General features: G+C 49.2%; 51 protein-coding genes and 1 tRNA gene (1 of these 52 running past the window's edge). 18 read left to right on the top strand and 34 right to left on the bottom strand.

Annotated elements, in window-relative coordinates; all coding sequences use genetic code 11:
• Positions 1-1,539: the 3' portion of a hypothetical protein gene (locus EA392_05810; GenBank protein TVR39712.1), read on the top strand. Its footprint begins 351 nt before the window's first position; only the last 1,539 of its 1,890 coding nucleotides appear in the window; its start codon lies off the left edge, out of view; its stop codon occupies positions 1,537-1,539.
• 14 nt (positions 1,540-1,553) lie between these two features.
• On the opposite strand, the gene EA392_05805 is transcribed toward EA392_05810, so the two are convergent.
• The 3 genes from EA392_05805 to rsgA are packed head-to-tail and all read right to left on the bottom strand — an operon-like array spanning position 1,554 to position 3,302.
• Positions 1,554-1,886 (bottom strand): pyrophosphatase, encoded by a 333-nt coding sequence (locus EA392_05805; GenBank protein TVR39711.1) that lies wholly within the window; start codon positions 1,884-1,886, stop codon positions 1,554-1,556.
• 15 nt (positions 1,887-1,901) lie between these two features.
• Positions 1,902-2,354, bottom strand: coding sequence for a D-tyrosyl-tRNA(Tyr) deacylase (locus tag EA392_05800; GenBank protein TVR39710.1), 453 nt, complete (start codon positions 2,352-2,354; stop codon positions 1,902-1,904).
• A 3-nt stretch (positions 2,355-2,357) separates the two neighbouring features.
• Positions 2,358-3,302 (bottom strand): ribosome small subunit-dependent GTPase A, encoded by a 945-nt coding sequence (rsgA, locus tag EA392_05795; GenBank protein ID TVR39709.1) that lies wholly within the window; start codon positions 3,300-3,302, stop codon positions 2,358-2,360.
• 109 nt (positions 3,303-3,411) lie between these two features.
• Between rsgA and gldA the strand changes: the two genes are divergently transcribed.
• A complete protein-coding gene (gene gldA / locus EA392_05790) occupies positions 3,412-4,332 on the top strand; it encodes a gliding motility-associated ABC transporter ATP-binding subunit GldA (protein TVR39708.1) in 921 nt (306 codons plus the stop codon).
• 67 nt (positions 4,333-4,399) lie between these two features.
• Positions 4,400-5,689, top strand: a complete 1,290-nt coding sequence (locus EA392_05785; GenBank protein TVR39707.1) for a methionine adenosyltransferase — start codon at positions 4,400-4,402, stop codon at positions 5,687-5,689.
• On the opposite strand, the gene EA392_05780 is transcribed toward EA392_05785, so the two are convergent.
• The 3 genes from EA392_05780 to EA392_05770 form a co-directional block, all read right to left on the bottom strand.
• A complete protein-coding gene (locus EA392_05780) occupies positions 5,686-7,809 on the bottom strand; it encodes a hypothetical protein (protein TVR39706.1) in 2,124 nt (707 codons plus the stop codon). The two genes, EA392_05785 and EA392_05780, sit on opposite strands and share 4 nt — an antisense overlap.
• Positions 7,810-7,974: 165 nt before the next feature.
• Entirely contained in the window at positions 7,975-9,282 is a 1,308-nt protein-coding gene (locus EA392_05775; GenBank protein TVR39705.1) for a ribosome biogenesis GTPase Der, read from the bottom strand.
• 4 nt (positions 9,283-9,286) lie between these two features.
• Positions 9,287-10,159: a GTPase Era gene (locus tag EA392_05770; protein ID TVR39735.1), complete on the bottom strand. Its 873-nt coding sequence runs from the start codon at positions 10,157-10,159 to the stop codon at positions 9,287-9,289.
• Between the two features lie 107 nt (positions 10,160-10,266).
• Here EA392_05770 and EA392_05765 point away from each other — a divergent pair.
• Positions 10,267-10,339 (top strand) — tRNA-Met (locus EA392_05765).
• A 38-nt stretch (positions 10,340-10,377) separates the two neighbouring features.
• Here the strand turns inward: EA392_05765 and EA392_05760 are convergent.
• The 9 genes from EA392_05760 to EA392_05720 form a co-directional block, all read right to left on the bottom strand.
• Complete coding sequence (locus EA392_05760; GenBank protein ID TVR39704.1) at positions 10,378-12,330, bottom strand: ATP-binding cassette domain-containing protein; 1,953 nt, start codon at positions 12,328-12,330, stop codon at positions 10,378-10,380.
• Between the two features lie 72 nt (positions 12,331-12,402).
• On the bottom strand, positions 12,403-13,263 hold the full coding sequence (gene gldN / locus EA392_05755; protein ID TVR39703.1) for a gliding motility protein GldN: 861 nt from the start codon (positions 13,261-13,263) through the stop codon (positions 12,403-12,405).
• 11 nt (positions 13,264-13,274) lie between these two features.
• Positions 13,275-14,948 (bottom strand): gliding motility protein GldM, encoded by a 1,674-nt coding sequence (gene gldM / locus EA392_05750; protein TVR39702.1) that lies wholly within the window; start codon positions 14,946-14,948, stop codon positions 13,275-13,277.
• A gap of 38 nt (positions 14,949-14,986) precedes the next feature.
• Positions 14,987-15,760, bottom strand: a complete 774-nt coding sequence (gldL, locus tag EA392_05745; protein TVR39701.1) for a gliding motility protein GldL — start codon at positions 15,758-15,760, stop codon at positions 14,987-14,989.
• A 63-nt stretch (positions 15,761-15,823) separates the two neighbouring features.
• On the bottom strand, positions 15,824-17,179 hold the full coding sequence (locus tag EA392_05740) for a gliding motility-associated lipoprotein (protein ID TVR39700.1): 1,356 nt from the start codon (positions 17,177-17,179) through the stop codon (positions 15,824-15,826).
• Between the two features lie 91 nt (positions 17,180-17,270).
• Positions 17,271-18,203 (bottom strand): type IX secretion system membrane protein PorP/SprF, encoded by a 933-nt coding sequence (locus EA392_05735; GenBank protein ID TVR39699.1) that lies wholly within the window; start codon positions 18,201-18,203, stop codon positions 17,271-17,273.
• 145 nt (positions 18,204-18,348) lie between these two features.
• On the bottom strand, positions 18,349-19,518 hold the full coding sequence (locus EA392_05730) for an arginase (GenBank protein TVR39698.1): 1,170 nt from the start codon (positions 19,516-19,518) through the stop codon (positions 18,349-18,351).
• A gap of 12 nt (positions 19,519-19,530) precedes the next feature.
• Entirely contained in the window at positions 19,531-21,933 is a 2,403-nt protein-coding gene (gene topA, locus EA392_05725; GenBank protein TVR39697.1) for a type I DNA topoisomerase, read from the bottom strand.
• On the bottom strand, positions 21,908-22,153 hold the full coding sequence (locus tag EA392_05720; GenBank protein ID TVR39696.1) for a hypothetical protein: 246 nt from the start codon (positions 22,151-22,153) through the stop codon (positions 21,908-21,910). Before EA392_05720 ends, topA begins: the two co-directional genes overlap by 26 nt.
• 3 nt (positions 22,154-22,156) lie before the next feature.
• On the opposite strand from EA392_05720, the gene miaB reads away from it, so the two are divergent.
• The 7 genes from miaB to groL all read left to right on the top strand — a co-directional run bounded on the left by miaB (position 22,157) and on the right by groL (position 28,666).
• Positions 22,157-23,587, top strand: a complete 1,431-nt coding sequence (gene miaB, locus EA392_05715) for a tRNA (N6-isopentenyl adenosine(37)-C2)-methylthiotransferase MiaB (protein TVR39695.1) — start codon at positions 22,157-22,159, stop codon at positions 23,585-23,587.
• The gene (locus tag EA392_05710) at positions 23,584-24,804 is read left to right on the top strand and encodes a sigma-54-dependent Fis family transcriptional regulator (protein TVR39694.1); all 1,221 of its coding nucleotides are present in this window, start codon (positions 23,584-23,586) and stop codon (positions 24,802-24,804) included. The genes miaB and EA392_05710 overlap by 4 nt, the downstream gene beginning before the upstream one ends.
• 36 nt (positions 24,805-24,840) lie before the next feature.
• The gene (locus EA392_05705) at positions 24,841-25,323 is read left to right on the top strand and encodes a hypothetical protein (protein ID TVR39693.1); all 483 of its coding nucleotides are present in this window, start codon (positions 24,841-24,843) and stop codon (positions 25,321-25,323) included.
• Entirely contained in the window at positions 25,323-26,237 is a 915-nt protein-coding gene (locus tag EA392_05700; protein ID TVR39692.1) for a hypothetical protein, read from the top strand. Before EA392_05705 ends, EA392_05700 begins: the two co-directional genes overlap by 1 nt.
• Positions 26,238-26,240: 3 nt before the next feature.
• The gene (gene secG / locus EA392_05695) at positions 26,241-26,525 is read left to right on the top strand and encodes a preprotein translocase subunit SecG (protein TVR39691.1); all 285 of its coding nucleotides are present in this window, start codon (positions 26,241-26,243) and stop codon (positions 26,523-26,525) included.
• Between the two features lie 184 nt (positions 26,526-26,709).
• Positions 26,710-26,991, top strand: coding sequence for a co-chaperone GroES (locus EA392_05690; GenBank protein TVR39690.1), 282 nt, complete (start codon positions 26,710-26,712; stop codon positions 26,989-26,991).
• Positions 26,992-27,037: 46 nt separating this feature from the next.
• The gene (gene groL, locus EA392_05685; protein TVR39689.1) at positions 27,038-28,666 is read left to right on the top strand and encodes a chaperonin GroEL; all 1,629 of its coding nucleotides are present in this window, start codon (positions 27,038-27,040) and stop codon (positions 28,664-28,666) included.
• Between the two features lie 53 nt (positions 28,667-28,719).
• On the opposite strand, the gene EA392_05680 is transcribed toward groL, so the two are convergent.
• Positions 28,720-29,724: a cation transporter gene (locus tag EA392_05680; protein ID TVR39688.1), complete on the bottom strand. Its 1,005-nt coding sequence runs from the start codon at positions 29,722-29,724 to the stop codon at positions 28,720-28,722.
• Between the two features lie 135 nt (positions 29,725-29,859).
• Between EA392_05680 and EA392_05675 the strand changes: the two genes are divergently transcribed.
• The gene (locus EA392_05675; GenBank protein TVR39687.1) at positions 29,860-32,268 is read left to right on the top strand and encodes a hypothetical protein; all 2,409 of its coding nucleotides are present in this window, start codon (positions 29,860-29,862) and stop codon (positions 32,266-32,268) included.
• 17 nt (positions 32,269-32,285) lie between these two features.
• On the opposite strand, the gene EA392_05670 is transcribed toward EA392_05675, so the two are convergent.
• Positions 32,286-32,768 carry a hypothetical protein gene (locus EA392_05670; GenBank protein ID TVR39686.1) on the bottom strand — a complete coding sequence of 161 codons (483 nt, stop codon included), beginning with the start codon at positions 32,766-32,768 and terminating at the stop codon, positions 32,286-32,288.
• Positions 32,769-32,835: 67 nt separating this feature from the next.
• On the opposite strand from EA392_05670, the gene EA392_05665 reads away from it, so the two are divergent.
• The 3 genes from EA392_05665 (at position 32,836) to EA392_05655 (ending at position 35,635) form a co-directional block, all read left to right on the top strand.
• Complete coding sequence (locus tag EA392_05665) at positions 32,836-33,525, top strand: hypothetical protein (GenBank protein TVR39685.1); 690 nt, start codon at positions 32,836-32,838, stop codon at positions 33,523-33,525.
• A gap of 72 nt (positions 33,526-33,597) precedes the next feature.
• A complete protein-coding gene (locus EA392_05660) occupies positions 33,598-34,944 on the top strand; it encodes a sensor histidine kinase (GenBank protein TVR39684.1) in 1,347 nt (448 codons plus the stop codon).
• Positions 34,937-35,635, top strand: a complete 699-nt coding sequence (locus tag EA392_05655) for a DNA-binding response regulator (GenBank protein TVR39683.1) — start codon at positions 34,937-34,939, stop codon at positions 35,633-35,635. The genes EA392_05660 and EA392_05655 overlap by 8 nt, the downstream gene beginning before the upstream one ends.
• On the opposite strand, the gene EA392_05650 is transcribed toward EA392_05655, so the two are convergent.
• Positions 35,632-36,789, bottom strand: a complete 1,158-nt coding sequence (locus tag EA392_05650; protein ID TVR39682.1) for a ribonuclease D — start codon at positions 36,787-36,789, stop codon at positions 35,632-35,634. The two genes, EA392_05655 and EA392_05650, sit on opposite strands and share 4 nt — an antisense overlap.
• A 248-nt stretch (positions 36,790-37,037) precedes the next feature.
• On the opposite strand from EA392_05650, the gene EA392_05645 reads away from it, so the two are divergent.
• Positions 37,038-39,434 (top strand): T9SS C-terminal target domain-containing protein, encoded by a 2,397-nt coding sequence (locus EA392_05645; protein TVR39681.1) that lies wholly within the window; start codon positions 37,038-37,040, stop codon positions 39,432-39,434.
• Positions 39,435-39,503: 69 nt separating this feature from the next.
• On the opposite strand, the gene EA392_05640 is transcribed toward EA392_05645, so the two are convergent.
• Genes EA392_05640 through mraZ form a run of 16 tightly spaced genes read right to left on the bottom strand, consistent with a single transcriptional unit; the run spans position 39,504 to position 56,334 of the window.
• A complete protein-coding gene (locus EA392_05640; protein ID TVR39680.1) occupies positions 39,504-39,956 on the bottom strand; it encodes a GatB/YqeY domain-containing protein in 453 nt (150 codons plus the stop codon).
• Between the two features lie 3 nt (positions 39,957-39,959).
• The gene (gene ftsZ / locus EA392_05635; GenBank protein ID TVR39679.1) at positions 39,960-41,618 is read right to left on the bottom strand and encodes a cell division protein FtsZ; all 1,659 of its coding nucleotides are present in this window, start codon (positions 41,616-41,618) and stop codon (positions 39,960-39,962) included.
• A 42-nt stretch (positions 41,619-41,660) separates the two neighbouring features.
• On the bottom strand, positions 41,661-42,932 hold the full coding sequence (gene ftsA, locus EA392_05630) for a cell division protein FtsA (protein TVR39678.1): 1,272 nt from the start codon (positions 42,930-42,932) through the stop codon (positions 41,661-41,663).
• Positions 42,933-42,936: 4 nt separating this feature from the next.
• Positions 42,937-43,710, bottom strand: a complete 774-nt coding sequence (locus tag EA392_05625) for a cell division protein FtsQ (GenBank protein ID TVR39677.1) — start codon at positions 43,708-43,710, stop codon at positions 42,937-42,939.
• Entirely contained in the window at positions 43,707-45,080 is a 1,374-nt protein-coding gene (locus EA392_05620; GenBank protein ID TVR39676.1) for a UDP-N-acetylmuramate--L-alanine ligase, read from the bottom strand. Before EA392_05620 ends, EA392_05625 begins: the two co-directional genes overlap by 4 nt.
• Positions 45,077-46,183, bottom strand: coding sequence for an undecaprenyldiphospho-muramoylpentapeptide beta-N-acetylglucosaminyltransferase (murG, locus tag EA392_05615; GenBank protein TVR39675.1), 1,107 nt, complete (start codon positions 46,181-46,183; stop codon positions 45,077-45,079). The genes EA392_05620 and murG overlap by 4 nt, the downstream gene beginning before the upstream one ends.
• Positions 46,170-47,300, bottom strand: a complete 1,131-nt coding sequence (locus EA392_05610; protein ID TVR39734.1) for a cell division protein FtsW — start codon at positions 47,298-47,300, stop codon at positions 46,170-46,172. The genes murG and EA392_05610 overlap by 14 nt, the downstream gene beginning before the upstream one ends.
• 53 nt (positions 47,301-47,353) lie before the next feature.
• Entirely contained in the window at positions 47,354-47,875 is a 522-nt protein-coding gene (locus EA392_05605) for a hypothetical protein (protein TVR39674.1), read from the bottom strand.
• A 19-nt stretch (positions 47,876-47,894) separates the two neighbouring features.
• On the bottom strand, positions 47,895-48,413 hold the full coding sequence (locus EA392_05600) for a hypothetical protein (GenBank protein ID TVR39673.1): 519 nt from the start codon (positions 48,411-48,413) through the stop codon (positions 47,895-47,897).
• Between the two features lie 24 nt (positions 48,414-48,437).
• A complete protein-coding gene (gene murD, locus EA392_05595; protein TVR39672.1) occupies positions 48,438-49,778 on the bottom strand; it encodes a UDP-N-acetylmuramoyl-L-alanine--D-glutamate ligase in 1,341 nt (446 codons plus the stop codon).
• A 1-nt stretch (position 49,779) separates the two neighbouring features.
• Positions 49,780-51,027 (bottom strand): phospho-N-acetylmuramoyl-pentapeptide-transferase, encoded by a 1,248-nt coding sequence (locus EA392_05590; protein ID TVR39671.1) that lies wholly within the window; start codon positions 51,025-51,027, stop codon positions 49,780-49,782.
• Positions 51,027-52,490: a UDP-N-acetylmuramoyl-L-alanyl-D-glutamate--2,6-diaminopimelate ligase gene (locus EA392_05585; GenBank protein ID TVR39670.1), complete on the bottom strand. Its 1,464-nt coding sequence runs from the start codon at positions 52,488-52,490 to the stop codon at positions 51,027-51,029. The genes EA392_05590 and EA392_05585 overlap by 1 nt, the downstream gene beginning before the upstream one ends.
• Positions 52,487-54,604 (bottom strand): PASTA domain-containing protein, encoded by a 2,118-nt coding sequence (locus tag EA392_05580; GenBank protein ID TVR39669.1) that lies wholly within the window; start codon positions 54,602-54,604, stop codon positions 52,487-52,489. Before EA392_05580 ends, EA392_05585 begins: the two co-directional genes overlap by 4 nt.
• Positions 54,601-54,978: a hypothetical protein gene (locus EA392_05575; GenBank protein TVR39668.1), complete on the bottom strand. Its 378-nt coding sequence runs from the start codon at positions 54,976-54,978 to the stop codon at positions 54,601-54,603. Before EA392_05575 ends, EA392_05580 begins: the two co-directional genes overlap by 4 nt.
• Positions 54,975-55,874 (bottom strand): 16S rRNA (cytosine(1402)-N(4))-methyltransferase RsmH, encoded by a 900-nt coding sequence (gene rsmH / locus EA392_05570; GenBank protein ID TVR39667.1) that lies wholly within the window; start codon positions 55,872-55,874, stop codon positions 54,975-54,977. Before rsmH ends, EA392_05575 begins: the two co-directional genes overlap by 4 nt.
• Positions 55,867-56,334, bottom strand: coding sequence for a division/cell wall cluster transcriptional repressor MraZ (gene mraZ / locus EA392_05565; protein TVR39733.1), 468 nt, complete (start codon positions 56,332-56,334; stop codon positions 55,867-55,869). Before mraZ ends, rsmH begins: the two co-directional genes overlap by 8 nt.
• A gap of 274 nt (positions 56,335-56,608) precedes the next feature.
• Here mraZ and EA392_05560 point away from each other — a divergent pair, with 274 nt between their 5' ends.
• Positions 56,609-57,373: an alpha/beta hydrolase gene (locus EA392_05560; protein ID TVR39666.1), complete on the top strand. Its 765-nt coding sequence runs from the start codon at positions 56,609-56,611 to the stop codon at positions 57,371-57,373.
• On the top strand, positions 57,370-57,671 hold a 302-nt coding region (gene ysxC / locus EA392_05555), incomplete at its 3' end, for a ribosome biogenesis GTP-binding protein YsxC (GenBank protein ID TVR39665.1). The genes EA392_05560 and ysxC, both read left to right, overlap by 4 nt.

Below are 57,671 nucleotides of genomic sequence, written 5' to 3'. Positions count from 1 at the left end.
GCCCTCACCGGACTTCAGTTCTTTATTCTTTACAGCCAATTGGCCAGACCTTACAGTCCGGGACTGTTTTTCACCATGGGTACGGCCTTCTATTGGTCGCGATTGGTAGTGGGCAGTCGCCGCAACAGCGATGTGTGGATTGGGGCCCTTTTTGCCACTCTCGCCATGTACACGCACTATTTTAGTTTTCTTCAGGTGGTTGTAATGGCCTTTTTGGGGTTGTTTATGCTCAAAAAGCGGAGTGCATCCCGATACCTGCTTGCATTGGTGATTGCCGTTGCTCTGTGGTTACCACATGTTCCCATTACGCTGTATCAACTCTCGCTGGACGGGGTTGGAAACTGGCTTTCAGCACCTGAGCCCGGGTTTGCCAAAGGGTTATTGACACGCATTACCAATGAATCGTGGTGGCTGTTGCTGGCCTTGATTCTGGCTGCTGCAACCGGATGGGGCGCTTCGCACCGCAGCATCGCTCCATCCCGATGGCAGTTGATTGCTCTGCTGCTGGTCGTCATTCCCTTTCTGGTAGGCTACTTTTATTCGATATGGAAGTTTCCGGTTCTCCAATACGCGGTGATGCTGTTTGCAGCACCCTTCCTGATTCTGCTGATCTTCTCCCCCCTGGCCGGACAGCAAAATACAGTTTCAGGCCCATTAATCTCGATGTTGGTTTTAGGCATTACCACAGGGCATACTGTGTGGATTCACGAGCATTACAATCGCAATCACTTTGGTGTTTTCAGGGAGCTGACAGAACACATGAGCCGATGGCAATTACAATATGGTGCGGAAAATACGCTCGCACTTGCCAATGTAGTTTCTCCCTGGTATATCCAACACTACGCGCAACAAATGGATCCTCCACCCCGGTTTGACTTATACAATCTTTCGGCAGATACTTCCAGGCAAGCCCTGTGGGCAAAAGTTGTTGATGCCGATGCCTATAATTACGTGGCCCTTTGCTGGAGCAATCACAGCATGAGTGAAGATGTGCTTGAGATGATTCGTATCAATTACCCGCAGATGATTGAGCGTCACGATTATTTCAATTCAGGGGCTTATCTGTTTGGCAAAAAAAGAAATGAATCAGGACGTTGGCCTCTGCTCGACTCAGTTTTGGTTTCAACTGTGCAGGTAATGCCGGATACACTGCCCGGTTCTCCGCCGAACCTGGGTGTGGTTCTTGCAGAAAACGAGCAATTTTCAAAACCCATTGAACTTAACCTGAACAACTTGAAGCAATCACCACCCGAACTGGCGGTGCTCGATACCTATTTCTACACATCCGACACCTCGCGGGTAACCCTTGTTATTGAATACGAAGACGAGGCATCCAACAGCTTCTGGTACGGCAGAGACCTGGATCCTGTTTACCGCATGCCCGGAGCTTTGCAGCGTATGGTTATTGGCCATCGCCTGCCTACTTCACAGGGAGCAAATCCGAGGATCAAAGCATACCTTTGGAAACAATCACCCGACTCGCTCGAAATCATTTGGATGCAGCTTCAGCTCCATCATGAAGCCATCCTCCCCTACTAACTTAACTACCTTTACTACTGCGGCCGCAGCTTCGGGTTGTTCTTATGCCGATTGATATCGCGCTGCGTTTTCTTCTCATAATTAGCCAGAAAAGCCTGGGCTAAATTCACGTTGCATTGATTGGCCAAACAGAGCAAAACCCACAGGATATCTGCCATTTCATCTCCAATGTCCAGACCCTTGTCACTTTCTTTTTCGGATTGATCACCGTATCGCCGGGCCATAATTCGCGCCAGTTCTCCAACCTCTTCAGTAAGAATTACCATATTGGTGAGTTCGCTGAAGTATCGCACACCATGGGTTTTAATCCATTCATCTACCATTTCCTGGCTCTCTCTGATTGTCATGTTCTTGCTTTTAGTCTATTCCTTGTTTTTTGTATCTATCCAAATGGTTACGGGGCCGTGGTTCACCAGCGACACCTGCATCATCGCTCCAAATGAACCGGTTTGCACCGGCTTTCCCAGAGATTTTTCCAGGTATGCCACGAATTGCTCGTACATCGCTACGGCGTGGTCTGGTTTTGCTGCGCGGATAAACGACGGGCGGTTTCCTTTTTTTGTTTTAGCGTGAAGCGTAAACTGGCTGATGACCAGAGCCTCTCCTTCAACATCTCCGATGGAAGCATTCATTTTACCCTCTGTATCAGAGAAAATACGCAGGGCGGCAATTTTTTCCGCGAGCCACACCGCATCCTGTTCATCATCATCGTGCTCAATACCCAGCAATATGAGCAAGCCTTTTCCGATGGCACCTACTACTTGGTTCTCTACCTGTACCGAAGCCTCCGCAACCCGCTGTATTACTGCCCGCATTGATTAGCTGTATGGATTTTGCCGGTAAGTATCACCGGCTTCGTTGTTAAAGTACAGTTTCAAATAGCTGTCGTAGCGGGTCCAGGCAATGCGACCATCCTCTACCGCCTCCTTTACTGCGCACTGAGGCTCATCCACGTGTACACAATTATGAAATTTGCATTCTGACTGCAGGGCTCTCATCTCCGGAAATCGTTCAGCAATCTCTGACTTTTCGAAATCCACAAGTCCAAAACCCTTGATTCCGGGAGTATCTATCACGTAGCCGCCAAAAGAGAGGGGGTGCATTTCAGCAAAGGTTGTGGTGTGCTGCCCCAAACGAAAAGACTCAGATAAAGCAGCCGTTCGAAGTTTGAGACCGGAATCTACAGCATTTACCAAGGTGCTCTTGCCTACTCCGCTATGGCCCGAAAGCAGGCTTACCTTGTTGGCGAGTAGTGTTCGCACCGCCTCCAGACCTTCGCCGGTTTCTGCCGAAACCTCCAGGCAGCGATAACCCACCTCCCAATACACCGATGCAAATCCCCGCAAGTTATCAAGCTCGGCCTCAGTGTAAATGTCAATCTTATTGAACACAAGCACCGCCGGTATATGGTAAGCCTCTGCCGTTACCAAAAAACGATCTACAAAAGCGGGCAGGGTAAGCGGGTCTTTCAAGGTTACCAGCAACAATGCCTGGTCAATATTGGCGGCCAGTATATGAGCTGCTCGCGACAGATTAACCGATCGGCGCACAATATAATTCATGCGGGGTTCAATACCGGTAATCACACCGGTGCCCTCATCCTGCATCTCAAAATGCACTTTGTCGCCCACTGCAACAGGGTTGGTAGTTCGAAGACCTTTCAGGCGGATTTTTCCGCGAATATTGCATTTCACGGTTTTACCGTCATTGCTGCGCACGTCGTACCAGCTTCCGGTTGACTTCATGACTACTCCCGTCTCCATTCCTCAAAAGTACGCACTGCAATCCTATTCAATTAACAAATCTTGCCCGCGGCACCCTGAAAGAACTGAGGGTTAATCCTATCTTCGCAACGATTCTGAGCACAAGCCTATGTCCATCGAAGTTAAAGAAGTAAGTAAACGCTACGGAGAGCAACTAGCCCTGAACAATGTGAGCTTCAACATCGCCTCGGGCGAGGTGGTTGGTTTTCTGGGGCCGAACGGAGCGGGAAAATCAACCATGATGAAAATCATCACAGGCTACATCCCTCCTACTTCCGGAACGGCATCGGTGTGTGGCCATGACGTGATGGAAGACTCGAAGGCAGCACGGCGAAATGTGGGATACCTTCCCGAACACAATCCGCTGTACCTTGACATGTATGTAAAGGAGTACCTTCGTTTTGTGGCAGGCATGTACAAGGTGAAAAATGCCCGCGAGCGCACGGATGAGATGATTGAACTGGTTGGACTTACCCTCGAACAAAAAAAACCCATCGGTGCCTTGAGCAAAGGTTACCGGCAACGGGTGGGCCTGGCACAGGCAATGATTCACGACCCCGCAGTGCTCATACTTGACGAGCCCACCAGCGGACTTGACCCCAACCAACTGTCTGAAATACGTAGTCTGATTCGCACCATCGGCGAAAAGAAAACGGTGATGCTTTCTACCCACATCATGCAGGAGGTAGAGGCAATTTGCGACCGGGTGATTATTATCAACCGCGGTAACATTGTGGCCGACAGCCCGGTAAATGTCCTTATGAGTAACGTTACACGGATGAAGGTTTTGGTGGTTGAGTTCAATGCTCTCACTTCTTCGGGTGATCTCAAAAAACTGAAAGGTGTTCAGCGAGTGGAACACGTTGATGGATTTCAGTATCGCATCAGTCATGCTCCCGAACTGGATTTAAGAGAAGACCTTTTTCAATTTGCGGTACAGCACAAACTCTCGGTGCTGGGTATGCAGGCTGAGCATCAGAAGCTCGAAGATATTTTCAAGCAGCTTACGCACGTAGAGCAAACTAACTAAGCCTGTCGGAGGCGTACTCCGCCTCTGTTACTTTTTCCTATTTTAGCGCACCTTAAAAAACGCCTACATGCCATACTATTTTACCTCCGAATCGGTGTCGGAAGGACACCCCGATAAAATTGCAGACCAAATATCTGACGCACTGATTGACCACTTTATGGCCTTTGACAAGGACTCGAAAGTGGCTTGTGAAACGCTCGTAACAACAGGGCAGGTCATTGTTGCAGGAGAGGTAAAATCTTCAGCCTACCTGGATGTTCAAAGTATTGTACGCGATGTAATCAGAGATATTGGCTACACCAAAAGCCAATACAAATTTGACGCGGACTCCTGCGGAATTCTCTCGGCCATTCACGAGCAGAGCGCCGATATTAACCGCGGTGTTGAACGCAATGATCCGGAATCGCAGGGTGCCGGTGACCAGGGAATGATGTTCGGGTATGCCTGTAAGGAAACCGACAACTACATGCCACTTGGCATTGAACTGGCGCACAGCCTGCTCAAAGAGTTGGCAGCTATTCGCAAGGAAGGCAAGCAAATGACCTATCTCCGCCCCGACGCCAAAGCACAGGTTACCATTCTCTATGGCGACGATCACCAACCGTTGAAGATTGACTCCATCGTTATCTCAACCCAACATGATGAATTTGTGGCTCCCAAGGCAAATTCGGAGGTCTCCGTTCGAAAAGCTGAGGAGGAGATGCAGAAAGTGATTCGCGAAGACATCGAGAAGCATCTGATTGCACGAGTGAAGCGTCAATTACCCGCTCGCCTGAAGCGTCTCTTTAACGAGCACATCACCTACCACGTAAACCCCACAGGAAAGTTCGTGATTGGAGGACCGCACGGTGACTGCGGCCTTACCGGACGCAAGATTATCGTAGATACCTATGGCGGCCGCGGTGCCCACGGAGGAGGTGCCTTCTCCGGAAAAGACCCCTCAAAAGTTGACCGTTCTGCTGCCTACGCCACCCGCCACATTGCCAAAAACATGGTAGCTGCCGGTGTGTGCGACGAGGCCCTTGTTCAAGTTGCCTACGCCATTGGAATTGCTGAACCCATGGGGCTATATGTGAACACCTACGGAACGGCACATGTGAACCTTACAGATGGTGAGATTGCCGAGAAGCTTTTAGAGATTTTTGATATGCGCCCATACCAGATAGAGCAGCGCCTCAAACTGAGAAACCCCATTTACCGCGAAACAGCGGCCTACGGTCATATGGGGCGTGAATCAGAGCAAAAAACCCTGACTTTTAAACTTCCCAACAACAAAGAGAAGAAGTTCAAGGTTGAGACCTTCACTTGGGAAAAGCTGGACTACGTAGAAAAACTTCGCAAAGCTTTTAAGCTCTAGTCCTGAAAGAAACCCAACTTTAAGCTGGCGTTGTTCAGGTCTTGGATGTAGCCGTAGATCTGGGATACAAGTACAGCCTGGTTGGCAGGTACCTGTTCAGCAATTACGGAATGATAAGCCCGGATGGATATTTCATTGGGGTGCTCTTTGGTGAATTGCACGGCAAACTCGCCAAAATCGTTTTCAACCGTGCGCTCCAGTTCATCAAGATTGAGGATCTCTACTGGTTGGTCGAAGCTGAGGTGAACCACGAATTCGTCCCATCCCACAAAATCGGGGTAAAAGGGAAGCACCCTGGGAAAACGATCAAAATCGCGCCATGTAACGAAATTGAACCAGTTAGATAGCGGCAGTTCGTACGCATTCCCGCCCAAAGCCTGCCCGGCGTCTACCCAGTTGAAATCCACTTCATACCTTCTGCCAAAAGGAGCAAAGTGATTGTACTCTGTTCGATCCAGATTTGACCATTCCACATCGTGGCCGTCCAGCACAATTCTGGAATAGGCCGGGTTAATGGTACTGTCGATACGCCCAAACTCAAACAATGAGCGCGTTAAAGTGCTAAACTGACCCGACAAGGAAACGTCCAGCGTACCAGAGGCACGTCTGTTCTTTGTGTCTATCTCCATATGCAAGCGGGTTTGCCGGAAATTCTCATCGGTCATTTCAGGTAAGTTAACCAATGGCGGAAAATACCCATCCTCAAAGTGCAGGTCCACATAGTTCACCAAAAAAGCAGGTGTTCCTGCCAGGTAAAACGGGAATTCATTGGGACCATAACCAAACCTGTTGCGTTTCGGGTAAAAGAAATTCAGCATGTTCTGGTCGTCTGGAATGGCAAACGAAAAGTCCGAAAAGAGTACATTGCCGTGATAAGGTATGGTCATCGTTCCGATTCTGGAATCCATCATATATGCCGTATTGTAAGAAAGGCCCAGCATATTGATCATTTTGGCGTAGAGATTATACCGGCTGATATCGCGCATTTGTCCGCGCTCGACCTGAGAGCCCATTTTTTCGAGGCTCATGTCACGCTCTTCATAGTATGCATCGTCCCAACTGAACGAAAAGTCTTCAGTAATGACTTCATGCAACCTCGCGAATTTTGCAAGGTTAAGGTCATCCGGAATATCGGAAGTATGCCCGGCTATAAAGCGTTTGAGCTTTTTGGTTTGGGCATCGAGCTCGATGCGCCGTGTAGCTACGCGATACAGCCAAAACGCATTGGATTCTCTGTTGAGCAGGGTTTTGTACGTGTAATCAGATGGCAGTAGCTGGTCTGACAAATAATGCCGCGTGCGGTTCCTGAAGCTCTGGGTATTGAGACTCACCACGATGTGAGGCAAGTCAAGAGAGGGTCTGATACCGGGTTCGTTTACACAGGGACTGAGATTATGGCGATGCCATACACGCGATGTTCGGCGTTTGCGGGTATAGACAGAGTCGGGTTTTACACCGGTAATGAGGCTGATATTGTGCTTGGGCATTACTACCTCAAGCCTCTGCTCCTGAATGGGATAGCTGTGGTGGAAAAAAATACGCTGGTAATTAAAAAGCATCGGGTTGTCAATGTACGGAACCTCAACCTTGAAGTGAATCTCTATCTCATCGTTGGGAGCCAACCCCAACAGATCAAAAACATAACGAAACTGAACCTCCGACCGCTGATAAATTTCCAGTCTATCGGTATCAAAACGATCGGTCCAATCAACCGAAACTGTACCCCCCCCGGGCAGGATTTTCCGTGCGGCAAAAAACACCATGCGCACATTGAGGTAATCTGCACTGAGGCGCTCATCTCTTTTTTCCAGCGGCAAGTTGCGGGCATCGTAAAACGGGTCCCATGACTCGGGCAGTCTGAAAGTTTGAAAAGGCACGCGTTCACCGTCACGACTATGCAGCTTTACCCTCATTTTTCTCTCCAGGTATACATACATGTGTGTGCTTTTCTGCCCTCTCACTGAGAGCCGTCGCTCATCTTTCAAGATTACCGCAGGGTGATTCTCCCAACGGGCATGAACCGGAATGGATGTGGGGTTGGTTTCTTTCCAGGTGTATTCAAAATCGCGCAACGGGTAATACTGACCGTGAACCGGAAGCAGAAAAAAAAGTAGGACCACCTGTGATACAAAAGCCCGCATAAGTAGTGTTTGGTGCTCTTCACATCCTCATTACACCACAGTCGGGCATAAATCGCATGGTTCTGAGCATCAGAAACACAGCAATCATCATTCCAGTTTTATCAGACACGTTAGAGTTCTCCGTTCTCCAGAAACGCACCACGTCTATTTCTGGCGAAAAAAGACATTGATTGGAACTCCTGTAAATGAGAAGTTTTCGCGAAGCTTGTTTTCTACAAAGCGCTTGTACGGGTCTTTGATATACTGAGGAAGATTGCAGAAAAACACAAAGCTCGGCACGTGTGTTGGGATCTGTGTAACGTATTTGATGCGGACGTATTTTCCTTTAATTGCGGGTGGAGGTGTGCGTTCAATAATTTCGAGCATTACATCATTCAGGCGTGAGGTTGAGATGCGCTGTTTGCGGTTCTGAAACACTTCAATTCCTGTTTCGAGGGCTTTGTGAATACGTTGTTTGGTGATAGCAGACACAAACAATATGGGCACGTCGTTAAAGGGGGCTAACTTTTCGCGGATTTCCTCTTCAAGCTTTCGGGTGCTGTGCTGGTCTTTTTCGTACACATCCCATTTATTTACCAGAATCACAACGCCCTTCTTATTTTTCAGGATCATGGAAAAGATATTGAGATCTTGCTTTTCCAGCCCTTCAAGCGCGTCAATAAGCAGAAAGCACACATCACTGCTTTCAATGGCCCGAATGGAGCGAATCACTGAGTAGAATTCCAGGTCATCGTGAACCTTGGCTTTTTTGCGGATTCCGGCAGTATCCATCAAAAGAAAGTCGAATCCATAGGAGCGGTAGCGGGTGCCAATCGTGTCGCGCGTGGTTCCGGCCACGTCGGTCACAATATTCCGGTCTTCGCCGGTAAGGGCGTTGATGAGTGATGATTTTCCCACATTAGGACGCCCCACCACGGCAAAACGAGGAATATCCGGATCTTCTTCCTCTGCAACCGGCTTTCCGAGCAGTTCTACAAGGGCATCAAGCATATCACCTGTACCTCCACCATTCACGGCTGAGACGGTGTACACTTCTCCCAGCCCTAGCGAATAAAATTCGGCTGCAAGGGGAGTCTTGTCTGGCGAGTCAATTTTGTTGCAAACCAGCAGCACCTCTTTTCCTGATTTTCGGAGAAGCCGTGCAATAGCCTCGTCGTAATCGGTAATGCCCGATTGCCAATCCACCAGGTAAAGAATAACATTCGATTCCTCTACCGCAAGCTCTACCTGACGACGAATAGCCTGTTCAAATACATCTTCTGAATTGATGGTGTACCCACCGGTATCAATCACAGAAAACCTCACCCCATTCCATTCGGCAATGCCGTAATGCCGGTCGCGGGTAACTCCGCTCACGGAATCAACAATGGCATCGCGCGACTCGGTTAATCGGTTAAAAAGAGTGGACTTGCCCACATTGGGGCGTCCTACTATGGCTACAACTTTTCTCATTTTGTTAGAGGTATCCGTACTTATCGAGTTTGTGATTTTCGTCGCGCCAGTTTTCGTCCACTTTCACATGCAGTTCCAGAAACACTTTAGCGCCCAGAAACTTCTCCATGGATTTTCGGGCACCGGTTCCTACTTTTTTAAGTTTCTCACCCTTGTGACCAATCACTATTCCTTTTTGCGATTGGCGCATCACGTATATAATGGCACGTATATGAATGAGCTCTTCGGACTCCTTAAAGCTCTCGATCTCCACTTGTGCGGAGTACGGTATTTCTTTTTGGTAGTGGAGAAAAATCTGTTCGCGAATCATTTCAGACATAAAGAAGCGCATAGGCCTGTCGGACAACGATTCTTTATCGAAGTAAGGCGGGTGCTCAGGCAGCCATTCAATGATAAATTCGAGGACTGCATCAAGGTTGAAGCGATGCAACGCAGAAACCGGCATCACCGTAGAGTCGGGAAACCATTCCTTAAGCTTTTCTACTTCCGAGGTAACGGCTTCCTGGTCACTGGTGTCAATTTTATTGAGCAGAACCAACACAGGTACTCCCAACGAATTGATTCTTTCGCGCAATTCCTCTTCAATGACTTCATCCGGTATCGTGATATAGATGATTATATCGGCGTCGCTAAAGGCCTGCTCCACGAAATTCATCATCCGCTCCTGCATTTTATATGACGGAGCGAGGAGACCCGGAGTATCGGAAAACACAATCTGGTAATCGGGGTGATTGAGTAAGCCCATGATGCGATGCCTCGTGGTTTGGGCTTTTGGGGTGATGATGGAGAGCGATTCGCCAAGAACAGCATTCATCAGGGTTGACTTGCCCACGTTGGGTTTCCCGATAATGTTTACAAATCCTGCGCGGTGTTTCAAAACATGAAATTTGGTTAACAAAGAAACAAAATATACCTTTGCACTCCGTTTAAAGCCAAAAGAGGCCTCGATTAACGAAAACAAGACGCAAAATCAAGAAGATATATTGCGGGGTGGAGCAGTTGGTAGCTCGTCGGGCTCATAACCCGAAGGTCGTCAGTTCGAGTCTGGCCCCCGCTACTCAGAAAGAGGTTGTTCAATATTGAGCAACCTCTTTTTTATTGCGATTCACTCAGCTGTTGCTCTGCTTGTTCCAGTTTTTCTATGGCTTGTGCCCACTCTTCTTCTGAGTGCGAAAGAGCATTTTTTACCGAGGTGATTTCTTCAAAGCTGGCCCTCACCGCCTCCTGGTTGCTAAAGTCGAGCTCAGCACTTTCGCGGTTCAACACCGCAAGTTTTTCTTCAAGTTCGGTGATTTTACCCTCCAGTTTTTGCACCTGCCCCTTAATTCGCCTCACTTCTTTTTCGAGTTCTTTTCTGCGTGCACCATGCACCGCCTTTCCTTTTTCTGTTGCCGGATCCACCGCTTTGGCTTTGGCAGTCCGCTCATAATTGGCGATGTTGGCAGCGTTTTTCTCTGCCAAAAAAGTCTGAATGTCTTTTAAGTGTGTTTTCAGTCCTCCCGATTCAATTTCGAAAAGCTTATCGGTAAGGCCCTGCAAAAAGTGTCGATCGTGCGACACGATAAGCAGCGCGCCCGGAAATTGTTGAAGCGCCTGTTTCAACACATCTTTCGAGTCAATATCGAGATGGTTGGTGGGCTCATCCATGATGAGAAGGTTGTAAGGTTTGAGCATCAACCTGCAAAGTGCCAGCCTTGATTTTTCTCCTCCGCTCAGCACTTTTACCTTTTTGTACACCTCGTCCCCACTAAACAGAAATGCCCCCAACAAACTTCGGATGCGCGTGCGCATCTCACCAGTGGCCTCCTGATCGATCACCTCAAAAACCGTGAGGTTTTCATCGAGGGTGGTGGTTTGGTGCTGCGCAAAATAGCCCATTTGCACCTGATGTCCGAGGTTTACATCTCCGTCATCCGGTGTTTCGTCGCCCACCAGAATGCGCAGCAAAGTGGTTTTACCAATTCCGTTCTTACCGATGAGTGCAACTTTCTCGCCGCGCTCAAGTTCAAGCTGTACATCACCAAACAGGTGCTTACTTCCGTATTGCTTGCCGATGCCATTGGCCCGGAGCACCACTTTTCCGGGTCTTGGCGCTTCGGGAAAGCGAAGGTTGAGCGATTCGTGCTGGTCTTCATCTACAACAACCCGCTCCATGCGGTCTAGTTTTTTGATGAGCGACTGAGCAAAGGAGGCTTTGGAACTTTTGGCCCTGAATTTATTGATGAGTGCCTCGGTTTCGCGCACCGTGCGCTCCTGATTGCGGGCTTCCTGCCGCTGCTTTTCAATGATGATTTCGCGCTGCTCCAGAAAACCTGAATAGGAGGCTTTGTAATCGCGGATTTTACCGTTTACAATCTCAATGGTGCGAGAGGTCACTGCGTCCAGAAAAGCCACGTCGTGTGAGATGAGCACCATCGATCCGTTGTAGTTGGACAAAAACCCCTCCAGCCACTCTATGGATTCAATATCGAGGTGGTTGGTAGGCTCATCCAGCAGAAGCAAGTCGGGTGAAGTAACCAGAATCTTGGCCAACTCAACCCTCATTTTCCAACCTCCGCTGAATTCGTTGAGTGAGCGATCAAAATCCTGCCGGGAAAAACCCAGACCTTTCAGCACGCGCTCAATAAGCTCTTCGGAGGATTGGCCTCCAATCAGTTGGTAGCGCTCATTAAGCAAATTGAACTCATCCAGCAGCTCAGCCATCTTGTCCATGTCGTCCACTCCTGCATCGAATGCGGATTGAATCTCAGCGATTCGACTCAATAATCGCTGCTCTTCCTGTCGGGCTTCTGCCACGGCCTGAATCACAGATTGATCAGAGTGGTGGTCAATCTCTTGGGGCAGGTAGCCGATGGTATATCCGCTGGAACTCGCCACATCGCCTTCCTGAGGCTTGATGAGGCCCGCCATAAGCTTGAGCAAGGTAGATTTGCCTGCACCGTTTCGCCCTACCAAACCTATTCGGTCCTGGTCATTCACCTGGAAGGAGATTCCATCAAAAATGGGACGATCTCCAAAGTGTAAGCTTACATTACCAACTCCAAACATGTCTCTTGATTACATTCAAAGAAAAAAGCGCCGGGTTAAGGGCGCTTTTTTCTTTGTGAGAAATAGATTGTATCAGAAATTCCATAGGTCGTGCTCCATCAGAAAGAGTTCTTCCTTGATTCGTTCAGACTCAAGCAGTGCATCAATTCCAATGGCGTACTCCACAATGCTCCTGTCATACACATTTTGCTCCTTGTGTATGAAACTCGAAAACTGGCGCTTCATGAAGATATCATCAAAAGTTCGGCGTTCCGAATCATTGGTGCGATTGTACACTTCCCAGTTAGAAAACAGGTAGCGGCACTCCGGGAAGTAGAGCCAGAAAAGAGTTCTGTAGGCCCCTGTACGCTCCCCATCCTGGGTTAGAGCCGCGATTTGCGGTGCCAATCCGATGATGCGCACATACATTTCGGAACGCTGCTTATCGAAATACCAGTCTTCTTTGATTTGGTAACGCTCAATTTGATCGGGTGTGATATCATTTTGTTGAATCACTTCAATCATCTTGTCCCAATCGTCCGGATCAGGTACGAGCATCGTATCAAGTTTGGCCAGGATTCCCTCCACTTCAGAAATGAGCATGGGATCGTTGAACTCATCGTCCAGTGTCACCCCGGGGTCATAAGCAGTAATAGAGCCTTCTACAATCAAGCCATCGCGAATCACCTGAAACAGGCTCTTGCGATCATTAATCTCATTGTGAGGGAAGTACAACGGGTGATTGATTTTCTCTTTTAGCTCTATGGTACGCCATATTCGCTTGGACCACATTACATCCGCCTCGCGCAGGTGCGGGTATTGGATGATTTTCTTGGTCTTGGTGTGCTCTTTTATGTACGCACCATCAAGAACTGTTTGTGCCTGCATGGAGAAGGGAAGCATCCCTATACTCAGAAGCAGCACTGCCGAAAAAATCTTTCTTGCGTTGTTCATAGCCTCGGGTTTTAGTACACCGTAAAGGACAAGTTTCCGATTGGATTTACACTCCCGTCAGGAGCCTTTGCCTTGATGTTTTCAATGAGTATTTTCTGATTTCGCGCTACATTCTGAAGCATTTGTTTCTGCTCGTCAGTAAGGCGGTTGCTGTTCGACTTGCGTGTGATGGCCTCTCCGCGCATGATGGTGGTAAGGTCAAAAGAAACCACCGGGTATTGCAGGTCAAACACGAAGTCTTCCATTTTGGCTCCTACCCCAATTTGGGCTACAGCTTTGGCCTTTTCGATGCGGGTATCTCCGATGCTCAAACCGGCAAATGTTGGAGTAGGCTTGGGCACATTCTTGCAACGGAAAGTCATGCTTCCCATGGGCTTGGAACTACCATCATCCATTTCAACGCTCACACTGATTACGCATTCAGCGCCCTGCCCGGGTTTTACAACCCATCCTTCGCTGGTGCGGCTCAGTGCACCATTGGTAACGCTGGGCTTAATTTTCTCGGCGGAGAATCCGGGGACAGAAATGTCCACTGGATTATCCAAACCGCGGTAGAACACATTCATTTTGGTTGGAGATACCACCAAAGATGGTTTGGCTACTTCAAAGTTCACATCAAACAAGAAGGGAATCTCCCCTTGCGGGCCTTTAAAGCGAATCAGACCTTTCCAGGTTTGGAAACCTACCTGACCTGCAGGAATACGCAGCTTGGCAAAACCGTCATCGCCAATAGGAACATCTACTGATTCTCCAATGAGCGATGTGGTAGATGAATCGTGCTGAACAGACTGATCTACACCAATTTCCACAGCCGGAAAGTTGGTATCATCATAGGCCGCCAGAAACACATCCGCCCTAAAGGTATCACCCTGAAGAACGTAATTGGTTTGAGGGATTGCAATGGGCACGAGCTTGGTAAACTTAAATGAAGCTGCATCGACATCGGCCATCAACCAGGTAACCATATCCGCCTCAACATTTCGCACATCGGTTTGGATTTTAGACAAGTTGGTTATTACAGCCGCCAGCGGAATGTAATAGAAGTTCATGCCTTCCCATGTACTCATGGTTCCTGATGCATCTCGCCGATCTGAGAAATCAAAGGTACGATCAAAGTTGTCTGCCAAAACGGGCATCTGCCCATCCAAAAGCTCTTTGAGTCTTTCACGAAAGTCTTCGAGATTCTTACGCAGATTGGCAGCGGCAAGGTAATCTCCATCAGGGTGCGATGTTCTCGGCATACCTGCGTTTTCACCTACCAAAACCTCCGTACTGATATCATAGTTATCTTTCATTTTCACGTATTGAAGTGAAAGCACGGTATCCTGACCACGACCATTGCTCGCGATGACCTGATCCATTGGGATTTTTTCTACCTTGGATATCAGGTGGGCTTTGATTTTATCTACTTGTTCAGTGATTTCGTTGGCCATCTCGCGCACTTCTTTGGCTTTTTCCCAGTTCTCCCGGTATTTCGCGGGATTTTCACTGTAAGAAGCCTCAAACTTCGCGTATTGCTCGTCAATCTTTTGTTTGAAGGTTACTTTGGTATTCTCCAAACCTTCGTTGATCAGTACGAATGCGTCAAGGATCTCCTTTGACACGTTCAGTGCCAGAAGAGCCGTGAGTACAAGGTACATCATACCGATCATCTTCTGCCTCGGTGTTTCTTTACCTCCAGCCATCTTTTAAATTCGTTTAGATTAGGTTAGAAATAAGAAACTTACCTGTTGATGGTCATTGCCGACAACATGTTTCCGTAAACAGTATTGAGTGAAGCAAGGTTGTTGCTCAGGGCTGCAATATTCTCTTTGTACTTTTTGGTATCTTCAACTGACTCGTTAAGATTGGTCAGAAGTTCACCAATTCCAGCGTACAAACCTTGCGTTTTAGACAGTTCCTGAAACTGACTCTCGTATGCTTCGTTCAAACGAGCAAGATTCCCGGCCATTTTTTGAAGATGTTCACCAGCTGCGGAACCACTCTCTGCCTGAGAAGAAAGGCCCACCAATGATTCAGAGGCACGGGCGTAAGAATCTGACAATTCAGACACACGGCTTGAAGCACCGCGAAGGTTATCTACATACTCATTGGTAGCTACAGAGGCATCGGAGATCTCGCTCAGTTTACCGGCCTGTGTGCTTAGAGCACGCATACCTTCACCCAAACTGGCTATGAGTTCCGGTTCAATTCGAGCCTCTTCGAGCATGTTGTCGAGCTGTTCGGTGATAGAACCTTTAGGTTCTTCGTCACTGTGCTCAGCGCGCTCGCCAGTGTTAAGCTCGGGGTAAACCAAACCCCAATCCGGCTCTTCGTGAATCGGCTCGAATGCCGAGAAAAAGAAGATGACTGCTTCTGTTGACAGCCCTACGGTTAACATGACACCCGCAAAGGGCCAGTGCTGAATTTTGAAGAGTGCTCCCAAAATAACAATTGCGGCACCCCAGCCATACAGCTTGGCCATAAACTTCTTCCATCCTTTACTTCCTGGTTTCATAATTCCCTAGCGTTTTAGATTTTGATTGATGTTAGTTATTGATTGAAAAATTGAGTCCTTGATTTAGTTCCAGGTTTTTGGATCCCCAGTTTTACCTCTTCCCAGGTAGCTCATTACTGAGCGGAATCCGATGTAACACTTCGCAGTATCCTGGTACTCGTAGCTACGCGTACCACACTGCAGGAAGTATTCAATGTCTTTCCAGGACCCGCCGCGAATCACCTTACGCTTGAGTGCAGGGGGGTCGTTTGTTTTTGAGTCGTACTGATACTCCGGGTTCATATCGTGCGAAAAGTCGTAAACCGATGGGTCGTAAGCCGTGCTGGTCCACTCAGCCACGTTTCCGGCCATGCAATACAAACCGTAGCCGTTCGGCTCGTAGCTTCGTACGTTCACGGGATGTAATCCATCGTCATCCACATAGTCTCCACGTAGCGGCTTGAAGTTGGCCAACGGACATCCCAGGCGGTTTCGGATGTACGGGCCTCCCCATGGGTACAGACTCAGGTTGATTCCACCTCTCGCCGCGTACTCCCACTCAGCCTCTGTTGGCAGGCGGAACTTGTGCACATAGGTCTCACCGTTGCGAAACTTCCAGGTATCCAAAAGTTGCGAGCGCCAAACATTAAATGCTTTGGCCTGCCCCCAGGTAATTCCCACTACGGGATAATCATCATAGGCAGGGTGCCAGAAATACGCCTCAGTGAGGGGCTCATTGTAGGAGTAAGTGTAGTCGTGAATCCAGCACAACGTGTCAGGATACACAGGTATTACCTCACGAATAATAAACTGCGAGCGATCCACGTGCCCACGAATGGAGTGGGTTTGCCCCAACTGATTGGTAAAAGAAAGGTCATTGTCTTTGCCTGACTTTCGCGCCGCACTTTTGAGGTCTATCCAGTAGTACTCGAACAGAAGTTTACGTGTATCTATCTCCTTGCGGCGATAAAAGCGCTCGTGTTCGGGCAGGAACATGTCGAAGAGCTCTTCACGCTCCTCCTCATCATTCCAGCGAATTTTCTCACGCCAGTTGATGATGGGAGGATAGAGTTCCTCTCCGTATGCATCTTCTTCGAAAACGTGTTCACCGATACCAGCCTCGCCCAGTCGCATGTGTGCAATTGAGTCGCGCACCCAGTAAACAAACTGACGGTACTCGTTGTTGGAAATTTCAGTGTCGTCCATGTAGAACGCGCCTACAGTCACCGTTTTGCTTTTACTGTTCATGGCGTATGGCACATCCTGATCGTTGGGGCCCATAACGTAGCTCCCGAAGTGGATGTAGTTCATACCATAGGGGTTGTATTGAACAAAATCCTCGCGTGGTTGCACACCCACGAGTTCCCCCCTGTTTCCTCCGCCACAACTACTGAAAAGCAGCGCGGCGAAAACTGCCATTAAAAAGAGCGTCTGTTTCATCTCTCTATGGTTTTAAAATTTCCTCACAACACAGGTCCTTGCAACTAATAACCCGAACCGTTTTGTACGGAAATTTTGCGGTTTAGTTACATTACAGGAATCTCACTGTTTTGTGAATTTCCTTCGGTAGCGGTTTCTCTATTTTGAAACAGAAGTTCACCATTATTTCGTGGCTTCCGTTGCTGTAATTTGCGAGTTGAGAAGTTGTGATATCATAGGAATACCCCACTCTCAAAATGCTCTTTCCAATTTCGGTCTGGTAACCGAGCTGCGGTGCGATTGCGTCAACTGTGCGATAAGTAACGCCCAGCCAAATCATATTATTGCCTGTGGTGTACTCTGCATTGAGGTTCACGTCATACTGGGTGGAGGCCAGATCGGTCTTTATCAACATATTCGGAACCAGGTTAAACGCAGGAGTCAAATCAAAGATATAGCCTCCCATAAGGTAATAGTGGCGGGCGAGCTCAATGTTCACATCAAACATACGCCCCTGGGAGAGGTGCGTTGATGACAAACCAGCATAAAACTTTCCGGGCCGATGGAAGTACAGACCAAATGAAGCATCGAATTTCGTGTTACTTTGCTGGATAAGCGGAATGGACAGGTCGTTCTCCACCCCGTCAATCGCCACCCAGTCGGTTCCTATAGCACTGTTGAACATCCCTACAGAAGCTCCGAAATTCAGGAAATTTTGCCCCACCTTCAAATGGTATGAGTAGTGAGCACGTAAAATGTTCGTATTTAATTGCCCGATAACATCGTTGTAATAGGTAAAACCAATACCACTGTTTATGGATCGGATGGGGGCATGACCATTGATCAAAAAGGTTTTTGGTGCCCCATCAAAACCTGCCCACTGGTTGCGGTACAAAAAGGTACCACAAATCATATCCTTGCTACCCGCAAAAGCCGGATTGATGGAAAGTCTGTCGGCCATAAATTGGGTAAATTGTGGGTCTTGCTGTGCATAAGCACCACAAACAAGGAACAGGCCTATGAAGGCTAGTAATAGTTTCTTCATGCTATTGAGCTGATTTATCGCAGGTTAACAGTTTATATTTGGCTTCGTTTCCCTTAGAAACAGGGGCTAAAATAAAGAAATTCCCAAACAACCAAAAATTTTTCCACAGTCCGGACGTGGATTACTGCAATTCGGAAGTATGACTTCAGCTTATCTTCTGGTAGGTGAGCCACCAAATATCTGGCACTTCGTTGGCGCATGCCGTCTGGTAATCTTCATAGGCGCAGGGCACAAGGTGATGCCTTTCATAGCGGGCACGCCCTCCGGGGGGGAAGGGTACACTTATCCACCAGCGATCAGATACCTTGCTTTTGAAAAAAATCAATTCGTGATCGGCATCATTCACTACCACCTGATAACGGTAGTACTTTTCTTCGTCCTTGAAGGGGAAGTCGTGCTTGCGCGCATAGTACCCGTCAAACAAGCACCATATCATTTGGGCAAGAAGATGGGCGGTTTGCCCATTTCTGTCCAATGTCGGGTTGAACTCGTAAAACCCGATGGAGGTTAACTTATCACTCATGCCCGCGTACCGACACATTTGGCACGCCTCTTCACCGTAAAAACCATTGGGGCCATTGTTTCCGCAACCGGGAGCATCTGACTGCCGGATAGCCGACATATCGAAGCTCACAAGGTCGGCATTTCGAATGATTGGCTCTGTGGCAGCCATATTGCCTTTAAAGAGGCCCAGGCGATAGGTGTCGAAATACAGCTTATTCATCAGCTCAAGCTCAGTTTCGCAAAGGAAATAGGTCTGGTAGCCGATGTTGCTGTAATTAAAAAGGAAATTCGGTTGATGCAGGATAATGTGGTTAAGGTATGACTCTGCGTGCAGACGATTCTCATCCTGCCCAAGGTCAAAGATCCTGTCTACACCCAATACATTGATGGTTTGCTCCAACGACTCATAGGCTGAGAAATTGGCAAGCGTTAAATCCTGGCTTCCGCCGATAATAATAGGTAGAACTTTATGCCGGAGTAATTCACTCACCACCGATTTCAATGCGAAATGGGTGTCTTTGACATCACTACCCGCATGAATATTTCCCAAATCACACCACTTAACAGGCGCACCGGATGGGGGAAAGAGTTTGTACAGATATGGCCGCACAGCATCGGGGCCGTTGGCACACCCTTCATTATTGATGGCACCGCGTTCCTCACAAACACCGATAAGGGCTATATGGGCATCCTGCCAATCAGGAAATTCATCGCGGTAAACATCTACCAACTTACCAAGCGAATTAGGCTTCAAATCTTCCGGCAGACCTTTGGGGGGCTGCATGTAAATAGAAAGGTCGGCCACGCTCATCTTGCTCGCTTGTTACTTCTTTGCAGAGGTCTTTCCTGTTTTCTTTGCCGCCGGTTTCTTTTTGGCCGGCGCCTTTTTTGGTTTGGCAGCTTTCGAAGTCGCAGCTTTGGTTGACTTACCACGGCGCGCGGTTTTGGGAGCTTCTTCGGCAATCTTGAGGCACTGGTCAAGGGTGAGCGAGGCCGGTTCCAAGTCCTTCGGAATTTTGAAGTTATCCTTACCAATCTTGATATAAGGTCCAAACCGCCCGTTCAGCACCTGTACGTCCTCGTTTTCAGGGAAGGTCTTGATCATGCGGTTTCGCTCTTGCTCCATTTTGGCTTCAATCAGTTCGGCAGCCTGATCGAGCGTGATCTCATACACATTCACATCAAGATCCTTGGGGATAGAGGCAAAGAGCTTTCCGTGGCGCACAAAAGGACCAAATCGTCCGATGGCCGCAACCACTTCTTGTCCTTTGTATGTTCCCAGTTTGCGCGGAAGCAGGAATAATTTCAATGCCTCCTCAAGCGTAATGGTTGAGATGCTTTGGTCTTTGAGCAGCGACGCAAACCGCGGTTTTTCCTCGTCGGAGCTTTGGCCAATTTGCACCATAGGGCCATACCTTCCTATTCTGGCAATGATACGCTTTCCTGAGGCGGGGTCTGTACCCAACTCACGCTCTCCTGTGGCGCGCTCAGAGTGCTCCAGGGTTTGCTCTACGAGGTGGTGAAATGGCTTATAGAAACCCGCAATCATCTTATCCCATTGCTTTTCGCCTTGCGCAATCTCATCAAACTCCTTTTCTACATCTGCGGTGAAATTGTACTCAAGAATCTGAGCAAAGTGCTCTATTAAAAAGTCGTTCACCACCATCCCGATGTCGGTAGGAAAGAGCTTGTTTTTTTCAGCACCCGTATTCTCAGTGTGCTGCTCTTCCTTTACCTCACCACCTGAAAGGCGAATTAACTCGTACTTGCGTGTGGTTCCATCGCGTGATTCTTTTGAAACGTAACCCCTTTTCTGAATGGTTGAGATGGTGGGTGCGTAGGTTGACGGGCGTCCAATGCCAAGTTCCTCCAGTTTTTTCACCAAACTGGCTTCGGCGTAGCGCGGAGGGTGCTGTGTAAAGCGCTCGGTGGCGGTCATCTCCTGAAGTTTCAATGACTGGCCTGTTTGCAGAGCAGGCAACATTCCTTTGGCTTCTTCTTCGGGCTCGTCGTCGCGGCCTTCGAGGTAAACCTTCAGAAATCCCTCAAACTTGAGCACCTCACCCCTGGCTACCAATTCCTCACCTGAACCCGAAATACTGATGCGGGCCGTAGTGCGCTCCAGCTGGGCTTCGGTCATTTGCGAGGCAATGGTTCTCTTCCATATAAGATCGTACAAGCGCTGCTCACGGGCTTCAGCCTGAACCGCAGGTTTGCTCAGGTCTGTGGGGCGAATGGCTTCGTGAGCCTCCTGCGCCGACTTATTTCTAGTAGCGTATTTCTTAGGGTTCGAAAAATCTTCACCGTACATATTCAGTATGGCCTTTTGCGCACCTTGAATGGCTGTATCGCTCAGGTTCACTGAGTCAGTTCGCATATAGGTGATGTGACCCGCTTCGTACAGACGCTGAGCGAGTTGCATGGTTTGTGCCACAGAATAACCGAGCTTTCGGCTGGCTTCCTGCTGAAGAGTGGACGTGGTAAATGGAGCAGCCGGCGTTTTCACCGCTGGCTTTTTCTCCACATCTGTCACCGAGAAATCAGCACCCTTACATACATTAAGCAAGGCAGCAGCTTCTTCTTTGTTCAGGCGCTTGGCAAGCTGGGCTTCGAAAGCAGAGCCCGCCGGTGTTTCGAGCTTTGCAACCACGCGGTATGAACTGCTACTTTTAAAATCCTGAATTTCGCGTTCACGCTCCACGATGAGTCGCACTGCAACCGATTGCACACGCCCGGCAGAAAGCGATGGCCGTACTTTTCTCCACAGAATAGGAGAAATCTCGTATCCCACCAATCGATCCAACACCCTCCGGGCCTGTTGCGCGTTCACCAGGTCCTGGTTTACCTTTCGAGGATTGGCAATGGCGCGCTCTATGGCCGTCTTGGTAATTTCGTTGAAAACAATTCGCTTGGTTTTGTTGTCGTCAAGCCCGAGGGTTTCGCTCAGGTGCCACGAAATGGCCTCTCCCTCACGGTCCTCGTCCGTTGCTAACCAAACCACCTCAGCACTTTTGGCCAGTTTTTTCAATTCGCTGACCAAAGCCTTTTTATCGGACGACACCTCATAAACAGGCTTGAATCCGTTTTCAATATCAATAGACAGGTCTTTCGACGCCAGATCACGCACATGACCATAACTGGACTTCACGGTGAAATCCTTTCCGAGGTAGCCCTCAATGGTCTTTGCCTTTGCGGGCGACTCAACAATTACAAGGTTTTTTGCCATAGCTACAATACCCTTTCAGGGCGAGATTGTTTGGTCCGTGAAGGCTGCAAAGTAAGGCAAAACACTTCAGCGTTTCCAAAGTTTTTTTATACATCGTTGAAAATGTGAAACCTAACTTAGCAAAATTTTCTACTCTTTGAACCCAATCCCGCACTGCCACAATGTCAGGATCAAGGTCAAAAATATGTACCTTTGCAGGCCTAAACTTTTTGCCAGCCATATCATGTTTGACCCGCAACCCAAAGTGATTGACGAAAGCCGTCAGGGAGAAGCAACCACCCTTGACCACACACCGGATAACGGAAAAAAGCTTTACATTGAGAGCTATGGCTGCCAGATGAATTTTTCGGACAGCGAGATCGTGGCATCCATATTGACCGGCGCGGGCTATTCAACCACCCGCGATGAACAGGAAGCCGAAGTTGTGCTCATTAACACCTGCTCCATTCGCGATAATGCCGAGCAAAGAGTACGCAACCGACTGCACCACTTCCATGCGAGAAAACGACGGCAGCCGGGATTGGTGGTGGGTATTTTGGGATGCATGGCCGAGCGGCTCAAATCCACCTTACTGGAAGAAGAAAAAATTGTTGACCTCGTAGTGGGCCCTGATGCCTACCGCGACCTTCCTAACCTCATCGGTGAGGTAGAAAGCGGACAAAAGGCGGTGAACGTGCTGCTCTCAAGAGAAGAAACCTACGCAGACATCAGCCCGGTGCGCCTCGACCAGAACGGAGTAACCGGATTTATCTCCATCATGCGTGGCTGCGACAACATGTGCTCCTTTTGTGTGGTGCCGTTTACGCGGGGCAGAGAGCGAAGCCGAAACCCTGAAACCATTGTGCACGAGGCAAAATACATGTTTGACCAAGGCTATCGCGAGGTAACACTGCTGGGGCAGAATGTTGACTCCTACCGATGGAACATCACCAAAAAGAATGAGGTAATTGACCCCGAACAACCCACGGTAAACTTTGCCCAATTGCTCGAAAAAGTTGCCCTTGCTGTTCCCGAAATGCGCATTCGTTTCTCAACCAGTCACCCAAAAGACATGACCGACGATGTGCTCGAAACCATGGCAAAGTACCACAACATATGCAAGTACATCCACCTGCCGGTGCAGTCGGGCAGCACATCGGTGCTAAAGCGTATGAACCGCGGGTACAGTCGCGAATGGTACCTGGACCGGATTGCTGCCATCCGTCGCATCATGCCTGAATGCGCCATCAGCACAGATATTATTGCCGGCTTTTGTGGTGAAACAGATGGGGAACACGCTGACACCATCAGCCTGATGCGAGATGTAGCCTACGATTTTGCGTACATGTTCAAGTATTCTGAGCGTCCACGAACCCTGGCTGAAAGAAAATTTGAAGACGATGTGCCCGAGCAAGTAAAACAGCACCGGTTGGAAGAAATCATTGCGCTTCAGTTGGAAAACGGAAAAGCCAGCAACGAGCGTGCGGTGGGCAAGACTTTTGAAGTGCTGGTTGAAGGACCGTCCAAAAAATCGGATGCGGAATGGTGCGGCCGCAATTCACAAAATGCCATGGTGGTCTTTCCCAAGGGAGATTTTCTGAAAGGCTCTTACATCCACGTGAAAGTAAACGACTGTACAGCAGCAACACTCAAAGGAGAAGTAGTACCCTCATGAACATTCAGCAAATCAAACAACGATTCGGAATTATCGGCAACAGCCCACAACTGAACCGGGCCATTGAGGTAGCCATGCAGGTAGCCCCTACTGATCTCGCCGTGCTTATCACAGGTGAAAGCGGAACCGGAAAAGAGGTCATGCCGCAAATCATTCACCACCTGAGCGCCAGAAAACACAAAGAGTACATTGCGGTAAACTGCGGCGCCATCCCTGAGGGAACTATTGACAGCGAGCTTTTTGGACACGAAAAAGGCTCTTTCACCGGGGCACACGACTCCCGCAAGGGGTACTTTGAAGTGGCCAACGGAGGCACCATATTTTTGGATGAAGTGGCCGAACTGCCGCTTCAAACCCAGGTGCGCCTCTTGCGTGTGCTCGAAACGGGTGAATTCATGAAGGTTGGAAGCTCGAAGGTGATTAAAACGGATGTCCGCGTAACGGCTGCAACCAATGTAAATGTGCTCGAAGCCATTCGAAAAGGGCGCTTTCGTGAAGACCTGTACTACCGACTGAACACGGTACCCATTCACCTGCCGTCTCTGCGTCAGCGAAAGGAGGATATACATCTAATATTCAGAAAGTTTGCGTCCGATTTTGCCGACAAATACAAAATGCCCGGCATTCAATTGAGCCAGGATGCTGTATCACTTCTGGAAAATTACCCATGGCCCGGAAACATTCGTCAGCTCAAGAATATCACCGAACAGATTTCAGTGATTGAGGAAGAGCGCACGGTAACACCCGAAATGCTACTTCGCTACTTGCCCGATTCGCAAGCCTCACTCCTGCCTGCGGTGGTGAACAGCGAAAAGTCGGGGGCTGATTTCAGCGAAAGAGAGATTCTTTACAAAGTGCTCTTCGATATGAAATCGGATTTGCACGATTTGAAGAAACTGGTGCTTGGCATTATGCAGGAAGGTGGACAGCCCGACAAGGAAGACATGGCGCTGATCAAGAAGCTCTACCAATCAGAAGACGGATGGAAATCGCTGGAGCCCGCCCAAACCGAAGTAAGTCGGGAACATGAAAACACTTTTGATCGCTACCCTGAACCCATCGAAATTGAAGAATCACTTTCTCTGGAAGCCACCGAGCGCGAACTGATTAAAAAAGCACTAAAGAAACACAACAACAAGCGAAAAGACGCAGCACGGGAGTTGGGAATCAGCGAGCGCACCCTCTACCGAAAAATCAAAGAGTACGACCTTAACTAAGGCACTATGCAACAACCGCGACTCCTTATTTTAATGATGCTTTTTGCCGCGGGATTTTTCTCTGACTGCAAAGTAAATTATTCCTTTACAGGAGCTGATATACCTGCCGATGCGAAGACCTTTTCGGTAGAAACCTTTACAGTTATAGCACCGCTTGCCGACCCCACTTACGGACTTACCATTACGGAGGAACTGAAAGAGCTCATCCTAGGCCAAAGCCGGTTGGATTTGGTGGTTTCCGAAGGAGACCTGCAGTTTGAAGGTTCGGTAACAGGCTACAATGTGGCACCTGCTGCAATTGCCGCAGACGAATTTGCCGAAATCAACCGTCTCACCATCACTATCAAGGTATCTTATGTGAACACCTTTGAGGAGGAGAAAAACTTTGACCGCACTTTTAGCCGATTTGCGGATTTCCCCACCACACAGGATTTGCAGGATGTAGAAGCCGCCCTTATTGAGGAAATCAATTTTCAGCTCACACAAGATATCTTTGACGCATCACTCGGAAGCTGGTAATGAACACTACTGAAATAAATGAATTGATTGCCCAACCCGGCAAAGTGCGCGGGGAACACACCGAGCCGATGAGGCACTTGATGGAAACCTATCCCTGGTGCCAGTCCTTTCAATTGCTTTATGCCAAGGCTCTCAAAACAGCAGATGACCCGGCGTTTAGCCAACAATTGAAGCGCACGGCGGTGTACGCATCAGACCGAAAAGTGCTCTATCGGCTCATTATGCAAACGGCTCTTCGCGAAACCATTGCGCACATTGAGCAGGCTACGCTTGAAACACCCACAATTTCTGAGGAAATCAACATTACCGAAGCGGAGCCATTAACTCCTCAGGTGAGTGAAGAATTACAGGGAGAAACTCTGGCCGCTACTCCAGAAAAACCTGAAGTGGCCCAATCAGCCCCTGAACAAATTGAAGACCCTCAACCCGAAGAAACCCTGGATGCCACCAACCTCGAAAAAGAGGTGCTCAAAGAAGTGGCGGCCCTGGCCTATCAGCGCGAATTGGAATCGGCCATTCAAGTTGAGCCTGAACCACCAGCTGTGGTTGCTCCGCCAGCCTCAAAAAAGCCAACTTCGTTTCTTGATTTTATTTCGGGGGGCGGTGCATCAACGTCCACTACTCCACCTGAAAGTGAAGCTGACACCTCAAGCCTGATAGACCGCTTTATTCAAAACGAGCCCAGAATTGAGCGAAAACAGGCCTCCTTCTTTTCGCCTGTGAACATGGGTAAAATGAGTTTGGCCGACGACAGCGACATTGTATCTGAAACGCTGGCAAACATTTACGCAAAGCAAGGAGACCTTGCCCGGGCAAAAAAAGCATACGAACAACTGGCATTGAAATTTCCCGAAAAAAGTGTTTACTTTGCCGGCCTTATTGCAAAACTGGACGAGTCCAAACCAAAAAAGTAAACCATGTCGGTATTTATCGGAGTCTTGATCATCCTTGTGTGTGTGTTCCTCGTATTGGTGATTTTGGTTCAAAACCCAAAGGGTGGTGGCCTATCATCTGAATTCGGAAGCGCCAATCAAATTGGTGGTGTGCGCAAAACAGCCGACTTTCTCGAGAAAGCAACGTGGGGCCTGGCCATTGCGCTGGTAGTGTTGAGCCTTGCGGCAGCTGCCGTGCAAGACAGTGCAAGCAGCCGTCAGTTTATTGACGAGCCGGTGCCCACCCAACAACCCGCCCCTGAAGAATAGCAGGTAGCGAAATCTGAAAAAACTGACAAAATGCCCGTCCAATACGACGGGCATTTTGCTTTTTATGCCCCTTCGTCACACCACAACTGACCAATTTGCAGATTGTGCCCATTGGCACAAAATGTGACTCTCGCGCGATGACATTTTAAACAACAATGTTTAACCTCAATAAAACGAAAAAACCATGTCAGTAAACGTTAAGCCATTAGCCGACAGAGTGTTGGTAGAACCTGCTCCGGCTGAGGAGAAAACAGCCAGCGGAATTATTATTCCCGACACGGCCAAGGAAAAGCCACAGCGCGGTACTGTTATCGCCGCCGGAAAAGGCAAGCCCGACGAGCCCATGACTGTAAAAGAAGGCGATACGGTAATGTACGGCCAATACGCCGGAACCGAAATCAAGCTCAACGGAAAGAGTTACCTGATTATGCGTGAATCGGACATTTTCGGCATCATCGAAAACTAATCTGAACCCAATCCACACAAGTTAAATCAATTAAAAAGCATACAACATGGCTAAGAACATCACATTTGACCTCGACGCTAGGGACAAACTCAAAAAAGGAGTTGACGCCCTCGCCAATGCGGTGAAAGTAACCCTCGGCCCAAAGGGTCGCAACGTAGTAATTGACAAGAAATTTGGTGCTCCCAGCATCACCAAGGACGGAGTGACCGTAGCCCGCGAAATTGAACTGGAAGATGCCATTGAAAACATGGGCGCTCAAATGGTGAAAGAGGTAGCCTCTAAAACTGCCGATATTGCCGGAGACGGAACGACCACAGCCACTGTACTGGCTCAAGCCATCGTAAAAGGTGGCTTGAAAAATGTTGCTGCCGGTGCCAATCCCATGGACCTGAAGCGCGGTATTGACCTGGCTGTAAACGCGGTGGCTGCTGAACTGAAAAACATCTCCAAAGAGGTAGGTGAAGACAACTCAAAAATTGAGCAGGTTGCTACCATCTCGGCCAACAACGACAAAACCATCGGCAAACTGATAGCCGAGGCGATGGAGAAGGTAAAGAAAGAAGGAGTAATCACGGTTGAAGAAGCCAAAGGAACCGAAACCTACGTAGATGTAGTAGAAGGTATGCAGTTTGACCGCGGATACCTCTCTCCTTACTTTGTAACCAACAGCGAAAAAATGATTGCCGAATTGGACAATCCTTTCATCCTGATTTACGACAAGAAGATTTCGGTAATGAAAGACCTGCTTCCCATCCTTGAGAAAGCAGCTCAAACCGGCCGTCCGCTGTTGATTATTTCTGAGGATGTTGAAGGCGAGGCACTCGCTACTTTGGTAGTGAACAAAATCCGTGGCTCGCTGAAAATTGCGGCTGTAAAAGCTCCCGGATTTGGTGATCGTCGCAAAGCCATGCTCGAAGATATCGCTATTCTTACCGGCGGTAACGTGATTTCTGAAGAGCAAGGCCGTCGTTTGGAAGATGCCAGCCTCGCCGACCTCGGTCAGTGCGAAAAGGTGAGCATTGACAAAGACAACACAACCATCGTAAACGGTGTAGGCGAGAAAACCGCCATTGAGGCACGCGTAAACCAAATCAAAGCACAGATTGAAACCACCACCAGCGACTATGACAAAGAAAAGTTGCAGGAGCGATTGGCCAAACTGGCCGGCGGTGTGGCTGTACTGTATGTAGGAGCCGCCTCTGAGGTTGAAATGAAGGAGAAAAAAGACCGCGTTGATGACGCCTTGCACGCAACCCGCGCCGCTGTAGAGGAAGGTATCATCCCCGGTGGTGGGGTGGCCTTTATCCGCGCCATTGATGCACTGGAAAAACTTTCCGGAGAAAATGCCGACCAGAATACCGGAGTAAGCATTGTTCGCCGGGCACTTGAGGAGCCATTGCGTCAGATTGTAGCCAACGCCGGTGGCGAAGGTTCAATCGTGATTCAAAAAGTACGCGAAGGAAAAGATGACTTTGGTTTCAACGCACACACCGAAGTCTATGAAAACCTGCTTGCTGCCGGTGTGATTGACCCCACCAAAGTGGCACGTGTGGCTATTGAGAATGCCGGATCTATTGCCGGAATGCTCCTTACCACTGAGTGTGTAATTTCTGACATCCCCGAGGAAAACCCTGCTCCCCCTATGGGCGGCGGCGGAATGCCGGGCATGATGTAATCGAATCGCACCCATACCATCTGAAAGGGGCTGCTCATTCCGGGCAGCCCTTTTTATTTGTTGTCGGGAGAGCCGTGGCGGCTGTTTTTTAACACCTCATCGGTCGTCCAATCCATACGCTTTACGATCGGATGCCTGCGCACTTCACAATCTGCCTTTGCGCAAATGGCACATGAGCTCTCAAGGCAGGGGTCTACATGGATAAAAAGCTCAACCTGCCTGTTCATCTCGCTATTCACAAGCTGTTCTATTTCGTCCACTACGCGGTGGCCTTCCTCAATACTATAATACCACGGCAAGGTGAGGTGGCAATCCACATGAAGCTGACCACCAAACTTGATGATTCGAAAGTTGTGTATATCTATCCAGTCGTCTTTTCGGTGTTGCCGAAGCACCTTCATAAACCCCTCAACAAGCTCGCGGTCTGTTTCATCCAGAATACCGGCCAAAGCAGAGCGCAATACTTTGTAGCCCATTCGCAATAACAGCAAACCGAACATCAGCGCCACGATATTGTCAATCCAGAGCTTTCCTGTAAACCATATTAGCAACAAACCGATGAGCATACCCAGCGTGCTGAAACCATCGCTGAGCAAATGCTTGCCATCCGCTTCCATAGCCGGCGAATGCCCGGCACGCCCCTGGCGTATCAGCATCCAGGCCAATAAAAAATTCACAAGACCGGCCGCCGCAGTAAGCAAAATGCCGGTGCCGAGGGCCTCAATTTCATGCGGAAAAACGAAATTATACACCGCTTTTCCGATGATAATCAGTCCTGCCACCAGGATAAGCGTTCCTTCAAATCCAGACGAAATAAACTCCATTTTGCCGTGGCCGTACAGATGGTCGCTGTCGCGGGGCCGCGATGCATAGTAGATACTGAACAACGCAACCAGTCCGGCAAGCACATTAATCACAGACTCCAACGCGTCCGAAAGGATTGCATTGGAGCCGGTAATCAGCCACGCCGAGAATTTCACCACCAACAACCCAAAACCTACAGCCACGGCAAAGGCTTGTATTCTCAGGTTCTTTTTCTTGTTGAGTTGGTTCGGCATGAAATAATCTCTGATTGCGGCAAGGTACTAAAGTATTGTGCTGAGCCATCCTCACGTTGCTTAAGATTTCCAAAACGAGCACCGTTGAACGCATCTTTATGCCATTTCATTTCTCCGTAAATTTGGCACAAGCCAATGTACACTCCGAAGAGTATATCTTTTTGTCTGTTTATCATCTCTTTGACTTTAGCTTTCGCTCCATCAGCACAGGCTCAAAGCATTGTAATCAATGAAATGATGTCCTCCAATGCCACGACCATTGCAGATATGGATGGCGACTATGAGGATTGGTTTGAGCTGTACAACGATGGTCAGGACACCGTGAACCTTGACGGATTCCGGGTGTCCGATGATATTGAAGAGCTTGATAAGTGGATTTTTCCTGAACGTTTACTCGCGCCGGGTGAGTTTTTGCTGATTTTCGCTTCAGGTAAAGACAGACAAGAAACTGAACTTCACACAAATTTCGGTGTCAATATTTCCGGAGAGCTATTGATTCTCAGCAATGCAGAAGGGGTCGTTATTGACATTCTACCCCCGTACGAAATGATTACCGATCAGAGCGTTGGACGGCTTCCCGACGGCGATGAAAACCTTGTGATGTTTGGCGTTTCTACCCCGGGCTTTTCAAATTTATCGGGAGAGCTCGCCCCTGATTTAAGTGATGAAATCAGTTTTAGCCACCCTTCAGGCCTGTATCCGGCACCTTTTGAACTTCATCTCAACAACCTGGACGGCAACCACAATATTCACTACACTCTAAACGGTAGCGACCCCACCCCAGAAGACCCCGTTTGGCCGGGTTTCATGCTCATTGACGACCGTACATCTGAGCCCAACAGTATATCCACCATACCAACCAACACTCCTGAAACATATGTCAGTCTTGGCTGGCAACCTCCCATTGGGCAAGTGTTCAAAGGCACAGTTCTAAAAGCGAGGGTTTTCTCGGGCAGCGAACCCAAATCGGTGGTGTACGCGAAGAGTTATTTCGTGAACGATAGCATACTTGAGCGATACCCCAACCTGCCTGTCATTTCGATTGCTACAGACTCTATGCACCTTTTCGACTACGAAACAGGGCTGTTGGTTCCGGGCATTACACACGACGAAAACCCGGACCTTCCCATAGAATGGGGTTACGGAAACTACAACAACAGCGGAATGGACTGGGAGCGCCCCGCCCATGTCACCCTGCTTGAACCCGATGGTTCGGTTGGGATGGAGCAACAAGTGGGACTTCGCATTCACGGAGGAGGGAGCAGACAATTTCCCATCAAGTCATTTCGACTGTACGCAAGAAATCTCTACGGTAACAACGAACTGGACTACGATTTTTTTCCCTGGCGCCCGGTTTCGCACTACCGCAGAATTATTCTTCGCAACAGCGGCAATGATTTCAACACCACCTACTGCACCGATGCACTATCTGCACTGATGATTGAAAACTGCAACATTGCCCGCCAGGAATACAGGCCTTCCGTGCTTTTCGTCAACGGTGAATTTTGGGGCATCATGAACATGCGCGACTACATGGACGAAAATTATTTTGAAGCTGTGGAGAGCGTTGATCCCGATGACCTCACAATAGTGGACAACTGGTATGCACAGGTTCACGGCTCCAATACTGCTTTTTTAAACCTGATGGACTACGTGGCAGACCACAACCCCGCTTATCCTGAACACTACCAGTACATTATCGACAAAATTGACCTCGACAACTATCTGGATTATGTCACTATGCGGATCTATACGGCAGTTACAGATTGGCCGGGAAACAACATACGCGTTTGGAACAATACCGCAGATGACAACCTTTTTCGCTGGGCCTTTCGCGACAACGACAGGGCCATGCGCGAACCACATTTTAATGCCTTTGTACACGCCACACAGGAGAGTAATCTGTACTGGCATCACTCTGAATTAAGCATCCGTTTGTTTAAAAAGCTGCTTCAAAACAACGTCTTTAAGGAGGCTTTTTACCAGCGCTTTATCCAACGCGTACTGAATGACTTTCAGCCGGAAGTTGTTCATCCAATGATTGACAGCATTGCAGGTCTCATTGGCCCGGTGATGGATGAGCATGTAAAACGCTGGCAATTCCCTGCTTCGCAGCAAGTCTGGCTGCAGGAAATGGATAAGCTCAGACATTTTGTGGATGAAAGACCCTGCGCCTCTCTGCTGCAACTAGTTAATTTTTTAGACATCCAGCCAGCCTACTATCCACTCGGAGTTTGCGACTCTCTGGATATGCTTGCCAATACATACTTCGCCGGATCTACTCAAATCCAGATGAGCATTTGGCCCGTTCCTGCAACAGATGTGATCAACGTGTCATTGGATGAGTACCCTGGCGGGAATCTCAAAATGGGCATAGCGGATGTGACGGGGCGGTTTGTCCTTCCTATGGAAGAAGTAAATATCAGCATGTTCGCAACCGCACAGTTCCTTACGCGAGGTTTGTCATCCGGCACCTATGTTCTTATTGCCGAAAGCCAACATACCAGGTCTTCCAAAGCATTTGTTGTGGGTGCACGATATTAAATAGACGGATGACACCCTCAGCCCGGTGTAACATCCAACACCCGGAGATTCCAATTCTTATGCATGCGGTACTTTCTCGATTTGAAAGGAAAAAGTACAGTTCCGATGCCGGCAAAAACACCCATCACGTACAATGAATTTTCATCTACCAAGGGCTGCTCACCGGTGTTAATGCCCCTGTGCAAAACGGTAAAAAGCAACATCGGGGGAATTGCCAAAAAGGCTGATTTAGATATCATTTGAGTGGCCGCAAAAGGCTTGTAATTCAATACTTTTGAAACACTATCCAACTCAAAAGCCTGCCCTTCGACCACCATAATCTGATCAGCAAGTTGCTCTATCTTGCCCCTGAAAACAGTCCTCTCTCCATACAGCCGAAAAGCGATATCATCGCCCACCCTGAAGCGAATGCGCTTGCTGGAGTTCTCTTTCTCGAGCAACAGTATATGTTGTGCGAAAATATCCTGACCGAAAATCAGCACCATTCCTGGCAACAACAATCGAGCACACCATTTTCTCATGCCGAAAAGATACGCGATATTCACCGACCCACCAGCGTATTGCAACATGAAACCGGAGCGCCCACAACACGCCTACTACCAATTGCCCGCAGCATTGCAATGGTTTTTTGCCTGCATCATGGCACTGGCAATGTTGGCAATTACACTTTTGTGGATTGTACTGGCCAGCAACTGGCCACCGGCTTATTTGCTATTCTTTTTGTTGGTACCGGTGATGCAATGGCTTGTTACACCCATCTTTACCCTATTGGGCGTGTATTCTTACCTATCGCCCATGTTGCTGGTTTACATGCCCACAATGAACCGCCACGACCTGCACAACGGTACGACTTTCGACTATTTTTTTGTGATGCGAGGCACTCCTCAAGGAGCAAGGTTCAAATGGAAGGTGCTGTACTATTACACTTCTGGTTTGCTCAGATTGATCGAAAAACTTGAATCAGGCGAGATTCCACGGGAAGTTCAAATTCGCGGAAGCTCATACTTTTTCAGCAGCAGCACGCTTCAGCGTTTTGGCTTCAAAATGAAACACGCTATGTTACACGAAAAGCTCAACATTATGGCCAATTACCTCGACTTAACCTGGATGTTTTCGATGGCTCACGGTCGCCTTCGATTTCCGTCATTGCGCACCATACGAACAGCTTATACCACAGGCGCTGAACTAATGGAGCAAAAGAAAAATATTCTAAGACTGCATCGTTATCTGGCGGGGAGATTGGGTTTAGCCCAATGATACACGGATACGGTCACGTTCTGAGTACCGCAGAGAGCTGGTGGATTGACCGATTACTATTGCTAACTTTGGATGGTGAACGTTCGCGCGATACGGATATTGGTTGTGCTGGCCATCATATCGGTGGTGGGAATTGTTATTTCTCAGGTGTACTGGCTCGATAAAGCCTTTCGCGTAAAAGAAACGCAGTTGGACCTGAGAAATGAACAAGGTATGGCTGACGAAAAGCGATTCAACGATCGCGTGGTCATCGCACTTTCGAATGTGGCCGATGAAATACTCACCATCACCAATGACCCAGCAGAGCTTTTTCAAGCTGTAAAACAGGTGAAACCCAACTTTTACACGGTGGCCATCAACGACACCCTCCACCCGTACCTGCTTGAAAGTCTTCTTAGTTCAGAATTTCAACGACGCAATATCCAGGAGGATTTTGAGTACGGCATTTACGATTGTTTCAACGACTCGATTGTGTTCGGAAAGTTTGTGGATATAGCCTCGGATACCGCACAGGGAGGAAGCTCGCGCTCGCCTGATATCAAATGGGATCGCGATGGGCATTACTTCAGCGTGTACTTTCCCAACCGTCCTGTTTTTGAACCCGGCCAGGGAGATACCCGTTACGGAGCATGGGCGTTTTTTACTTCACTCATCAGTATTTTGTTTGTCTTTTTCGGGTACTCGGTGTATGTGATTCTCAAGCAAAAGCGGCTGTCTGAAATGAAAACCGATTTCATCAACAACATGACCCACGAGCTGAAAACCCCCATCAGCACCATTTCTCTTTCGAGCGAAGTTCTTATGGACGAAGCGATTGTATCACAGCCCGAACGTCTCAAACAATATGCTAAGATCATTCACAGCGAAAACAACCGACTTAAAACACAGGTCGAGAAAGTCTTGCAACTCGCAGCGCTGGATCACGAGAACATCGAACTGAAGTTTGAACCACTTAACATGCACCATATCATCCGTGAAACCGCCGACTCCTTCACCCTGAATCTTCAGGAGCATCGCGGCGTACTCCACTACTACCCGGATGCACAGCAAGCCGAAGTTATGGCTGACGTGGTTCACATCACCAATGTGTTATACAACCTACTGGACAACGCATTAAAGTACTCTCCCGAAAACCCTGAAATTACCATCAAAACCAGCAATCGCAACGGAAAGCTTGAAGTGGTCATAAGCGACAGGGGTGTGGGGATCCCGAAAGAGTCGCAACGGTACATTTTTGACAAGTTCTACCGCGTACCAACCGGTAACGTGCACGACGTAAAAGGCTTTGGACTGGGACTTTACTACGTAAAACTCATGGTACAGGAACACAAAGGAAATATTCGCGTTGAAAGTCAATTAGGAAAAGGAACCACTTTCGTGGTATCTCTCCCTTTAAAACGAAACCATAACCATGGCTAAAGCAACCGTGCTGCTCGTTGAAGATGACCTGAGTCTGGGTTTTGTGGTGCAAGACAACCTCAAAGCAGCCGGCTATGACGTGCACCTGTGCAAAGATGGCAAAGAAGGCCTCAAATACTTCAATGAAAACAGCTACGACTTGTGCGTGTTGGACGTGATGCTTCCGAGGAAGGATGGTTTTGAGCTGGCGCGCGACATCCGCAAAATCAGCGAAGTACCTATTGTTTTTCTCACTGCCAAAGGCATGATGGACGACAAGGTTACCGGATTTAAAGCCGGTGCTGATGACTATATCACCAAACCTTTCGGCAAAGAGGAGCTCCTGTTGCGTATTGAAGCTATTTTAAAACGAACGCGAGGCAACTCGGAGGAAAAGGAGCGAAAACAAATCTTTCAATTGGGCAAATACACCTTTTCGTACGACGACTTTGAACTGCGGGCCGACGGCTTTGAAAAGGTTCTTACGCGCAAGGAGGCAGAAGTCCTCAAACTCCTTTGCGAACACCCCAATAAAGTGATTGAGCGAGAACTACTGACCAATTTGGTGTGGGGAGACGACAATTATTTTGTGGGACGAAGCCTGGATGTATTTATCAGCAAACTTCGCAAGTACCTGAGCCTGGATGAAAGCCTGAAAATCACCAACATTCATGGCATTGGCTTTAAGCTCGAAACGGAATCCGGTCATTAACCGAGGTACGGCCGCACGTCAAGACCCAAATCGTCGCCAATCTGCGTAAGCAAATGACGCCGGTACTCAGGCAATCGTTCACCATTTCCTATGAGCAAATCGTCAATGGCCCGGTTACTTAGCATAAAAGTGGCCGCGTGCTCACCGTATTGCTCCACCAACCTGCTCTTTACAGGAGTAAAAACATCCCGCTTTATCTTTTCGCGCATGTCGCGCTGTTCGCGGAAACGTTTGTACTCTTCGGGGCTGAGTTTGGGAATGGCGGGCTTACCCAACGACAAGCCGAGGCTATGCGCCTCTGCCCTGGCCTGTTCCAGCACTTCTTCGACTCTCTTTTTAACGTCCGGGTTGTGCGCAGCCCTGTGCACCATTCGCGTATTGCTCCATTGCTTTAATGCTGATGGATCAACCGCAATGGCCGCGAGCAAATCCTTATGAATCACCTGAAATGAGGGCCGGTTAACCGATTTTGCCACTTCCTCTCGAAACTCAAGAAGCGCCTTCAATACATGCCATGTAAATTCACTCAAGCCCGCCATGTCTTTTTTTCTGAAAGCAACTGATTCAGGCAGATCTGCAAAGGAAACGGTATTTAAACGCTCATTTTCCTCTTCAATCCAGTCTCGTATTCCTAGTTGATCCGCTTCGGTGTCTATCTGATTGCGAAGCGCCCCAAGAAAGCGCACATCATCGGCGGCGTAATGAATTTGCTTTTCGGAAAGCGGCCTTTTGTACCAATTGCTGTTTTGGGCCGACGCTCCCACTTCTACCCCGATAATCTGACGGAGCAAATCAGTGAGCGAGGCAGGGGGATAGTTCAGCAGGCTGGCGGCCGTTTTGAGGTCGTACAGGGCTTTTGGGAAACAGCCAAGTTGGTGCAATAGCCGCAGGTCTTCGCCAAAGGCAAACACAAGCTTTTCGGTAGCAGCATTCTCCAGGGCCGGAAAAAGATTGGCTACATTTAGATCCGGGGAGAGCGGGTCCACCAAAAAGCAATCATCCGGAGTGGCAATCTGCATCAGGCACAGATTAAATCCATAGCGAAACCTGTTCTTGTCGAACTCGAGATCAATGGCCATTTCGCTTACACTATTCAGGTGACTTCTTACCTGCTCAAGTGCGCGATTCGATTCAATAAGTTCAGCAGTGGTCATATTCTACGTAACAAACAAACAAGGTTCAGGTTGCTTAAAACCGGAAATAATCAAAACAAACAATCTGTATTTCTGTGAGTTGATTATTGAGCCAGCAAAGTAATCACCAGGCATTTTCCGCAACTGGCAACAGCAAGAATCTAGCCTGTGCGAAGGTAAACTTTCTAAGCATTCAGCGTATTGCCCATCACTCACCCAACGGCATAACTTGCAGACTACCGGAAACATTATCTTTGCATTGCTTTCTGATGACTTTCCCTGAAAAGACCTTTTCTATTGCCTGGGTATGCTTCTGGTGCTCGTATCCGAATATTGCGCACACTCAGGACATCAAGCTGAACGAGATGATGTCGTCCAACGCTTTCTCACTCGCTGACGAAGACGGTGACCATGAAGACTGGATAGAACTGTACAATGCGGGCAGCGACACGATCAACCTTGAAGGTTACCGTATTACAGACAATCCTTCGGATCTGAGCAAATGGACTTTTCCGTCGGCACCCATTCCGCCCGGTGATTTCCTGATTGTATTTGCCTCAGGCAAAGACCGCACTGAAGGCGAATTACATACAAATTTCAGCATAAGCATTGAGGGTGAAACCATTTTGCTGAGCGATGCCGACGGCCAGGCTATTGACTTCATTCCTCCCGTTGAAATGCTCACCAATCACAGTTACGGCCGGCTGCCGGACGGTAGTGATAGCTGGACTACCTTTGTGAGTGGCACACCGGGATTCAGCAACAACGAAGGCATCCTCTACACACCACCCTGGGACACCCTCATGTTTTCTGCCAATTCCGGACTTTTTAACGAGCCTTTTAACCTCACCATCAACCAGTCCGACCCGGAAACACAAATTTTCTATACTTTGGATGGCAGTGATCCGGATACCACCGCTATTCCCTACGAAAGCCCTATTGCCGTTCAGGATCGCACCGATGAAGCCAACAACCTGAGCAGCATACAAACCACAGCCTCCAACGCGAGTCACCCTTATCATTGGATAGCTCCTGACGGTCAGGTATTCAAGGGAACGGTTGTAAAAGCACAATCCTTCTTAAACGGTACGGCCGCCTCGCCCCTTTACACAAACACCTACCTGGTGGACGAAAATATTGAAAGCAGGTTCAACGGACTTCCCATTGTCTCTATCGTCACGGATTCGCTGAATCTCTTTGACTACGACTACGGCATCTATACACCCGGACGGGCCGCAGACGAAGAAACCTATGGCACCTTCTGGTGGGGCCACGGAAACTTTTTCGGAAAAGGATCAGACTGGGAAAGGCCCGCACATCTCACCTTGTTTGAAAGTGACGGCTCCATTGCCTTGAATCAACAAATTGGCATTCGTATTCACGGGCACAGCTCCCGTTCATTGCCACTCAAGTCACTCAGACTCTATGCTCGCAACCAGTACGGAAAAGGCACCTTGGACTATGCGTTTTTTCCCTGGCGTGATGTCGGTCAATATGAAAGGATCATGCTTCGTCAAAGCGGTAACGATTTTCCTTTTAATTATTTCGCCGATGGATTGTCATCCTTGCTGGCTGAAGGATTGGAGCTGGAAAAACAAGACTACCGACCTGCCGTAGTTTTCATCAATGGGGAGTTTTGGGGCATCATGAATTTTCGCGATCGTCTGGATCACAGGTTCCTCAACTACACTGCAAACGCAGATGCTTCCGGGGATCACCTCACAATTATGTCAGACTGGACGCAAGCCTCAATGGGTAGTCCATCAGCATTTCAAAACTTACTCGAATACCTCGAGTCACATGACCTTTCTAATCAGGAGCACTATACTCATGTCATCAGTCATTTCGACCTGTCGAGTTTACTTGATTATTTCATTACTAAAATTTTCATTGGCGTGTATGATTGGCCGGGAAACAACAACCGATTCTGGCGCCATGAAATAGATTCTCCTTTTTGGCGCTGGATATATTTTGACAATGATGCCTGCCTGATTTATCCGGAATTCAATTCAATGGAGCACGCAACCGCTGAAGACGGCCCGGCATGGCCCAACCCTCCCGGTTCTACTTTGTTTTTGCGCTCGTTACTTCAAAACGATGGTTTCAAAGAGCTTTTTCTGGATCGATTTGAATACCTGATGCTGAATCGCTTTACAGAAGAGAACATCAATCACCTTACCGACAGCATAGTGAGCATTTTAGCACCGGTAATGCCTGAGCACATTGCACGATGGCGCTATCCGGCCAGTGTTGAAGTTTGGAACAGTGAAGTTGAGTTAATCAGGCAATTTGCGAAAGATCGCCCATGTTATATGCTAAGTCATTTGTTGGATTTTTTCGACATCACCGATCCGCAGTACGGCTTCGGTATTTGTGACTCTATCGTAACCCCTCTACCGCCTGCTCTCGCTTCTGCAGACTCTTTCGTATTGTGGCCCAATCCGGCAACCGATTTTTTAAACATTCGAACCAAAGAAGCGGAGGCTATTATTACCGTCGATTGCTATGACCTCTCAGGGCGTCTGGTTCATCGCTTCACTTTGCCGCATTCCCGGGCAGGGGAAAACATCACATTTTCAGTAAGCAACCTCCCTTCTGCGCCTTACCTGTTGCGCATCCAGACCGAAAAGCAAGTGTGGCACGCTCGGTTTATTAAGTTGCAATAAGCTGCGCAAATAAAAAAGGTCGCCCCCATACAGGAGCGACCTTTTCTGACCTTAACCACAAAGTCAGATTTAGCTTTGGAGCAACTCGCGTACTATTTGTGATATCAATTTACCGTCGGCTTTTCCGGCCAACTCCTTGGTAGCAGCCCCCATTACCTTGCCCATATCGCCCATAGAAGTTGCACCCACGTTTGATACGATTCCGGCAACCACCTTGCGAACTTCATCTTCGCTCATGGCTTCCGGCAGGTAGTTTTCAATAACTGCTGCCTGGGCTTCCTCATCTGAGGCAAGGTCTTCCCTGCCCTGCTGGCGGAAAATTCCGGCGGCTTCCACGCGTTGTTTGTGCAGTTTCTGCAGCATTTTGTTGGCTACGTCATCAGGTATTTCATCATCTGCGCCCGCCTTGGTGCCTTCCAAAAGAAGAGCAGCCTTGATGGCGCGAAGAGCTTCCAGCGTGTGGCGGTCCTTTGCGCGCATTGCGGTTTTGATGTCTTCGTTAATCTGATCTACAAGTGCCATCACCTAGTCAACATTATCGTGGAGAAAGGAATTATTCTGACGAAGTTCGGAACGCCCTTCTTCTTCATTATCCTCGGACAATGAATAGCGCGAAACACTGCTTTCAGATGAATGCGGTGGTTCATTGAGTCGTATATTTCTGCGCTTGTATGCCGGCTCGTCTTCCAGGTCGGTCAACCCAGAAGGAGTTCTGAGTCTGGATGTTACTTCACGAATGTGCTGCATACGCTGCATGCTTATCTTCTGGATTTCCTCACGACTCATGGAAGGTGCTTGCTGAGGTTCTTCCATTTGCGTGGGCATTTTTTCTGAGTCGTCAGATACCACCTCATTGCTAAGTTCAGGCAGCTCATCCTCCAGGGTGTACACCTTGCGCTGAGGTGTCTCCTCAGGCTGCGATTCTTCCTGCCGCTGGGAGTTAACCGACTCTTGCTCACGATTGGATTGACGCAAATACGGCTCATCCGATGATTCCTCGTCACCAAACGAAAGCGGCATCTGTGTTGTTGGAGAATCCTGCGTTTTCAGAAAAGGCTCTTCCTGTTCAGCCTGCGTAGTTGTGCTCTCTGCAGGAGGTGGTTCAGCCACCCCGGTTGGCTTGGTAATAGGTGTATGAATGGCATTTCCCACCGGAGTATGATCGGTCTTATCGGTGAGTTCGTGTACTACTTTTTTGGGCTCTTCAGGTTCAAGATCAGGAGTGAGTTTGTGTTTGAAGCCGGTGGCAATCACCGTTACACTCAGCTTCTCTCCAAGCGATTCATCCATAGCATGACCCCATATAACATCCGCGGTAGAGCCCGCCGCATCCTGGATGTAATCAGTGATCTCGGTGATCTCATCCATAGACACATCGTCGTTTCCATAGGTAATGTTGAGCAGCACGTAGCGTGCTCCTCGAATGTCGTTGTCGTTGAGCAGAGGCGACTCAAGCGCATTCTGCACGGCAACCATTGCGCGATCTTCACCCTCGGCCCACGCCGATCCCATGATGGCCACACCACTGTCGCGCATCACCGTGTTTACATCATTCATGTCCACGTTGATGTCTCCCGTTACCGACACTACTTCTGCGATCCCTCTGGCCGCTGTAGCCAATACATCATCAGCTTTGGCAAAGGCATCCTTTAGCTTGAGATTTCCGCCTATCTCACGAAGCTTGTCGTTTTTGATAATCAACAGCGTATCTACTGCTTTGCGCATGGCTTCAATTCCGGCATCGGCCTGAAGTTTTCGCTTCTTACCTTCGAAAGTAAAGGGCATGGTAACGATTCCCACGGTGAGAATACCCATATCTCTCGCTGCCTGCGCGATGACAGGAGCGGCACCTGTACCGGTTCCGCCGCCCATACCCGCAGTGATAAACACCATGTGGGTGTTCTTCTCGAGAATGGCTTTCACGTCGTCAATGTTCTCAACGGCGGCATTTCGGCCAACTTCAGGAATACTTCCGGCGCCGCGCCCTTCGGTGAGGCTTGAGCCAAGTTGAATCTTTGTGGGTACCGGATTGCTGTCGAGGGCCTGTGCATCTGTATTGCACACAAGGAAATCAACGCCTTTGATGCCTTGATCATACATGTGCTTCACAGCATTTCCGCCACCGCCGCCAACGCCTACCACCTTGATGATAGAACTTTGGTCTTTAGGCAAATCAAATTTCATAACTGTATCTGTTTTTGTGGTTAATGACTGTTTCGTGTTTTATTATTGCTCTCCGCCATCTTCAAGCCACTCACGGCCTATGGCTACAATTTTTTCGAGGAAGTTACCGTTGCGCTTCACCGAATGACTTTTTACTGTGGTTTCTTCCAGCTTAGGACGGTTGTAACGATGAAAGCCCTTGATAACCAAGCCGACTCCCGTTGAGTTGATGGGGCTTGCCAGGTTCTGAATAGAGTTTTTCCCGAGGTGTTCGTTGGGATACCCTATACGAGTGTCCATACCGGTTACAAACTCAAATAGCTGGTTGATATGGCGCAGATTGGCGCCGCCACCTGTTACAACGATGCCCGCAATGAGTTGCTTTTCAAAGCCCGAGCTCTTGATTTCGTAGTACACATGTTCAATGATTTCTTCGGCACGTGCTCTAATAATGCTTGAGAGGTTGTAGAGCGAAATCTCCTTGGGCTCACGTCCCCGTAAACCCGGAATGCACACAATTTCATTGCTCTGGCTTTCGTGGCTGATGGCTGATCCAAACTTGCACTTGAGAAGCTCGGCCTGCTTCTTCATGATGGTGCAGCCGGTTTTGATGTCTTCGGTAATGGCATTACCACCGAAAGGAATCACAGCAGTGTGGCGGATGATTCCGTCCTGGAAAATTGCGATGTCGGTGGTTCCGCCACCAATATCTACCAGGACCACACCTGCTTCTTTTTCCTCCTCACTGAGCACGGCCTCTGATGATGCCAGTGGCTCCAGAACGAGATCGGCCACCTCCAAACCGGCCTTGTGAACGCACTTGTAGATGTTTTTGGCAGCAGCAATCTGACCAGTGATGATGTGGAAATTGGCCTCCAATCGAATGCCCGACATACCGACCGGGTCTTTGATTCCCTGCTCGCTATCCACAATATACTCCTGTGGAAGCACGTGAATAATCTCCTCGCCGGGAAGCATAACGAGTTTGTACATATCATCTATGAGGGCATCCACATCCTTTTGGCCAATTTCGTCATCCAGGCTGTTGCGCGTGTGAATACCGCGGTGCTGCAAGCTCTTGATGTGCTGACCGGCAATTCCCACGCTTACCACCTTGATCTCTTCACCGCTCTGCTCTTCGGCTTGCTGTACAGCAGCCCTGATGGATTGAACGGTTTTTTCAATGTTGGAAACAACACCGCGCGAAACCCCGACCGATTCGGATTTTCCGTAGCCGATGATTTCAATTTTGTTGAATTCCGTTTTGCGGCCTACGAGGCAGGCAATTTTGGTGGTTCCGATGTCTAGTCCGACAATGATTTCTGGTGATTCCATGTGATTATTTTTTGCTGCAAACGATTTGGTTCTTGTATTTGAGGTTGATGAGCCGGTATTGATTCCAGTCTGATTTACTTAACACCTGTTCGTACAAGGCTTTAAGACAAGCAAATTTGGTTTCAACATCGCTTAGGTTGCCGAAGTGAATTTCATGATTTCCAACCCTTGGAATCAACACGTATTCAATGTTTTCGTTAACATACACTTGTTGAATCTGTGCGCTCCAGAAGGGGTCTGCACGAATAAACGACGCCAGTTCAAACAATTCGCTGCGCTGATTTTCCCATTCATCAGCTACAGGAAACTCTGTAAATGTGTTGATTGATCCTTGCCTGATATTGCCGTTCACCAGCAGTACCCGCGCCATGTATCGAGGTGAAAGCGGCATCATTTCTCCGTCTTCATCAATGTAAAAAGATGTTCCGTTGGGATGCAGCACACGGGCTACGGGCACACGCAAATCGACATGTACTCGCAATTGACCATCAATGGTTTTATACACATCGGCCTTTTTAACCTCAGGCATGGCCGCAATAACACCTTCAATGTGCCGTGTATCAATGCTGATCATCGGGCGTCCCTCTACGCTATCCGCTGCATTGAGCAACTGATGATATACGTCGTCACGGTCAAGGAAGTACATCCCTGCCGACGACGAAATGCGGATCTCTACACCTCTACAGGGCATCTGGTTTTGGTGACGCGTTACAAAGCCCAGAACCACCAACAACACGAGTGTAGCTGCAAGGGGCGCTATTTTCTTCATCCATTTCATAAAGCCTTTATGAATTGGGCAATGGGTTCAACAAGAAGGTCAATATCCCCTGCACCGAGTGTGAGTAATACATCGGGCGGTGTGTTTCGCAAATCTTCTAAAAGGGCATCCCGTTGCAGGATTTCTTTGGACGGAGCATCAACATGGGCAAGAATCATCTCGGAGCTTACCCCGGGAATGGCCTCTTCTCTTGCCGGGTAGATATCAAGCAGTATCACACGGTGAAATTGCGACAATGCAGCACCGAACTCAGCGGCAAAATCGCGCGTTCGTGAGTATAGATGTGGTTGAAAAACAACTGTGATTTCGCGCTCCGGATAGAGTTCCTTCACGGCTTGTCCACAGGCGCGCACCTCGGTTGGGTGATGAGCATAATCGTCAATAAACACCCTGTTTGGGCCCACATCATAGCGCTCAAAACGGCGCTTTACTCCCTTGAAACTTGAGAGGGCACCGCGAATCGCGTCTTCACTCACCTGCAGCTCACGCGCAATTCCGGCAGCGGCCACGGCATTTTCTACGTTATGGCGACCTGGCAGACCCAGTTCAAGACCTTGAAAATGTTCATTATTGATATGTAAATCAAAAACAAAAGTTCCGTTTTCCACGTGCACCTCTCTACCCTTAATGTCGGCCGAATCGCTTAGGCCGTAGCTCAGGGCTTCACCCTCAAAAGGCATGTCGCCAATTCCCTCTCTGTACAGCAGCAGCCCTTCGGGGTTAATGCGCTGGGCAAATCCTTCAAAGGCTTCACGTAGCTGATCGGCATGGCCATAAATGTCGAGGTGGTCGGCCTCTACGGATGTGATGATTCCCCAACGCGGGCTAAGCGCATGAAAGGAGCGGTCGAACTCATCGGCCTCCACCACAGCTAAATCGCTGGTTGGATGAGTGATGAGATTACTCTGATAGTTGGTACTTACACCACCTAAAAAGGCCTGACAGCCCAAGCCCGAGTGTATAAGGATGTGGGCCAGCATGGCCGACGTAGTGGTTTTTCCGTGTGTGCCTGCCACAGCAATGGTGCGGTAAGCCGTTGTAATGGTCGCCAAAGCCGCGGCACGCTTAATAACCTGATAGCCTGCTGAGTGCAGCCATTGTAGTTGAGGGTGCGATGCAGGTACCGCAGGTGTGTAAATCACAACCGTGTTTTGAAGCGGCGTTTCTAGAAATCCTTGCGGAATGGCGCTTTGCGCATCACTGTATACAATTTCAATTCCGCTTTGGATCATTTCACTGCAGAGGGCAGAAGGAGTGCGGTCAAAGCCTGACACCGCCACTCCCTTGTGGTGCAAAAACCTCGCAATGGCACTCATGCCGATGCCGCCAATGCCAATGAAATACGCGCTATGTAGGTTTTGCAGGTTCATTTCTTATCAGCGAGCCTCATTACCTCGGTTGCAATGGCTTCAGCAGCATTGGTAAATGCCATACGACCGATGTTTTCGGTTAATTTTTGTCTTTGCTTAGGGTTCTTCATCACCTCAAGGGCCTTGTCAATCAAATGCTCTCGGGCTTCAACATCTTTCACCAGTAAAGCCGCGTGGTTATTGACCAGGGCCTCGGCGTTGCGCGTTTGGTGGTCTTCGGCTACGTTGGGCGACGGCACCAGAATGGCGGGCTTTGCCACCACACACAATTCCGAAATAGAAATGGCACCTGCCCGGCTGATCACCAGATCTGCTGCGGCATAAGCGAGATCCATTCTAGAGATAAACTCATACACTTTCACGTTGGCTGCCCCGTTGCGCACCACTTCTTCTTCCGCCTGCCCGGCATAGGCCTTACCGGTTTGCCAGATGATCTGGATGTTCTCTGATTTAAGTCGGGTCAAGGCGGCGGAAACGCTTTCGTTTAAGGTTCGGGCACCGAGACTGCCCCCAATAATCAGCAACACGGGCACATCCGGCCTCAAACCAAAGTGCTCTACTGCGCGCGCACGCTTTCCTTCGAGCTTGCAAACCTCAGGGCGCACAGGATTGCCGGTGATGATAATTTTGTCTTTGGGGAACCATCGCTCCATGCCGTGGTAGGCCACACATATTTTGTTGACCCTGTTGGCCAGAAGGCGGTTGGTGATTCCGGGAAATGAATTTTGCTCCTGGATGAGCGTGGGGATTTTCATTGAAGTGGCCACCCGCAACAAGGGGCCGCTGGCATACCCCCCCACGCCAATCACCACATCCGGCCCGAACTTCTTAACAATCTGGCGAGCCTTCATTAGGCTGCTCACCACTTTAAAGGGAAACATGAGGTTCTTAGCGGTGAGTCGTCGTTGCAAGCCACTGATCCAAAGCCCTTCAATTTGAAAACCGGCAGCAGGAACTTTCTCCATCTCCATCCGGCCTTTGGCCCCCACAAACAAAAATTCAGCGTTGGGATTGGCAGACTGCAATGCACGCGCAATCGCAATGGCAGGAAAGATGTGCCCTCCTGTACCTCCGCCGCTGATGATATATTTACGAGAGGGCATAGTCTTGTTTTTTTCGAGCCGCTGCCCGGGGCTTGGGCGCTTCCTCGCCATCTTCCACGGCACGGCTTACGCTGAGTATCATACCAAAAGCCAGGCATGTGAGCCAGGTTGATGTTCCGCCCAAACTGATGAGCGGCATGGGCTGTCCGGTAACAGGCATCAGTTTTACTGCCACAGCCATATTGATCAGTGCCTGAAAAACAATGGAGAAGCTCAATCCAATCACCATGAGCATTCCAAACACCTTGTCGCAGCGGGTGGCCGCACGTATGGCCCGCAAAAGCAATATGAGGTAAAGGAGCAATACACCCATTCCGCCGAGAATCAGTCCGTACTCCTCAATAATAAAGGCATAAATCATGTCGGAATAAGGGTGCGGGAGGTAATTACGCGAGTCGCCATGACCGGGTCCTTTGGGCAGCACACCCCCCGCCTGAATGGCCATCATGGCGTGGTCAATCTGGTAGTTGGCTTCGTCGTTGTCGTTCTGAAAGTTCACGATTCGGTTCTTCCAGGTATCAACCCGTGGCAGAAGCTCGGGCACCACGGCAGAAAGTGAGAGCAACATTGCAAATCCCACTGCGCCGGTACCTACTACCAAGGCGATGTGTTTGAAGGCTACCCTGCCCACAAACATGAGCATCAAACAGATTCCAAACAGCATTACCGCCGTTGAGAAGTTGGCCGGAAGAATCAACCCACAAATGAGGATGATGGGCAAAAGCACTGGCAGCACCCCATATCTGAAATCCTTGATTTTGTCCTGGCGCAGAGCGAGGCTTCGGGCAACAAAGGTGATGAGCGCAATTTTTGCGAAATCCGAAGGCTGCACGTTTTGATTGATGATGGGAATGCGCAGCCAGCGGCTTGCATCGTTGATATTGGCTCCGAAAATGAGCGTGAGCAACAATATCACCACCGACAACCAGACTGCCATTTGTGACAGGCGCGAAAAGTAGGTGAACTTAATTTTGTGCACGTAGTACATAATCAGCATCCCCACCGAAAGAATAAGACCGTGCTTAAACAGGTAGTAAAAGGTATTACCGTCGTAATGCTTGTACGCCAACGATGAAATGGAGCTATACACTGACAGCAACGACACGATGGCAAGCATCAGAGCAATAACCCATATGGTTCGGTCTCCGCGAAGATATGTGAAGAGCTGGTTCAAGCGAGCTGGTCCACGACCTTTTTAAATGCGTTTCCGCGTTCCACATAATTGGCAAAGAGCCCAAAGCTGGCGCAGCTGGGAGAAAAGAGAATTACATCGCCGGCACTGGCAAGTTTGCGGGCCTGGGCTACGGCATCATAGAGGTTGTTTACCTTGACGAGACGCTCTACGCGATCTTCAAACTGGCGCTGAATATCATCGCCCCCCGAACCGAACAGCACAATGGATTTCACCTTGTACTTCACATATTTTTCGATCAATGAGTAGTCGCGGTCATGCGGGGTAACACACCCAATCCAGATAACTGGCCGTGTCATGCACTTCATGGAATCGCGCGTATCGAGAATGGTGGTGGCCTTTGAATCGTTGATGAAGGCTATTCCATCGAGCTCCGCTACTTCTTCGAGGCGGTGGTCGGTAGAATCCAGATTGTTCACAAGGCTTTTACGAGCAGTCATCAGCTTGTCAACGAGGCTTTTCTTGCTCTTGTGTATGGTAAAACTCCTTTGGGTCGACATGGTGGTAAGGGTTAGAGGGTTAGAGATTCGAAGCAAGTTTGCGGAAGTGTTCTCCGCGTTCTTTGTATCCTGCATAGCACAGCTCTGAGGGATGCGCGGGCGAGAACAACACGGCATCACCACTGCTGGCAAGTTCAGAGGCTTTCATCACGGCATCTGCAAGTTTGGAAACCACGCGCAGCTTTTTGCCGAACATGGCAGGGTCGAAGGACAGCCTCTGTTCACTGGAAACCAGGCACACCACAGCCTTCACTTTTTCGTTTACAAGGTCTGCAAGCAAGTCATAGTCCTGCTCAAAATCGGAGGCCGATAACAGCCAGACCACCGGGCGGGTCATGCATTCAAGCGAGTAAAAAGTTGCGTGAATATTGGTTGATTTGGAGTCGTTGATGTACAGCACTCCATCCTTTTCACACACGTTTTCAAGCCGGTGAGCAATCTCAAGTACTTCCTTGAGGTTGTTTTTGCGGGCGGCGAGCAGCGTATCGGTAATCTTCTGTATTCGCCCCTGATCAAGTTTAGATGTTGTGTTTTGCATGGCTATTCAGATTGGTTGATATGTTTAAAGTGCGCGAACAGCTCTTTTGAACTGGTGTCCGCGGTCTTCGTAATTTTCAAAAAGATCGAAACTGGCACAGGCAGGGCTCAACAACACCACGTCTTCCTTTTCGCCCATCTGGTAGGCACACTGCACAGCCTCGCGCGCCGATTGTACTTCGGGCAGGTAGTGAAACAGATCACCAAAAGCCTCTTTGATGCGCTCGTTGTCTTTACCAAGGCAGATAATACCCTTTACCTTTTTCTTAACGAGCGGCTTAAGCGCGTGGTAGTCGTTTCCTTTGTCAACACCTCCTACAATCCAGATAATAGGCCGGTCAAAGCTTTCCAGTGCATACCAGGTGGAGTTGATGTTGGTTGCCTTGGAGTCGTTAACAAACGTAATTCCGTGAACGCGGGCCACAAATTCCAGGCGGTGTTCAATGTTTTGAAAATCGCTGAGGCTTTCGCGCACCAGTTCTTTGCGAATCTCCAGCACGCGGGCGGCAATTCCGGCGGCCATGGAGTTGTAGGCATTGTGTCTGCCCTGAAGTGCTAGCTCGTGTATTGACATGGTAAACAGATTGTTATTTAGATTGATGGTTATTTCGTCGTTTTGAACTCCGGCTCCTTCGGCTTTATGCGGTTTGAGAGAAAAAGGGAGCATTTTTGCACGCACACCATGTCGTTGCATGGCCTGGAGGGTACCGAGATCGTCGGCGCAGTATATGAAATGGTCATTTTCACCCTGATTCATAGTGATGCGCATTTTAGAATCTGAATACAGATCCATGCTGTGTTCATAGCGATCAAGGTGATCGGGGGTGATGTTGGTGAGAATGGCGATATCCGGCCGGAAACGCTCAATGCCATCCAACTGAAAACTACTCACCTCGAGCACGTACCAATCGAATTGCTCACCACTGCTCAGCACTCCTGCAAAGCTCTTCCCAATATTTCCGGCTGCCACACTTCGCACCCCGGCTTTCGCCAGTATGTGTTGCGTGAGCATGGTTGTTGTGGTTTTACCGTTGCTGCCGGTTATGGCAATGATCTTTCCCGACTTATACCTGTATGCAAATTCGATTTCAGATATCACAGGTATCCCTGCCATTCGCAAATCAGCCACCACTTTGGCATTATCCGGAATACCGGGGCTCTTCACCACCAGCTCAGCATCGTGAATACGCGCAGCGGTATGAGCACCCTCTTCAAAGCTCACCCCGAGTTGCTTCAGGCTATCGCGAAAAGCGGGCTTCAGGCTGCCGGCATCCGAAAGAAATACCTCCCAACCGTGCTGAACGGCAAGTTGGGCGGCCCCCAGTCCGCTTTCTCCTCCTCCTAATATGGTGAGCTTTTGTGCCAGTTTACCTGAGTTTTAGGGTTACCAATGTGATAACTGCCAGCATGATTCCGATAATCCAGAAGCGCGCTACGATTTTGGATTCGTGCCAACCTTTTTTCTGAAAGTGATGGTGAATGGGCGCCATGAGAAACACGCGCTTGCCTTCTCCCAACCTTCTTTTGGTGTACTTGAAATACCCCACCTGGATCATTACCGACAGGTTTTCAATGAGAAACACTCCGCAGAATATGGGTATAAGTAGTTCCTTGCGGATGGCAATGGCAAACACAGCGATGATACCCCCTAGCGCGAGGCTGCCGGTATCGCCCATAAATACCTGTGCGGGGTAGGCATTGTACCACAAAAACCCAATACACGCCCCCACAAAAGCGCCGATGAAAATGGTCATCTCGCCCGATTCGGGGATGTACATGATATTGAGGTAATCGGCAAAAACGTAGTTGCCCGAAAGGAACGCCAGTATACCCAGGGTGACACCAATTATGGCCGAGGTACCCGTGGCCAGTCCGTCGAGACCATCGGTCATGTTGGCTCCATTACTTACAGCGGTTACCAGGAAAATGACAAATGGAATAAAAACCAGCCAGGCCCATTTTCTGCTTGCTTCCTCGCCCAAAAAACCCAGCACCCACGCATAATCAAACTCGTTGTTCTTAACAAATGGAATGGTGGTTTTGGTGGCACGGGTCTCCTGCCACTCGAATTTCACGGCCGGAACCACATCGGCATTACCCTCGGATTGGGCAGCCACAGACTGTACCGGTACTTTGTGGCGAATTACCACCGTATCGTCAAAGTAGAGCATGGAGCCCACCATAAGTCCTACTCCAACCTGGCCAATCACCTTGAACTTGCCGGCCAGACCTTGTTTGTTCTTCTTGAATACTTTGATGTAGTCGTCGGCAAAACCAATGATTCCGAGCCACAACGAAGCCAGCAACATGGCCTGAACGTAAACGTTGTTAAGCTTTGCAAATAACAGCGTGGGAATCACGAGCGCGGCGATAATGATGAGACCGCCCATGGTGGGTGTTCCGGCCTTTTCATTCTGACCCTTCAGCCCCAGATCGCGAATGGATTCACCCACCTGTCTGCGGCGAAGCATGGCAATAAGCTTTCCGCCGAACACCATAGAAATCAGCAGCGAGGTTATCACCGCCATGAAAGCGCGGAACGTGATGTACTGAAACACACCGGTTCCCGGTATGTTGTATTGCTGGTCGATATAGTCAAAGAGGTGATACAGCATTATTTCTTCAGTAATTGCAGCATTTCAAACACCACCTCCACATCGTCGAAAGGCAGTTTTACTCCTTTGATTTCCTGGTATTTTTCATGGCCTTTTCCCGCAATAAGCAGTATATCGCCGGGTTGAGCCAGGGTGCAGGCCATTTTGATGGCCTCTTTGCGATCAACAACGGTGAGGGTTTTGGCCAGATTTACGGGGTCCATGCCTTCCTGCATATCTTTGAGGATTTCCTGGGGGTCTTCGTTGCGAGGATTGTCACTGGTAAGTACAACCTGGTCGCTGTACTCGCAGGCTATACGCGCCATCAGCGGACGCTTGGCCTTATCGCGGTTACCACCGCATCCCACCACAGTGATAACCTTTTCATTTCCGGTGCGTACGTTTTTGATGGTGGCCAATACGTTTTTGAGTGCGTCGGGGGTGTGGGCATAATCTACCACAGCGGTAACCTCACCTCCGGGCTTCACCAACTGAAATCGTCCATCTACTGCTCCCAATCCGCTGATGGTGGTGAGCACATCCAGGTTGTCCTCTTCGAGCAGCATGGCCACTGCATACACCGCAAGAATGTTGTAGGCATTAAAATCGCCCACCAGCTGAGAGTACAGATCGTTATTGCCCACTTGCACATGCAATCCGCTTAATTGGTTTTCAATGATTTTACCGCGGTAGTCGGCCATGGTTTTCAATCCGAAGGTGCGTTTGTGGGCGCGTGTATTCTGCACCATGGTGCCGCCGTTACGGTCGTCGGAGTTTACAAGGGCAAAGGCACTTTCAGGCAGTTCGTCAAAAAAGCGTTTCTTGGCTCGGATGTACTCTTTGAACGTTTTGTGGTAGTCCAGGTGATCGTGGGAGATGTTTGTAAAAACGCCCACGTTGAATTGGAGTCCGGTCACCCGCTGCTGTACTACGGCGTGCGACGACACCTCCATAAAGCAGTACTGGCATCCCTTCTCCACCATCTGGTTAAGAAGCGCATTGACCTGTAGGGCATCGGGTGTGGTGTGGGTTGAAGGAAGCACTTCATTACCGATGATGTTTCGAACTGTGGAAAGCACCCCGCATTTGTAACCCAACTGGCGGAATAACTGGTACAGCAGGGTAACCACGGTGGTTTTGCCATTGGTTCCGGTAACCCCTATCAGTTTAATCTTGCTGCTTGGGTGGTCGTAGAAATTGTCGGCCATAAAGGCGAGGGCCCTTGAAGCCTGCTTCACCCGAACATAGGTCACTTTCTCGCTGCGCGTTTCCGGCATGCGCTCGCACACCACTGCCACCGCGCCGGCCTCCACAGCGGTTTGGATATAATCATGCCCATCTACCTGCGTACCGGGAATGGCCACAAATACACTGAAGGGTTTTACCTGCCGGGAATCGAAGGTGATGTTCTCCACAGCCACGTGTGTTGACCCCTCAACCTCCTCAATGCCGGTTTTGTATAATATGTCTTTCAGCAGTTTCATGAAAGTTCAAGTGCTACATGCATCCCGTCGCGCACATGCGTACCCGGAGGGAGCGATTGTTTTTTTACCAAACCTTTTCCGGTGAGCTGCACCGCAAGCCCCGCCTTCTCCATGAGATAAAGCGCATCCTGCGCGGCCATCCCAAGCACGTTGGGCACCACCCCCGGCTTGATGACGGCCTTGGTAAACTCCACATGGTCTTTGTGCGATGTGGTGTACACCCACTCAGCGTCGAGGTCTTTGATGACTTGCGCTACGCCTAACTCGTCAAAAACGGTCTTCAGGTCTGTGGCACATCCACTTTTAGAGATGGGCACACCCACCAGCAATTCGCGCTCTTCAAAGAGTGGCTCTGCCTGAAATTCGGGATCTTTGGCGTATATTTTCAGGGCTATCTCCTTGAAAATAGGACCGGCCACCTGGTTGCCGTAATACACATCGTTGGTTGGACCATTTACAACCACAATACAGGAATACTTGGGCTTATCGGCCGGAAAGTACCCGGCAAAAGAGGCCTGATAGCTCACCTTTTGCTCGTATCTGTATCCATATTTCTCATTGGCTATTTGAGCTGTTCCGGTTTTACCGGCAATACTCACCACGTCGCTGTAGAGGTTCTGAGCGGTACCTTTATTCGCAACCACGCCGTGCAACAGGATGCGCGCTTTCTCGAGCGTTTGACGCGAACAAATGGCATGATTGAGCACCACGGGCTCCATTTGCTCCACCACTTTTCCGTGGTGAAGAATTTGCGTTACGAGCTGCGGCCGAACCATCACGCCATCGTTGGCCACGGCGTTGTAGAACGCAAGAATCTGAAGGGGTGTAAGCAGCGTTTCGTATCCTATGGACATCCACGGCAGCGTTACACCCGACCACGATGGGTCATTGACGTTTTTAATCATGGGGCTACCCTCTCCCGCGATACTCAACCCCAAAGGCTTACCCAGGCCCATGCTATGGAGGCGATCAACAAAGCGCTGAGGGTTTTTGTTGTAGGCATCATAAATTACACGCGCAATACCCACGTTTGATGATTTCTCAAATGCTTCCTGAACCGTAACTTTTCCGTAGCCCCGATCATTGGCATCCCGCATGATGCGATCGTAAAACTTGTGCTTACCCTGCTTGGTGTCCACCGTGTCGTCCAGTTCTACGAAACCATCCTCGAGTGCCGCCATCAGCGCAGGCAACTTAAAGGTTGAGCCGGGTTCGGTGGCCTCGCCTACTGCGTAGTTGTAGTACTCGTAATAACCCTTATCGTATCGGTTAGATAGATTCGCAATGGCTTTAATAAAGCCTGTTTCAACCTCCATCAGCACCACACAGCCGTGGTCTGCATTGTGCAATTCGAGTTGTTTTTTGAGGGCGTTTTCGGCAACATCCTGGATGTTGATATCAATAGAAGTAACGAGGTCTGATCCGTCAATAGGCTCCACTTCGTTACCATCTTTAATGGGCATCCAGATACCTCCGGCAAGGCGCTTCTCAAAGCGTTTTCCGGGCTGACCTCGCAGCACATCGCGGTAGGCACCCTCCAAACCAACGGGTTGCACATCCTCACGGTCGTAGCCGATGGTTCGGGCAGCGAGTACGTCGTATGGCCTTTGACGCACATTTTGTTGCTCCACAATGAGCCCTCCGCTGTTGCGTCCGCGACGAAAGATGGGAAAGGTGCGCAATTCCTTTACCTCGTTGTAGTTCACCTTGCGCTGAATAAGCTGGTAGCGATTTCCTTTGCGGCGCGCCTCGTGAAGCATTTCCAGGTACTCGCGCTTGGATTTGTCGCCGAACATTTTGCTCAGGTGCCAGGCCAGCGAATCCACCTCGGCGAAGAATATCGCGTCGGTGAGTGGTTCGGTCAGCAGGTCCATGCGGATTTCGTAAACCGGAATGGAGGTAGCGAGCAAACTGCCGTCTTCGGCATAGATGTTACCCCGAACAGCTTCAATGCTTTTAAGGTCGGTAGTGAGATAGCGTGACTTTTCGCTCCACTTTTCGCCCTCTACAAACTGAATGATGAAAATGCGCGCAACCACCGCAATTCCGATAATGCACGCTACAAAGTAGAGCAGGTAAACACGCCACAATATGTCCTTTTTGCTCTCGCTCATGGACGGCGGGAGTTTTGCTCTCCACGCTGAACCGAAATTTTGCGCGGAGGTGTTACGGATTCTGTGAGACCCATGTCCTGAATGGCGTCGGCTATGCGCGATTGCTGGCGAATTTGCTGCAAACCGGCTTGTGTCGTGAGGTATTCGGCCTTGAGTTCTTTCAACTCCTGATCGGCGCGGTAGATTTGCTTTACAGTAGATTCCGTAAAGTATCCGTAGCCGATGTACACGATAGATAACCCGCAGATAAACAAAAGAAAAGGCAGCTGTTCGAGAAAACGCGGACCCGAGAGCATCCTGCCGTTGAGCAGATCGAAAAAGGGCTGGGCGGCACGCTTTTTTGCTGTTTGGTCGTTGGCTTCAGCTTGGCTCATAGCTTCTCTGCAATTCTCAACCGCGCGCTGCGCGCCCGGCTGTTGGTTTCTATTTCGTTTTCCGGCGGCATCACCGGTTTATTGGTTAAAGTCCGCATGGGACGTATCAGGTTTCCGTAAAAATCCTTTTGTGGCACCCCTTCGAAGTTTCCGAACTTCATGAAGTGCTTAACGAGTCGATCTTCGAGCGAGTGGTAAGAAATCACTACGAGCCGTCCGCCGGGCTTTAGGATGTCGGCTGCCTGCTGAAGCATTTCTTCGAGCGCAGCCATCTCATCGTTCACCACAATTCTGAGCGCTTGAAAAACCCGGGCGTAAAACTGGGCCGGCTTTTTAGCGGGAGCGAGGTGCTCTATGGCACTCAGCAGCTCACCGATGGTTTCAAGCGTTTGGTTGGCACGATGCCCGACAATGGCCGCGGCTACCCTTCGCGCGTTGCTCAACTCTCCGTACTTAAAGAACATATCTGCCAATTCCGATTCTTCTGAATGTTGCAACACGTGGGCTGCGGTGCGCGGGTTGGATTGATCCATCCGCATATCGAGCGGTCCCCCCAGGCGAAAAGAAAACCCTCGCTCTGATACATCAAACTGGTGGGAAGAAACCCCGAGATCGGCCAGCACACCATCTACCTCCTTCACACCCCGCAGGCGCAGGTTGTTTTTCAGGTAGCGAAAGTTTTGATCTACCAGTTCGAAGCGCGGGTCGTTGGGAATATTCTGTCTGGCATCTGCATCCTGATCAAAGGCAATCAACCTTCCTCCATCCAGGCGCCGCAGAATTTCGCGGGAGTGACCTCCTCCCCCAAAGGTTACATCCACATAGCAACCTCCGGGCTTCAAAGTCAAAGCCTCTACGCTTTCATTCAATAAAACCGGAACGTGATACTCACTCATCGTCGTTGTCATTCAGTGACCCAAAGACATCCTCCGCCAAAGCTTCCAGATCTATCTCCTGGTCGTTCATGAACGACTCATACGCTGATTTACTCCAAATCTCAATGGTGTTGTTACTGCCAATCACCTTTACCTCTGTATTGAGGTTAGCGTGATCGGAAAGCGATTTGGGCACCAGTATACGACCGGACCCATCCAACTCCACCGGGGTAGCTCCACCCATCACCTTCCGAACAATCACATCATTCTTCTTCACCAGGCGATTGAGCTTTTTAAGCTTGCTGCTAAGTCGCTGCCACTCTGCCTGGGGATAGACCACAAGGCAGGGCTGATGCAGGTTTCGGTTGATTACAAAACCCGCGCTGAGCACATCCGCCAACTGCTTTTTAAGGCCGGCCGGCAGCATGAGGCGCCCCTTCGCGTCCATCTTGCAATCGTATTCTCCGAGTAGGTTAATCACCACTTAACAATTTTTCACGGAGCGAATCTAAAAAGAATCTCCCACATATTTCCACAATCTGACAAAAAATCCCACTTTGTGGATAACTTTTAACGACGAACCAGCCCAATTATTGGATGGACGGGAAAGAGAACAGTGGTAAAATGTGGATTCATTGCGCTGACAACCGCGCGGAATTCTATATTTGCGAAGTCCGCGAGAGCTTGGTTGCCGGAATTTGGACGGTAGGAGCTTGCAGCAAAAAGTTTAATTTTGAAGCGATAAAGAGGCGCAAATGAGTTACCAGATTCAGCAGGACGGAAAATTCAGGTACCTTGAAAAAGGTGAGGGACGTGTGATTATGATTTTGCACGGCCTCTTTGGTGCGCTCAGCAATTTTGACGGTGTAATCGGGCATTTTTCAAAGACCCACAAGGTGGTAGTGCCACTGATGCCTCTCTACGACATGCCTATTACCAAGACCAGCGTAAAGAATCTCGCCAAATACATCGAAGATTTTGTGGATCACAAAGGCTATAAAGATGTGATTTTGCTGGGTAATTCACTGGGCGGCCACGTAGCACTTGTGTACACGCTGAAGCGAATGGAAAAAGTGGGCGCCATGGTGCTCACCGGGAGTTCAGGGCTTTATGAAAATGCATTTGGAGGCTCTTTTCCCCGACGAAGCGACAAGGATTATATCAGAGGGAAGATTGCCGTTACTTTTCACGACCCCGCCATGGTTACCGACGAGTTGGTAGATGTGGTGTTTGACCTTGTGAGCGACCGGGGCAAGCTACTGAAGGTGTTGTATCTCGCCAAATCGGCCATCCGGCACAATATGCGCGATGAACTGCCCAATTACAAGATGCCTGTTTGCCTTATCTGGGGAAAGAACGACACCATTACACCACCCGAGGTAGCCGAAGAATTCAATGAGTTTTTGCCTGATTCGGATTTGTTTTGGATTGACAAGTGTGCCCACGCACCGATGATGGAGCACCCCGAAACTTTTAACGGGATTCTCGATGGCTGGCTGAAGCAACGCGGGCTGGTATGATTATCCACACGGCCGATTTTGTAGTGAGCAACACACGGCCCGAGCTTTGTCCGGAGCCAACCTACCCTGAGTATGCCTTTATTGGCCGCTCGAATGTTGGTAAATCATCCCTGATTAATATGCTCACCGGACGTAAGTCGCTGGCCAAAACATCGGGCCGACCGGGCAAAACCCAGCTCATCAATCATTTTCTTATTAACGAGAAAAACGACCCGTGGTACCTGGTAGATTTGCCGGGATACGGCTACGCCAAGACGTCCAAAAAGGAGCAGGTAAAGTGGAGCGAGTTTACGCGCAA

The organism is Cryomorphaceae bacterium, from assembly GCA_007695365.1.
Classification (GTDB): domain Bacteria; phylum Bacteroidota; class Bacteroidia; order Flavobacteriales_D; family SKUL01; genus SKUL01.
The sequence above is the reverse complement of the archived record's forward strand: the minus strand, read 5'-3'. Positions and strand labels throughout refer to the sequence as shown.

Coding starts and splice junctions, on each gene's coding strand:
- EA392_05645 (TVR39681.1), top strand. CDS start 37,038: ATGACTTTCCCTGAAAAGACCTTTTCTATTGCCTGGGTATGCTTCTGG.
- gldN (TVR39703.1), bottom strand. CDS start 13,263: ATGAACAACGCAAGAAAGATTTTTTCGGCAGTGCTGCTTCTGAGTATA.
- EA392_05665 (TVR39685.1), top strand. CDS start 32,836: ATGAAACCGGAGCGCCCACAACACGCCTACTACCAATTGCCCGCAGCA.
- ftsA (TVR39678.1), bottom strand. CDS start 42,932: ATGGAATCACCAGAAATCATTGTCGGACTAGACATCGGAACCACCAAA.
- EA392_05785 (TVR39707.1), top strand. CDS start 4,400: ATGCCATACTATTTTACCTCCGAATCGGTGTCGGAAGGACACCCCGAT.
- secG (TVR39691.1), top strand. CDS start 26,241: ATGTCGGTATTTATCGGAGTCTTGATCATCCTTGTGTGTGTGTTCCTC.
- EA392_05580 (TVR39669.1), bottom strand. CDS start 54,604: ATGAGCGAGAGCAAAAAGGACATATTGTGGCGTGTTTACCTGCTCTAC.
- EA392_05575 (TVR39668.1), bottom strand. CDS start 54,978: ATGAGCCAAGCTGAAGCCAACGACCAAACAGCAAAAAAGCGTGCCGCC.
- EA392_05640 (TVR39680.1), bottom strand. CDS start 39,956: ATGGCACTTGTAGATCAGATTAACGAAGACATCAAAACCGCAATGCGC.
- EA392_05800 (TVR39710.1), bottom strand. CDS start 2,354: ATGCGGGCAGTAATACAGCGGGTTGCGGAGGCTTCGGTACAGGTAGAG.
- EA392_05650 (TVR39682.1), bottom strand. CDS start 36,789: ATGACCACTGCTGAACTTATTGAATCGAATCGCGCACTTGAGCAGGTA.
- EA392_05620 (TVR39676.1), bottom strand. CDS start 45,080: ATGAACCTGCAAAACCTACATAGCGCGTATTTCATTGGCATTGGCGGC.
- gldA (TVR39708.1), top strand. CDS start 3,412: ATGTCCATCGAAGTTAAAGAAGTAAGTAAACGCTACGGAGAGCAACTA.
- EA392_05705 (TVR39693.1), top strand. CDS start 24,841: ATGCTTTTTGCCGCGGGATTTTTCTCTGACTGCAAAGTAAATTATTCC.
- EA392_05590 (TVR39671.1), bottom strand. CDS start 51,027: ATGCTGTATCACCTCTTTGACTATATCGACCAGCAATACAACATACCG.
- EA392_05690 (TVR39690.1), top strand. CDS start 26,710: ATGTCAGTAAACGTTAAGCCATTAGCCGACAGAGTGTTGGTAGAACCT.
- EA392_05805 (TVR39711.1), bottom strand. CDS start 1,886: ATGACAATCAGAGAGAGCCAGGAAATGGTAGATGAATGGATTAAAACC.
- EA392_05730 (TVR39698.1), bottom strand. CDS start 19,518: ATGAGCGTGGCCGACCTTTCTATTTACATGCAGCCCCCCAAAGGTCTG.
- EA392_05760 (TVR39704.1), bottom strand. CDS start 12,330: ATGTTTGGAGTTGGTAATGTAAGCTTACACTTTGGAGATCGTCCCATT.
- EA392_05680 (TVR39688.1), bottom strand. CDS start 29,724: ATGCCGAACCAACTCAACAAGAAAAAGAACCTGAGAATACAAGCCTTT.
- rsmH (TVR39667.1), bottom strand. CDS start 55,874: ATGAGTGAGTATCACGTTCCGGTTTTATTGAATGAAAGCGTAGAGGCT.
- EA392_05710 (TVR39694.1), top strand. CDS start 23,584: ATGAACATTCAGCAAATCAAACAACGATTCGGAATTATCGGCAACAGC.
- EA392_05720 (TVR39696.1), bottom strand. CDS start 22,153: ATGGCTGGCAAAAAGTTTAGGCCTGCAAAGGTACATATTTTTGACCTT.
- EA392_05610 (TVR39734.1), bottom strand. CDS start 47,300: ATGCTTGCCATCGTGTCGTTGCTGTCAGTGTATAGCTCCATTTCATCG.
- gldM (TVR39702.1), bottom strand. CDS start 14,948: ATGGCTGGAGGTAAAGAAACACCGAGGCAGAAGATGATCGGTATGATG.
- EA392_05605 (TVR39674.1), bottom strand. CDS start 47,875: ATGTCGACCCAAAGGAGTTTTACCATACACAAGAGCAAGAAAAGCCTC.
- EA392_05585 (TVR39670.1), bottom strand. CDS start 52,490: ATGAAACTGCTGAAAGACATATTATACAAAACCGGCATTGAGGAGGTT.
- miaB (TVR39695.1), top strand. CDS start 22,157: ATGTTTGACCCGCAACCCAAAGTGATTGACGAAAGCCGTCAGGGAGAA.
- EA392_05775 (TVR39705.1), bottom strand. CDS start 9,282: ATGAGAAAAGTTGTAGCCATAGTAGGACGCCCCAATGTGGGCAAGTCC.
- gldL (TVR39701.1), bottom strand. CDS start 15,760: ATGAAACCAGGAAGTAAAGGATGGAAGAAGTTTATGGCCAAGCTGTAT.
- EA392_05675 (TVR39687.1), top strand. CDS start 29,860: ATGTACACTCCGAAGAGTATATCTTTTTGTCTGTTTATCATCTCTTTG.
- ftsZ (TVR39679.1), bottom strand. CDS start 41,618: ATGAAATTTGATTTGCCTAAAGACCAAAGTTCTATCATCAAGGTGGTA.
- EA392_05735 (TVR39699.1), bottom strand. CDS start 18,203: ATGAAGAAACTATTACTAGCCTTCATAGGCCTGTTCCTTGTTTGTGGT.
- murG (TVR39675.1), bottom strand. CDS start 46,183: ATGCCCTCTCGTAAATATATCATCAGCGGCGGAGGTACAGGAGGGCAC.
- rsgA (TVR39709.1), bottom strand. CDS start 3,302: ATGGAGACGGGAGTAGTCATGAAGTCAACCGGAAGCTGGTACGACGTG.
- EA392_05655 (TVR39683.1), top strand. CDS start 34,937: ATGGCTAAAGCAACCGTGCTGCTCGTTGAAGATGACCTGAGTCTGGGT.
- groL (TVR39689.1), top strand. CDS start 27,038: ATGGCTAAGAACATCACATTTGACCTCGACGCTAGGGACAAACTCAAA.
- EA392_05600 (TVR39673.1), bottom strand. CDS start 48,413: ATGCAAAACACAACATCTAAACTTGATCAGGGGCGAATACAGAAGATT.
- EA392_05560 (TVR39666.1), top strand. CDS start 56,609: ATGAGTTACCAGATTCAGCAGGACGGAAAATTCAGGTACCTTGAAAAA.
- EA392_05625 (TVR39677.1), bottom strand. CDS start 43,710: ATGAAATGGATGAAGAAAATAGCGCCCCTTGCAGCTACACTCGTGTTG.
- topA (TVR39697.1), bottom strand. CDS start 21,933: ATGGCAAAAAACCTTGTAATTGTTGAGTCGCCCGCAAAGGCAAAGACC.
- EA392_05700 (TVR39692.1), top strand. CDS start 25,323: ATGAACACTACTGAAATAAATGAATTGATTGCCCAACCCGGCAAAGTG.
- EA392_05660 (TVR39684.1), top strand. CDS start 33,598: ATGGTGAACGTTCGCGCGATACGGATATTGGTTGTGCTGGCCATCATA.
- EA392_05740 (TVR39700.1), bottom strand. CDS start 17,179: ATGAAACAGACGCTCTTTTTAATGGCAGTTTTCGCCGCGCTGCTTTTC.